This window comes from Pseudomonas sp. B7(2017) (assembly GCF_002112745.1).
Classification (GTDB): domain Bacteria; phylum Pseudomonadota; class Gammaproteobacteria; order Pseudomonadales; family Pseudomonadaceae; genus Aquipseudomonas; species Aquipseudomonas ekonensis.
Window position 1 is genome coordinate 55,053 of sequence record NZ_NEIP01000011.1, and the last position, 57,671, is coordinate 112,723.

45 protein-coding genes and 2 pseudogenes (2 of these 47 cut by a window edge) are annotated in these 57,671 nt (G+C 66.7%); 15 read left to right on the forward strand and 32 right to left on the reverse strand.

The annotated features are described in order from the left end of the window. The 8 genes from accD to CAG29_RS20070 form a co-directional block, all read right to left on the reverse strand. Positions 1-219: the beginning of an acetyl-CoA carboxylase, carboxyltransferase subunit beta gene (gene accD / locus CAG29_RS20035; RefSeq protein WP_085577486.1), read on the reverse strand. It extends 702 nt beyond the left edge of the window; only the first 219 of its 921 coding nucleotides appear in the window; it begins with the start codon at positions 217-219; its stop codon lies off the left edge, out of view. Positions 220-417: 198 nt separating this feature from the next. After that, complete coding sequence (locus tag CAG29_RS20040) at positions 418-1,050, reverse strand: phosphoribosylanthranilate isomerase (protein ID WP_085695021.1); 633 nt, start codon at positions 1,048-1,050, stop codon at positions 418-420. Between the two features lie 63 nt (positions 1,051-1,113). Beyond that, the gene (truA, locus tag CAG29_RS20045) at positions 1,114-1,938 is read right to left on the reverse strand and encodes a tRNA pseudouridine(38-40) synthase TruA (RefSeq protein WP_085631446.1); all 825 of its coding nucleotides are present in this window, start codon (positions 1,936-1,938) and stop codon (positions 1,114-1,116) included. A gap of 353 nt (positions 1,939-2,291) precedes the next feature. Beyond that, positions 2,292-4,952: a FimV/HubP family polar landmark protein gene (locus CAG29_RS20050; protein WP_085695022.1), complete on the reverse strand. Its 2,661-nt coding sequence runs from the start codon at positions 4,950-4,952 to the stop codon at positions 2,292-2,294. Between the two features lie 208 nt (positions 4,953-5,160). Beyond that, on the reverse strand, positions 5,161-6,171 hold the full coding sequence (locus CAG29_RS20055; protein ID WP_085695023.1) for an aspartate-semialdehyde dehydrogenase: 1,011 nt from the start codon (positions 6,169-6,171) through the stop codon (positions 5,161-5,163). Between the two features lie 119 nt (positions 6,172-6,290). Next, the gene (locus CAG29_RS20060; RefSeq protein ID WP_085577491.1) at positions 6,291-7,247 is read right to left on the reverse strand and encodes a zinc-binding alcohol dehydrogenase family protein; all 957 of its coding nucleotides are present in this window, start codon (positions 7,245-7,247) and stop codon (positions 6,291-6,293) included. A gap of 32 nt (positions 7,248-7,279) precedes the next feature. Further along, on the reverse strand, positions 7,280-7,453 hold the full coding sequence (locus tag CAG29_RS20065; RefSeq protein WP_085695024.1) for a DUF1427 family protein: 174 nt from the start codon (positions 7,451-7,453) through the stop codon (positions 7,280-7,282). 266 nt (positions 7,454-7,719) lie between these two features. Beyond that, positions 7,720-8,499: a helix-turn-helix domain-containing protein gene (locus CAG29_RS20070; RefSeq protein ID WP_085577493.1), complete on the reverse strand. Its 780-nt coding sequence runs from the start codon at positions 8,497-8,499 to the stop codon at positions 7,720-7,722. Positions 8,500-8,638: 139 nt separating this feature from the next. Here CAG29_RS20070 and CAG29_RS20075 point away from each other — a divergent pair, with 139 nt between their 5' ends. Next, positions 8,639-8,866: a DUF6555 family protein gene (locus tag CAG29_RS20075; RefSeq protein ID WP_085577494.1), complete on the forward strand. Its 228-nt coding sequence runs from the start codon at positions 8,639-8,641 to the stop codon at positions 8,864-8,866. Between the two features lie 38 nt (positions 8,867-8,904). Beyond that, the gene (locus tag CAG29_RS20080) at positions 8,905-9,177 is read left to right on the forward strand and encodes a hypothetical protein (protein ID WP_085695025.1); all 273 of its coding nucleotides are present in this window, start codon (positions 8,905-8,907) and stop codon (positions 9,175-9,177) included. Between the two features lie 152 nt (positions 9,178-9,329). On the opposite strand, the gene CAG29_RS29105 is transcribed toward CAG29_RS20080, so the two are convergent. From CAG29_RS29105 to CAG29_RS20090, 3 genes and pseudogenes are all read right to left on the reverse strand, one after another. Beyond that, a complete protein-coding gene (locus CAG29_RS29105; protein WP_371916641.1) occupies positions 9,330-10,151 on the reverse strand; it encodes a methyl-accepting chemotaxis protein in 822 nt (273 codons plus the stop codon). A 36-nt stretch (positions 10,152-10,187) separates the two neighbouring features. Beyond that, positions 10,188-11,012 (reverse strand): annotated as a pseudogene (locus tag CAG29_RS29110) (cache domain-containing protein); the annotation flags it as partial. A gap of 123 nt (positions 11,013-11,135) precedes the next feature. Continuing rightward, positions 11,136-12,455, reverse strand: a complete 1,320-nt coding sequence (locus tag CAG29_RS20090; RefSeq protein ID WP_085577497.1) for a Na+/H+ antiporter family protein — start codon at positions 12,453-12,455, stop codon at positions 11,136-11,138. Between the two features lie 1,540 nt (positions 12,456-13,995). Between CAG29_RS20090 and CAG29_RS29115 the strand changes: the two are divergent. Next, positions 13,996-14,142 (forward strand): annotated as a pseudogene (locus CAG29_RS29115) (HAMP domain-containing protein); the annotation flags it as partial. Positions 14,143-14,244: 102 nt separating this feature from the next. Further along, positions 14,245-15,000, forward strand: coding sequence for a methyl-accepting chemotaxis protein (locus CAG29_RS29120; RefSeq protein WP_371856083.1), 756 nt, complete (start codon positions 14,245-14,247; stop codon positions 14,998-15,000). 412 nt (positions 15,001-15,412) lie between these two features. On the opposite strand, the gene CAG29_RS20100 is transcribed toward CAG29_RS29120, so the two are convergent. From CAG29_RS20100 to CAG29_RS20115, 4 genes are read right to left on the reverse strand one after another with little or no spacing between them, the layout of a single operon-like run. Continuing rightward, positions 15,413-16,726 carry a sensor histidine kinase gene (locus CAG29_RS20100; protein ID WP_085695027.1) on the reverse strand — a complete coding sequence of 438 codons (1,314 nt, stop codon included), beginning with the start codon at positions 16,724-16,726 and terminating at the stop codon, positions 15,413-15,415. After that, the gene (locus tag CAG29_RS20105; RefSeq protein WP_085577500.1) at positions 16,723-17,391 is read right to left on the reverse strand and encodes a response regulator transcription factor; all 669 of its coding nucleotides are present in this window, start codon (positions 17,389-17,391) and stop codon (positions 16,723-16,725) included. The genes CAG29_RS20100 and CAG29_RS20105 overlap by 4 nt, the downstream gene beginning before the upstream one ends. Before the next feature lie 3 nt (positions 17,392-17,394). After that, positions 17,395-17,715 (reverse strand): PepSY domain-containing protein, encoded by a 321-nt coding sequence (locus CAG29_RS20110; protein ID WP_085577501.1) that lies wholly within the window; start codon positions 17,713-17,715, stop codon positions 17,395-17,397. Beyond that, positions 17,715-18,023, reverse strand: coding sequence for a PepSY domain-containing protein (locus tag CAG29_RS20115; RefSeq protein ID WP_085577502.1), 309 nt, complete (start codon positions 18,021-18,023; stop codon positions 17,715-17,717). The genes CAG29_RS20110 and CAG29_RS20115 overlap by 1 nt, the downstream gene beginning before the upstream one ends. Positions 18,024-18,273: 250 nt before the next feature. Between CAG29_RS20115 and CAG29_RS20120 the strand changes: the two genes are divergently transcribed. From CAG29_RS20120 to CAG29_RS20140, 5 genes are all read left to right on the forward strand, one after another. Further along, the gene (locus tag CAG29_RS20120) at positions 18,274-19,353 is read left to right on the forward strand and encodes a hypothetical protein (protein WP_085577503.1); all 1,080 of its coding nucleotides are present in this window, start codon (positions 18,274-18,276) and stop codon (positions 19,351-19,353) included. Positions 19,354-19,447: 94 nt separating this feature from the next. Continuing rightward, the gene (queD, locus tag CAG29_RS20125; RefSeq protein WP_085577504.1) at positions 19,448-19,804 is read left to right on the forward strand and encodes a 6-carboxytetrahydropterin synthase QueD; all 357 of its coding nucleotides are present in this window, start codon (positions 19,448-19,450) and stop codon (positions 19,802-19,804) included. 84 nt (positions 19,805-19,888) lie between these two features. Further along, positions 19,889-20,701, forward strand: a complete 813-nt coding sequence (locus CAG29_RS20130) for an alpha/beta fold hydrolase (RefSeq protein ID WP_085631438.1) — start codon at positions 19,889-19,891, stop codon at positions 20,699-20,701. 74 nt (positions 20,702-20,775) lie between these two features. Further along, complete coding sequence (codA, locus tag CAG29_RS20135; RefSeq protein ID WP_085695028.1) at positions 20,776-22,011, forward strand: cytosine deaminase; 1,236 nt, start codon at positions 20,776-20,778, stop codon at positions 22,009-22,011. Positions 22,012-22,123: 112 nt separating this feature from the next. After that, a complete protein-coding gene (locus tag CAG29_RS20140; RefSeq protein ID WP_085695029.1) occupies positions 22,124-22,780 on the forward strand; it encodes a carboxymuconolactone decarboxylase family protein in 657 nt (218 codons plus the stop codon). A 28-nt stretch (positions 22,781-22,808) separates the two neighbouring features. On the opposite strand, the gene CAG29_RS20145 is transcribed toward CAG29_RS20140, so the two are convergent. Continuing rightward, the gene (locus tag CAG29_RS20145) at positions 22,809-23,798 is read right to left on the reverse strand and encodes a diaminopimelate epimerase (RefSeq protein WP_085695030.1); all 990 of its coding nucleotides are present in this window, start codon (positions 23,796-23,798) and stop codon (positions 22,809-22,811) included. A gap of 122 nt (positions 23,799-23,920) precedes the next feature. On the opposite strand from CAG29_RS20145, the gene CAG29_RS20150 reads away from it, so the two are divergent. Beyond that, positions 23,921-25,072: an MFS transporter gene (locus tag CAG29_RS20150; RefSeq protein WP_085577509.1), complete on the forward strand. Its 1,152-nt coding sequence runs from the start codon at positions 23,921-23,923 to the stop codon at positions 25,070-25,072. Positions 25,073-25,432: 360 nt separating this feature from the next. On the opposite strand, the gene CAG29_RS20155 is transcribed toward CAG29_RS20150, so the two are convergent. The 6 genes from CAG29_RS20155 to CAG29_RS20180 all read right to left on the reverse strand — a co-directional run bounded on the left by CAG29_RS20155 (position 25,433) and on the right by CAG29_RS20180 (position 37,010). Then, a complete protein-coding gene (locus CAG29_RS20155; RefSeq protein WP_085695031.1) occupies positions 25,433-27,856 on the reverse strand; it encodes a TonB-dependent receptor in 2,424 nt (807 codons plus the stop codon). Between the two features lie 98 nt (positions 27,857-27,954). Beyond that, positions 27,955-28,938: a FecR family protein gene (locus CAG29_RS20160; protein ID WP_085695032.1), complete on the reverse strand. Its 984-nt coding sequence runs from the start codon at positions 28,936-28,938 to the stop codon at positions 27,955-27,957. 40 nt (positions 28,939-28,978) lie between these two features. After that, entirely contained in the window at positions 28,979-29,479 is a 501-nt protein-coding gene (locus CAG29_RS20165) for a sigma-70 family RNA polymerase sigma factor (RefSeq protein WP_085577512.1), read from the reverse strand. Between the two features lie 94 nt (positions 29,480-29,573). Then, on the reverse strand, positions 29,574-30,401 hold the full coding sequence (locus tag CAG29_RS20170) for a hypothetical protein (protein ID WP_085577513.1): 828 nt from the start codon (positions 30,399-30,401) through the stop codon (positions 29,574-29,576). Between the two features lie 307 nt (positions 30,402-30,708). After that, complete coding sequence (locus CAG29_RS20175) at positions 30,709-35,184, reverse strand: hemagglutinin repeat-containing protein (protein ID WP_085695033.1); 4,476 nt, start codon at positions 35,182-35,184, stop codon at positions 30,709-30,711. Positions 35,185-35,282: 98 nt separating this feature from the next. Continuing rightward, entirely contained in the window at positions 35,283-37,010 is a 1,728-nt protein-coding gene (locus CAG29_RS20180; protein WP_085695034.1) for a ShlB/FhaC/HecB family hemolysin secretion/activation protein, read from the reverse strand. A gap of 401 nt (positions 37,011-37,411) precedes the next feature. Here CAG29_RS20180 and CAG29_RS20185 point away from each other — a divergent pair, with 401 nt between their 5' ends. Continuing rightward, positions 37,412-38,533: an HlyD family secretion protein gene (locus CAG29_RS20185; protein WP_085577516.1), complete on the forward strand. Its 1,122-nt coding sequence runs from the start codon at positions 37,412-37,414 to the stop codon at positions 38,531-38,533. Continuing rightward, positions 38,530-40,122 carry a DHA2 family efflux MFS transporter permease subunit gene (locus CAG29_RS20190; protein ID WP_085695035.1) on the forward strand — a complete coding sequence of 531 codons (1,593 nt, stop codon included), beginning with the start codon at positions 38,530-38,532 and terminating at the stop codon, positions 40,120-40,122. The genes CAG29_RS20185 and CAG29_RS20190 overlap by 4 nt, the downstream gene beginning before the upstream one ends. Positions 40,123-40,198: 76 nt before the next feature. Here CAG29_RS20190 and CAG29_RS20195 read toward each other — a convergent pair whose 3' ends face one another. The 3 genes from CAG29_RS20195 to CAG29_RS20205 all read right to left on the reverse strand — a co-directional run bounded on the left by CAG29_RS20195 (position 40,199) and on the right by CAG29_RS20205 (position 43,440). Continuing rightward, the gene (locus CAG29_RS20195) at positions 40,199-40,639 is read right to left on the reverse strand and encodes a carboxymuconolactone decarboxylase family protein (protein ID WP_085577518.1); all 441 of its coding nucleotides are present in this window, start codon (positions 40,637-40,639) and stop codon (positions 40,199-40,201) included. Between the two features lie 96 nt (positions 40,640-40,735). Then, positions 40,736-42,178 carry a mechanosensitive ion channel family protein gene (locus CAG29_RS20200; RefSeq protein WP_085577519.1) on the reverse strand — a complete coding sequence of 481 codons (1,443 nt, stop codon included), beginning with the start codon at positions 42,176-42,178 and terminating at the stop codon, positions 40,736-40,738. A gap of 395 nt (positions 42,179-42,573) precedes the next feature. Beyond that, positions 42,574-43,440 (reverse strand): pirin family protein, encoded by an 867-nt coding sequence (locus CAG29_RS20205; RefSeq protein ID WP_085577520.1) that lies wholly within the window; start codon positions 43,438-43,440, stop codon positions 42,574-42,576. A gap of 222 nt (positions 43,441-43,662) precedes the next feature. On the opposite strand from CAG29_RS20205, the gene dkgB reads away from it, so the two are divergent. After that, positions 43,663-44,466, forward strand: coding sequence for a 2,5-didehydrogluconate reductase DkgB (gene dkgB, locus CAG29_RS20210; RefSeq protein WP_085577521.1), 804 nt, complete (start codon positions 43,663-43,665; stop codon positions 44,464-44,466). Between the two features lie 4 nt (positions 44,467-44,470). Here dkgB and CAG29_RS20215 read toward each other — a convergent pair whose 3' ends face one another. The 7 genes from CAG29_RS20215 to CAG29_RS20245 all read right to left on the reverse strand — a co-directional run bounded on the left by CAG29_RS20215 (position 44,471) and on the right by CAG29_RS20245 (position 55,171). Further along, the gene (locus CAG29_RS20215) at positions 44,471-47,677 is read right to left on the reverse strand and encodes an ATP-binding protein (protein WP_085695036.1); all 3,207 of its coding nucleotides are present in this window, start codon (positions 47,675-47,677) and stop codon (positions 44,471-44,473) included. 10 nt (positions 47,678-47,687) lie between these two features. Next, the gene (locus tag CAG29_RS20220; protein WP_085577523.1) at positions 47,688-48,314 is read right to left on the reverse strand and encodes a response regulator transcription factor; all 627 of its coding nucleotides are present in this window, start codon (positions 48,312-48,314) and stop codon (positions 47,688-47,690) included. 145 nt (positions 48,315-48,459) lie between these two features. Further along, entirely contained in the window at positions 48,460-48,852 is a 393-nt protein-coding gene (locus CAG29_RS20225) for a hypothetical protein (protein ID WP_085577524.1), read from the reverse strand. Between the two features lie 129 nt (positions 48,853-48,981). After that, a complete protein-coding gene (locus tag CAG29_RS20230; RefSeq protein WP_085577525.1) occupies positions 48,982-49,698 on the reverse strand; it encodes an MgtC/SapB family protein in 717 nt (238 codons plus the stop codon). A gap of 230 nt (positions 49,699-49,928) precedes the next feature. Further along, positions 49,929-52,628 carry a magnesium-translocating P-type ATPase gene (gene mgtA / locus CAG29_RS20235; RefSeq protein ID WP_085638128.1) on the reverse strand — a complete coding sequence of 900 codons (2,700 nt, stop codon included), beginning with the start codon at positions 52,626-52,628 and terminating at the stop codon, positions 49,929-49,931. 589 nt (positions 52,629-53,217) lie between these two features. After that, positions 53,218-54,555: a lysine N(6)-hydroxylase/L-ornithine N(5)-oxygenase family protein gene (locus CAG29_RS20240; protein ID WP_085577527.1), complete on the reverse strand. Its 1,338-nt coding sequence runs from the start codon at positions 54,553-54,555 to the stop codon at positions 53,218-53,220. A gap of 133 nt (positions 54,556-54,688) precedes the next feature. After that, complete coding sequence (locus CAG29_RS20245) at positions 54,689-55,171, reverse strand: sigma-70 family RNA polymerase sigma factor (RefSeq protein ID WP_085577528.1); 483 nt, start codon at positions 55,169-55,171, stop codon at positions 54,689-54,691. 323 nt (positions 55,172-55,494) lie between these two features. On the opposite strand from CAG29_RS20245, the gene CAG29_RS20250 reads away from it, so the two are divergent. Together CAG29_RS20250 and CAG29_RS20255 are read left to right on the forward strand one after the other, a co-directional pair. Then, positions 55,495-56,667 (forward strand): efflux RND transporter periplasmic adaptor subunit, encoded by a 1,173-nt coding sequence (locus tag CAG29_RS20250; protein ID WP_085695037.1) that lies wholly within the window; start codon positions 55,495-55,497, stop codon positions 56,665-56,667. Beyond that, positions 56,668-57,671, forward strand: partial view of a MacB family efflux pump subunit gene (locus tag CAG29_RS20255; protein ID WP_085695038.1) — the 5' portion only. It continues 970 nt past the right edge of the window; 1,004 of the gene's 1,974 nt are visible here — the first part of the coding sequence; the start codon lies at positions 56,668-56,670; its stop codon lies beyond the right edge, outside the window.

Consider the following 57,671-nt stretch of genomic DNA (forward strand, 5'->3'; position numbering starts at 1 on the left):
GCCTTCGGCATCCAGGAAGATGTCGATGCGCGCACGTGCGCCGATGCGCATGTGGTGGTTGCACTTGGGGCAAACGTCCAGGGTCTTTTCCAGCTCGGGACGGTACAGCACAGCCTCGCAGGACGGGCACTTGTGCCACAGGCCTTCAGGCACCGAGCTCTTCTTGACCTCCGAACGCATGATCGAAGGGATCAGTTTGTCTACCAACCAGTTGCTCATGCTTTCTTTCTCCAGTACCGGCGGCCCGAACGCTCTGGTTCGCGGCCCCGCGTATGCCCTTCAGCTAAATTCATTGTGTGCGGCGATGACCGGTGGACTGCCGGGTCGGCGTGAAGCGACCTTGCGCGCAATCCAAACATCCTCAGCCGCGCCTGCTTGTTGCAAGTGCAGTTATGGACGGCGGCAGTCTGCCAGCCGTCACATCGGTGCTGCGTTGCCGCGTGCGGCGTTGATGAACGCCCGGATCTTCGCGTGATCCTTGATGCCCTTGCTCGCTTCCACCCCGCCGCTGACATCGACGGCGTACGGCCGCACCCGGGCGACGGCGTCGGCGACGTTGTCCGGCGTCAGGCCGCCGGCGAGGATCAGCGGCTTGCTCAAACCTTGCGGAATCAAAGACCAGTCGAACGCCTCGCCGGTTCCGCCCGGCACGCCTTCGACGTAGGTGTCGAGCAGCACGCCGCTGGCGCTCGGGTAGGCATTGCAGGCGGCGGCGATGTCATCGCCGGCCTTGACCCGCAGGGCCTTGATGTACGGCCGGTGCCAGCCTTCGCATTCGGCGGCGGTCTCGTCGCCATGGAACTGCAGCAGATCCAGCGGCACGGCGTCGAGGATCTCCCCCAGCTCGCAACGGCTGGGGTTGACGAACAGACCCACCGTGGTCACGAACGGCGGCAACGCCCCGATGATCCCCCGCGCCCGCTGCACGGTCACCGCCCGCGGGCTCTTGGCGTAGAACACGAAACCGATGGCGTCGGCCCCGGCCTCGACGGCCGCCAGCGCATCCTCTAAGCGGGTAATCCCGCAAATCTTGCTGCGAACGGCTGACATGTCGATAGAACCCCAAGGCAAATCCGAGAAAGTCCCGGATGGTAGCAAATGCATTCGAGGGCGTCAGCCGTCCAGTTCAGCGAAACCGGTCAGGAAATGCGGCCCGATGAAACGCTCCGGCAGCGGGAACTCGTCGTGGTACTCGACCTGTACCAGATACAGCCCGAACGGGTGCGCCGTCACCCCTCCGGAGCGCCGTTCACGGCTCTCCAGCACCTCTTTCATCCACTCCACAGGGCGCTCGCCGGCGCCGATGGTCATCAGCACCCCGGCGATGTTGCGCACCATGTGATGCAGGAACGCGCTGGCGCGGATGTCGATCACGATCATCTTGCCGTGACGGGTCACGCGCAGGTGGTGGAGCTTCTTGACCGGCGACTTGGCCTGGCACTGGCCGGCGCGGAACGCGCTGAAATCGTGGGTGCCCACCAGGTACTGCGCCGCCTGCGCCATGCGCTCGACGTCCAGCGGACGGTGGTTCCAGGTGATTTCCTCATTGAGGTGCGCCGGACGGATCTGATCGTTGTAGATCACGTACCGGTAACGTCGGGCGATAGCCTTGAAGCGCGCATGGAAGTGGGCCGGCATCACCTGAGCCCAACTGACGCTGATGTCGTGGGGCAGATTGATGTTGGCGCCCATGACCCAGGCCTTCAGCGACCGCACAGCCTGCGTGTCGAAGTGCACCACCTGCCCGCAGGCGTGCACCCCGGCGTCGGTGCGGCCGGCGCACTGGATCGCCACCGGCGAATCGGCGACCTTCGACAGGGCCTTCTCCAGCTCTTCCTGCACGGACGGCACACCCGAGGCCTGGCGTTGCCAGCCACGGTAGCGCGAACCTTTGTACTCAACGCCCAGGGCGATGCGGAAAAAGCCTTCGGGGGCCATTTCGGCGGCCGGGTTATCTATGTTTGCCAAAGCGGGACAGCCTGCAGATGCACAAAGGCGGGCATTATAAGGCCATGGATGGGGGATGCCAGAAAGTTCTCCAGCGACCGCCGCCGGCCCACAGCCTCACCTGCAGCACCGATTACCTGTGGGAGCCAGCCTGCTGGCGATGGCGGCCTGCCTGGCATATCGATGCCGGATGTGCCGCCGTCATCGCCAGCAGGCTGGCTCCCACAGTTTTATCTGCACGCTCCCCTTCAAGCCTGAGCACAGAAGAGGGCTTACCGATCTAAAGCGAAAAAAAAAACGGCAGCCCCAATGGGCTGCCGTTCTCATTACCGCCGAACGCCGGATCAGGCCAGGTGCGAAAGCATCTCCCGGGCCTCGTTCTTCTGCTTGTCGTCACCCTCGCTGAGCACTTCGTTGAGGATGTCGCGCGCGCCGTCGTTGTCGCCCATGTCGATGTAGGCCTGGGCCAGGTCAAGTTTGGTGGCGGCCTCATCGGTGCCGGAGAGGAAGTCGAAGTCATCCTCGCCCAGTTCACCGAGATCACCGCCCATGGCCGCGTCAGCTTCGCTGAAGCTCGGCTCGCCGAGGCTCTGGGACAGGCGGTCCAGCTCGGCGTTGACGTCGTCCAGCTCGGCGGAAAACGCATCCGGCTCAGCCGGGGCCGCGTCCATTTCGTCCGCCAGGGACAGGTCGAAATCGGCCGGCAGATCCAGCTCGTCGATCGGCGCCTGGGCCACGACCGGCGCTTCGACCGGCGGCAGATCCTTCATGCCGTCATCCAGATCCAGCAGGAAATCGTCTTCGGCCAGCGTGGCCGGCGACGCTTCGGCGCCCAGGTCCAGATCCAGGTCGAACTCCGGCAGGTCGTCGAGGTTCTCCTTGATTTCGGTCTGCTGCTGCAGCACGGACTCGAAACTCAGGTCGTCATCGGCCGGAAACTCGTCCAGCTCGACCGGTGCTTCCGGCTCGATGGCCGCAGCAGGTGCAGGCTCAGCCACCGCTGGCTCCACCGGCTTGATGTTGTCCAGATCGTCGAGGCTCAGGTCGAACGCGCTGTCCAGCTCGTTGTCGGTTTCGGCCGGGGCTTGCGGCTCGTCGAGCAGCAGTTCCTTGACGTATTCGGCATCCAGCTCGGCGGCCATGGCCGCAGCGGCCAGCCCGGTGGCGGCAACGACCGCCATGGCCGGGAAGCGCTTCTTGAGCTCTTCGACCTTGGCGAAGTTCTCGCCGTTGGCGACCAATTGACGCTCCTGGCCGACGAACATGTCGCGGTCGCCTTGGCGGCCGTAGACTTCCATCAGTTTCAGGCGCAGGTCGCTGCGCTGCGGCTCCAGGCTCACGCCCTCCTCCAGCAGCGCGGCGGCCTGGTTCAGGCGACCGCCGTCGATGTGCGACTGGGCCTTGGCCAGTACGTCATCGGTGCGTTCGGCCGCCGGCGCGACCAGCGGCGCAGCGATCGGCTGCGCCACGACGACAGGCTCAACGGCCGGAGCCGGGGCTGGAGCTGGCGCCGGAGCAGGTGCCGGGTTCAGCTTGACGCTCGCCGCCGGCGTTTCCAAGCCTTCGAAGCTGCTTTCCGGCAGATCGAGCTCAGGCTCGAAGGATTGCTCCTCCAGGGCCCGGGCCATGCGCAGGTGCTTCTCGGCTTCCTGCTGGGCCTTGCGCCGGCGGGCCAGCAGCAACAGCAGAAGCAGCAGGACGATGGCGCCGCCGCCGGCCAGACCCAGCAGGATCGGATTGGTCAGCAGTTCGTTGAAGGCCTTGTCGTCATCGGCGGCCGGTTTCGGCTCGACCACAGGCTCGGCGGGCGCAGGCGCAGCTGCCTCGGGCGCAGGCGCAGCCGGAGCAGTTTGCACCGGAGCGACCGGCGGCGTGGTCGCCAGCTCGGCGGTGATGGCCGGCACCGGAGCCGGCGCAGGCGCAGCTTCCGGTGCGGCGGCCGGGGCAGCCCCTTCGGCCTGCATCTTCGCCAGTTGATTGTTCTTCAGTTCGATCAGGCGTTGCAGCTTGTCCAGCTGGCTCTGCAGGTCAGCCATGCGGCTTTTCAGCTCGGCATTGTCGCGACGGGTCGTGTCGAGGCTTTCCTGGGTCACCGCCAGCTTGTTGCTCAGGGCCTTGGCGTCGCCCGCCGGGCCTTTGCCGCGGGCCTTGCCGCTTTCGGCGGAGACCAGGCTCAGGTTGTCCTTGGGGTTCGGCGCAGCGCCGGCATTGCCGCGGCCACGCTTGGTCGCGTCCAGTTGCTGCTGGCCGGTGCCCGGCTTGGCCACGTAACGGCGGCCCTGGCGCCAGGCGGTGTTCTGCGCCGCGACTTCGGCGATCGCCTTCGATTGCGGCAGCGCCGTGCTTTGCACCGAGTCCGGCAGGCGCAGCACCTGGCCGGTCTTCAGGCGGTTGATGTTGCCGTCGATGAACGCATCCGGGTTGAGGGCCTGAATCGCCAGCATGGTCTGCTGCACCGATCCGCCGTTGCGCGCCTTGGCCGCGATCTCCCACAGGGTGTCGCGCGGCGTCGTGGTGTACTGCGCCGGGTGAGTGGCGCCGGTGGTCGGTGCGGTGATGGTCTGCACCGGGGCCTGCTGGGCGGCGTCGGCGGTCTGCTGGGAGAACTTGGACGGATCCAGCAGCACGCTGTAGTCGCGCAGCAGGCGGCCGTTGGGCCACATCACCTGCACCAGGAACTTCACCATCGGCTCGGACAGCGGCTTGCTGGACGTCACGCGCAGCACACTTTTGCCGCTGGCGTTGAGCACCGGGGTGAAGGTCAGATCGTTGAGGAAGGCCTGGCGGTCGACGCCGGCCTTGGCGAAGTCTTCGGGCGAGGCCAGGCTCGGCACCACTTCGGCAGCGGTGAGGTCCTTGACGTCGAGCAGCTCGATCTCCGCCACCAGCGGCTGGTTCAGGGTCGACTTCAGGGTCAGCTCCCCGAGCCCGAGGGCATGCGCCATACCGGAGGACAGCGCCGAGGCGGCCGCTATTGCTAACACCAGTTTGCGAACTTGAACCATAGCCTCTTCCTTTGTCTGAACATTCCTCGGCCAGCGAGAAGTCTTGAATACCGCTGCCGCAAGGCATTGCGCGCGACGACGGGAACGGGCCGCGCGCGATCATTTCTTTGATGCCCCGGAAAGTCCCGGAGAGTGACTCGTTGCCAAGCGCTCCGGCCAAGCATAGCGCCCGGCTAGAATCAGTCGACAAATTGTTGCCAAGTATCTTTTACAGCAGGCCTTTTATCAACAATTCGGCGACCTGCACCGCGTTGAGGGCCGCGCCTTTGCGCACGTTATCTGACGTCAGCCACAGATTTAGTTCCGCCGGCTCATCGACACCGCCGCGCACCCGCCCGACATAGACCACGTCCTGCCCCACCGCGTCACCGACCGCCGTCGGATAATCGCCGGCTTCGACCAGCTCGATGCCGGGCGCGTCTTCGAGCGCGGCGTTGACCTTTTCCAGGTCGACCGCGTCCGCTGACCGCAAGGTCACGCTAAAGCTATCGCCAAAAAACACCGGGGCTTGAATGCAAGTCGCGGAAATCTTCAAGGAAGGGTTGGCCAGCACCTGACGCAGTTCGCGCACCAGGCGTTTTTCCAGGGAGGTGTGGCCGTCGGCGTCCGGCGTGCCGACCTGGGCCAGCAGGTTGAAGGCGATCTGACGGTCGAAGAACGACGGCTCCAGAGGGCGCATGTTCAGAAGCTCGGCGGTCTGGCGCGCCAGCTCGGTGACGCCTTCGCGCCCCAGGGCGGACACCGCCAGGCTGGCGGTGACATGCACCGATTGCAGGTCGAGCAGACCGCGCAACGGCGCCAGCGCCACCGCCAGCGTCGTGGCCGACGGGCTCGGGCTGCCGACCTGGAACGGCGCCTTCAGGCCGTCCAGCACGCTGGCGTTGGCTTCCGGCACCACCTGCGGCGCCCGCTCGGCCGGCAAGGCGCCGGACAGGTCGATCAGCGAGCAGCCGGCGGCATGGGCGCGGTCGGCAAAGCTCAGGGTGACGGCGGGGCCGGCGGCGAAAAACGCCAGCCTGACCTTGCTGAAGTCGAACGCATCGACTTCCCGCACCCGTACGTTCTTGCCGCGAAAAGGCACCGAGCTGCCGGCGGATTCGCTGCTGGCCAGCAGGTGCAGGTTGCCGACCGGGAAGTCGCGCTCCTCAAGAATCTGCACAAGGGTTTCGCCGACGGTGCCGGTGGCGCCGATCACGGCAATATCGATGGGCTGGCTCATGGTGCGACCTCAGGCAGAACGGGGGGGAGCGGCACTTTACCGGGTGGCCGGCACACAGGCAATTTCTGCCGAAGCCCGGCCATGCCGGCGACCGCCCCGCCCTCCCCGGAGGCCACCCATCAAGGCATCAGGATGATCTTGTCCCCGCCGCCCTGATTCACCTCGGCATAACGGGCCAGCCCCTGCTCCAGCGGCGCCTCCACCAGCCCCTGCGGCAACGGCAGCAGGCCCTCGTCGAAGTAGCGGCCGAACTGCTCCAGCATCGCCGCACAGGCCTGCACGCCGTACAGCAGCGAGTTGATCCCGACCACCGACCCGCCCTTGCGGTACAGGGCCAGCGCCGGCAACTGCACATGCCCGTCCACCGGCGCGGCGATGATCGCGATCCGCCCGAACGTCGCCAGCGCCGCCACCGAAGCCGGCAGCCAGAAGCCCGTGGTGTCGAAAATCACATCGGCGCCGCCGCGGTACACCGCATTGACCTGGGCGCCCAGCGACTCCGGCGTGTCGAGCAGGATCGTCCGGTAGCCCTGGGCCTGCAAAGCCTCGACCTGCTCCGGCCGACGCGCCGCCGCCAGCACCTGGGCGCCGCGCACTTTGGCCAAGGCCAATGCCGCCGTGGCCACCGCCCCGCCGCCGATCACCAGCAGCCGCGTTTCGGCGCTCACCAGGCTGCGTTCCAGCGCGTCCCACGCCGTGGTGTACGGCACGCCAAGGCTGGCGGCCTGGGTGAAGCTCAAGTGCGAAGGCTTATGCGCCACGCCGTTGGCCGGCAGTTTGACGAACTGCGCATGGGAACCGTCGGCGAAGAAACCCAGCTCACGGCCCGTGCCCCACACTTCCTGGCCGATCAGCGCCGACGGCCCTTCGACCACGACCCCGGCGAAATCCCGACCAGGGATGCGCGGCAGCGTGGTGTAGGGAAAACGCCCGAGCACGTTCTTCACGTCGCTGGGGTTCAGGCCCGCCGCCTTGATCTGCACCAGCACCTCATCGGCGCCCGGCACCGGGGTCGGCACCTCGACGAAGCGCAGGGAAGCCAAATCGCCCGTTTGATCGAATTGCAATGCTTTCATGGGTACATCCACCGAATGGAAAAGGAAGGGATTCAGGACAGCCAGCCGGCCACCAGTTGCCGGCCCATCGGCCACAGCTGCTCACCGGCCAGCATGCCCAGCAGGCCGACCAGCGCGATCGTCGGCGGCGCCGGGGAGCGGATATCCAGCGCGCCGTAGAGCAGGCCGACGCCCAGGCCGACCGCCAGGGAAATCAGGTAATTCATGGGACAGCTCCGCCTGAGAAAGGGAATGGGCAGAGTCTAGGGAAAGGCGTGCGGCGGCATCGGCCAAGGACTTCCGAATTTCGGCCAATCCTTCGGCGCCCTGAATGGCGCCATCGCCAGCCGCCTATTGGATTTCGGTCAAAGGTCCGGATCCCGCGCGACCGCTGCGGGAGCGAGCCTGTTCGCGATCGCGCCGGAACATCCGGCACCGGCTTCGACTGACAGACCGCCATCGCGAGCAGGCTCGCCCCCACAAGGGATCGCGATCAACCCGAGCCGGCGCCTGCGCCGTACTGTGAAGGCGCCACGCCGAGCTCACGGCGGAACATGTCGCTGAAGCTGCTCGGCGAATAGCCCAGCTCCCGGGCGATGGCGCTGACCGGCACGCCCTGGATCAGCTCCGCCGCCGCGGTCGCCAGTTGCACCTGCCGCCGCCATTCGGCGAAGCCCATGCCCAGGCCGTCCTTGAACAGCCGCGCCAGGGTGCGCACGCTGGCCCCGGCGTTCTCCGCGTGCCGCTCGAACGGAATGTCCAGCGAAGGCGCGGCCATGACCGCCTGGCACAGGTTCATCAGGCGCCGGTCGGAATCGTCCGGCAGCGGGATTTTCAGCTGCGAGCGCCGGGCGCGCTTGAGCTCCAGCAGGGCCAGGCCGACCAGCGCGTCGTAATAGGCCGGATCGCCGCTGTCGCCCTCCTCCACCAGCCCGACGATCAGCTCGCGCAGCAGGCCGCCGACCTCGATCACCTGCACCGTGGCGTCGAGCGTCGCCGCCAGCGCCGGGCGCAGGTAAATATTGCGCATCTGCAGGTCCGACACCACGCGGATCCCATGGGGCACGCCCGGCGGCAGCCACACCGCCCGTTGCGGCGGGACGACCAGCGCCTCGTGAGGCGTCTCGACCCACATCACCCCGCTCATCGCATACAGCAACTGGCCCCAGACATGCTCGTGGGGCTCGATGAACAGGCCGCGCGGGTAGGTGCGCGCCAGCGGCTGCACCGGCACGTCGGTATCGCTCAGGTCGGGAGGCGCGGCAAGGGCCATGGCAGGGGTTCATCGGTTTGAGGGAAGCGCCATGGTAACCAGTCGCCGATCCGCCCGCCAACGCGCCGCCGGACAATCCGAATGAATTTTCCCGGCCCGCCGCGATCCCTCTATAACAACAGGGAGGAACCGGGGCTTTATGAACAACGCAAAACTGTTTGTCATCGAATACACCCTCCACGGCGCGCCGAAGTCGTTCATCATCCGCTCGGAAAAGATGGACAACGTCGAGGCCTGGCACTGGGCGAGCTGCGACGCCGGCGTCGGCCGGATCCCGCGTTTCGGCCGGGAAAAGGTGCAAAAGACCAGCAAGCCGATGGCGGAGAAATTCGGCGTGGAGAACGTCACCTGGCGACCGGCAAGCTAAGCTTGTCCGCTCACCGGCAGACACGGGGGATAGCCGCCATGACATCGATCAGGAGCCCGGCGCGGCTCGACTACGGGCTGGAGACGCCGGCCGGGTACGTCATCAAGAGCGTCGAGTGCCAGGTCGGGCTGGAACCGGTCGAGGGCGATCCCTACCGGTTTGCGCTGTGCGTATCCGCCCCGCTGCCGCAAGACCTGGACCAGGCCAGGACCGTGGACGTGCGGGTGCAGGGCCGACGCCTGCAAGGCGCTGTCCTGCGGATCAAACGCTTGGACGACACGCGCCTGAGACTGGAAGTGGAGCCCGATTAGGCCCCACTTACCCGGCATCAGCTCAGTGGGCGCATTTGCAACCCTGTAGAAGTTGCCGCGGATGTCCAGTCTTTCACTGCAGGTGCGCACGCGCCGAAACCGGTGGGAGCCAGCCTGCCGGCGATGGCGCCCGGCCGGGCGCCGTATGGGTTTCAGATGCGGAACTGCCCCACCAGCCGGCCCAGGCGCTGACCGAGCTCGGCCAGGCTGCGCGAGGTCTGGGCGCCGAACTGGGTCTCGTCCGCCACGCTGTCCACGGCCACGGCGATCTGGTGCACGCTGCGGTTGATCTCTTCGGCCACGGCGGTCTGCTCTTCGGCGGCGCTGGCGATCTGGGCGTTCATCGAGTTGATGGTCGCGATCAGTTCCGCCATCGCATCCAGCGATGCGCCGGCCTGATTGGCCTGGGCCGACGTGCCGTCGCCGGCCTCGCTGGAACGGCGCATGGCCTCGACCGCCGATTGGGTGCCGGCCTGCAGGCGGTCGATCATGCCTTGGATTTCCTGGGTGCTGATCTGCGTGCGGCTGGCCAGCGCCCGCACTTCGTCCGCCACCACCGCAAAACCGCGCCCGGCCTCCCCGGCCCGCGCCGCCTCGATGGCGGCGTTCAGCGCCAGCAGGTTGGTCTGCTCGGCGATGGAGCGGATCACCCCGAGCACGCCGACGATCGACGACACGTCCTGCTGCAGGCTGTCGAGGGACACGCCGCTGTGGCGGATGTCGTCCACCAACGCATGGATCTGCTGGATGCTGCCGGCCACGACCCGCTTGGCGGCCTGGCCTTCCTCGTCGGTCTGACGGGCGGCGACGGCGGCGTTCTGCGCGCTCTTGGCCACTTCCTGGGCGGCGGCGGACATCTCGTTGATCGCCGTGGCGACCTGATCGGTCTCGTGGCGCTGGCGCTCCATGGCCTGATCGGAACGGTGTGCCTGGTCCGACACCTGGGTCACCAGGCCAGTAAGCTGGGACGTCATTTCGGTGATCTGCCGTACCAGGCCGTGGATCTTGTCGACGAAGCGGTTGAACGAGCCGGCCAGTTCGCCGAGCTCATCCTGGCTGGTGATGGCCAGGCGGCGGGTCAGGTCGCCCTCGCCCGCCGCGATGTCGTCGAGGTTGGCTTTCATCAGGTTCAACGGGCGCAGGATGGTGTTGGCCAGCAGCATGCCCGCCGCGGCGATCACCAGCAGCACCACCACGGCCACGCCGACGATGCTCAGCACCACACCCCGCATGCGCTCCTGCACCGTGGCCTCGACCGCCGCCACTTGCGCTTCGATGCCGTCCAGGTTCACCGAGGTGCCGACCGCCATGTCCCACTTGGCCAGGTATTCGGTGTAGCCAAGCTTAGGCACCAGCACCTGGGCATTGCCCGGCAGCGGCGAGCTGTATTGCAGGTAATGGCTGCCGTCCTTCGCCACCTTCACCAGGTCGCGGTTGACGTAGACGCCGTTCGGGTCGCGGTTGTCCTTGAAGCTCTTGCCCACGCCGTCGGGGTCGTTGGCCTTGAACAGGCGCACGGTCTCGGAGTCGTAGCCGAAGAAGTAGCCGTCCTTGCCGTACTTGATGCTCGACAGCAGCTTGATCGCCTGGGCCCGGGCGGCGGTGTCGCCGGGGGCGGCGGCGTCGTACAGCGGCTTGATCGTGGTCATGGCCACGGCGACGTAGCTCTGCAGCGTGGCCTTGGCGTCGCCGAGCAGGCGCTCGCGGGTCTGTTCGACTTCCTTGTGCGCCTGTTCCTGAAGGATGAACAGCACGGTCAGGCTGATCACCAGCGCAAAGAGCAACACCGGAAGGACGGCAAGGGACAGGACTTTAGCCTTGAGGCTCAGACGCATGGACGGGCTCACTCTTTTGGTTTTATTGGCGTGGATAAAGGCGTTAACGGCCTGCCGAACCAAAAGTTGAGCCGGAGGCTCCCACCCGTGCCGATGCGGGAGCCAACAAGTGACCGCTGGTGGTCAGAGCACCATCGCGGCCAGCCACCCGGCCGCCAGCAGCGGCAGGTTGTAGTGCAGGAAGGTCGGCACCACGGTGTCCCAGATGTGGTGGTGCTGGCCGTCGATGTTCAGGCCGGAGGTCGGGCCCAGGGTCGAGTCCGAGGCCGGCGAGCCGGTGTCGCCCAGGGCGCCGGCGGTGCCGACGATGCAGACGATCGCCATCGGGCTGAAGCCCAGCTGCACGCACAGCGGCACGAAGATCGCCGCCAGGATCGGCACCGTGGAGAACGACGAGCCGATGCCGATGGTCACCATCAGCCCCACCAGCAGCATCAGCAGCGCGCCGATGGCCTGGCTGTGGTCGATCCACGCCGCTGCGCTCTCCACCAGCGTGCGCACCTCGCCCGTGGCCTTCAGCACCTCGGCGAAGCCTGAGGCCGAGATCATGATGAAGCCGATCATCGCCATCATCTTCATGCCTTCGGTGAACAGGCCGTCGGTCTCGCGCCACTTCACGATGCCGGAGGCGGAGAAGATCAGGAATCCGGCCAGCGCCCCGATAATCATCGAGTCCAGCAGCAACTGAATCATGAACGCCGCCGCAATGGCCAAGAAGGCGATCCCGAGGGTCATCGGGTTATAGGCGACGCTGACCTGCTCCACCTGCTCGATCTTCTCCAGGTCGTAGACCCGCTTCTTGCGGTAGCTGAAGAACACCGCCAGCAGCAGGCCGAACACCATGCCCGCCGCCGGAATGGCCATCGCGTGCATGACGTTGACCTGGCTGATGTCCACCCCGGCCTTGCTGACGTTGGCCAGCAGGATCTGATTGAGGAAGATGTTGCCGAACCCCACCGGGAACACCATGTACGGGGTGATCAGGCCGAAGGTCATCACGCAGGCGATCAGGCGCCGGTCCAGTTGCAGTTTGGTCAGCACATACAGCAACGGCGGCACCAGCAGCGGAATGAACGCGATGTGGATCGGCAGGATGTTCTGCGACGCGATCGCCACCACCCACAACAGCCCGATCAGCAGCCACTTGACGCTGCCGCCGCCGGTGGCGTGCTGGCGGTCGACCATGGCCAGGGCCTTGTCGGCCAGCGCGTGGGCCAGGCCGGACTTGGCGATGGCCACCGCGAACGCGCCCAGCAGCGCGTAGGACAACGCCACCGTCGCCCCGCCGCCCAGGCCGCTGTTGAACGCCTTGAGCGTGGCGTCGATGCCCAGGCCGCCGGTCAGGCCACCGACCAGCGCACCGACGATCAACGCGATCACCACGTGCACACGGGACAGGCTGAGGATCAGCATGACGCCGACCGCAGCAATCACTGCATTCATTTCACTACCTCAAAAACACGGCGATGGATGCGCTTCACCGCCAGACAGGATGAGTCCGCCCGGCAACGCCCGGAGGCCGCCAGCGAATTTGGATCGAGGGTCTTGTTAGAAGGGCGCGCACTGTGCCGCAGAGTGGCCGCAGTGTCAAAGCGAGGGGCTGCATTGTCCTGTAACAACCGATGAATCCGTGGCGAGGGAGCTTGCTCCCGCCGTGGGGGGCGGCCCGCATCGCGCCTGCTGCGCAGTCGAGCGGGAGCAGGCTCCCTCGCCACAGGAACATACGTGGCACTGCCGCCGGATGCGGCAATCGGTCCTATTGCGTTTGCGCCATAAAGAAAACCGCCGCGCTGCCGTTACAGTGCAAAGTCTCAGATAAATATCGAATAAGGACGTCTCCATGTCGCTCAGACAACTTTCCATCCAATGGAAAATCACCCTGCTCGCCGGGCTCTGCCTGGCCGGTATCGTGACCCTGTTGGTGGGTCTTTCGCTGTACCGCATGGAGCACAGTTCCGAGCTGGTGAAGGCGTCGAGCATGGAAATGCTCACCGAGTCGGCCCAGGCCCGCATCGAATCCCAGGGCGAAGTGCAGGCGGCGTTCATCCGCCAGCAGTTCATGGACGCCTACCAATACGGCCACGGCTTTTCGCGCCAGGTACTGTTCCTGCGCGAACAGGCCGAGAAACGCTTCCTGGATGCCTTCGACCTGCGCGAGGACATGACCCGTCAGGTCAAGTCGGCCCTGCAGGCCAACCCTGAGCTGCTGGGCCTGTCGCTGGTGTTCGAGGCCAACGCGCTGGACGGCAAGGACGAACTGTTCGCCGGCCAGGCGGAACTGGGCAGCAACGACAAGGGCCGCTTCGCCCTGTACTGGTCGCAGCCGACGCCGGGCAAGGTCACGTCCATGGCACTGCCGGAAAGCGACATGGCCGACACCAGCACCGGCCCCAGCGGCCAGGCCGCCAACGCCTGGTTCACCTGCCCGCGCACCACGCTCAAGCCCTGCGTGATCGAACCCTACTTCTATGTGATCGACGGCCAGAAGGTGCTGATGACCAGCATCGTGTTCCCGCTGACGGTCAACGGCAAAGTCATCGCCTCGCTGTCGGTGGACATCAACCTCAACAGCCTGCAGGCCATCAGCCAGAACGCCAGCAAGAAGCTGTACGACGGCCAGACCGCCGTGAGCATCATCAGCCCCGCCGGCCTGCTCGCCGGCCACAGCCCGGACGCCGGCAAGCTGAGCCAGCGCCTGGACGCCGTGGACAAGGCCAGCGGCGCCGAACTGCTGGGCCTGCTCGCCTCCAGCAAGACCGTGAGCAGCCTGCACAGCAACCAGCAGTTGAAGGTGCTGTCGCCGTTCCAGCCGATCCCTGGCGGGCCGTCCTGGGGCGTGCTGCTCGATGTGCCGGAAAAGGTGCTGGTCAGCCGCGCCGAAGCCCTCAAGCAGCAACTCGACGCCAGCAACCGCTCGGGCACGCTGATCGAGCTGAGCCTCGGCGCCCTCGCCGCCCTGCTCGGCCTGCTGCTGGTGTGGCTGATGGCCCGCAGCGTGACCAAGCCGATCCTCGGCGTGGCGCACATGCTCGAAGACATCGCCAGCGGCGAAGGCGACCTGACCCGGCGCCTGGCCTACGACAAGAACGATGAACTGGGCCAGCTGGCCGGCTGGTTCAACCGCTTCCTCGACAAACTGCAGCCGATCATCGCCCAGGTGAAACGCTCGGTGCAGGACGCACGCAACACCGCCGACCAGTCCTCGGCCATCGCCACCCAGACCAGCGCCGGCATGGAGCAGCAGTACCGCCAGGTGGATCAGGTCGCCACCGCGTCCCACGAGATGAGCGCCACCGCCCAGGACGTCGCCCGCAGCGCGGCGCAAGCCGCCGAAGCGGCCAAGGACGCCGACCGCGCCACCCGTCAGGGCCTGACTGTGATCGACCGCACCACCGCCAGCATCGACACCCTGGCCGCCGACATGAGCGCGGCGATGGCGCAGGTCGAAGGCCTGGCCGCCAACAGCGAGAAGATCGGCACCGTGCTGGAGACCATCCGCGCCATCGCCGAGCAGACCAACCTGCTGGCCCTCAACGCCGCCATCGAAGCGGCCCGCGCCGGAGAGGCCGGACGTGGCTTCGCGGTGGTCGCCGATGAAGTGCGCAACCTCGCCCGCCGCACCCAGGAGTCGGTGGAGGAGACCCGCCAAGTGATCGAGCAATTGCAGAACGGCACCCAGGACGTGGTCGGCTCGATGGGCAACAGCCACCGCCAGGCCCAGGGCAGCGTGGAGCAAGTCGGCCAGGCCGTGACGGCCCTGCGCCAGATCGGCGACGCCGTGACGGTGATCAGCGACATGAACCTGCAGATCGCCAGCGCGGCGGAAGAGCAAAGCGCCGTGGCCGAGGAGATCAACAACAACGTGGCGACCATTCGCGACGTGACCGAATCGCTGTCCGGCCAGGCCAACGAATCGGCGCGGGTGAGCCAGTCGCTCAACAGTTTGGCGAACCAGCAGCAGGGCCTGATGGACCAGTTCCGCGTCTGACCATTGGAAAACCTGTAGGCGCTGCGGTGCGATGACTCGACTTGCCAGCGAAGGGGCCGGCCCATCCGACATCAGTGGCGGCTGACCTTCCGCCATCGCTGGCAAGCCAGCTCCCACAAGGGGCTTGGCTGGCTGCAAAAATCTGTGTTCACCGCAAAACCTGTGGGAGCTGGCTCCCACAGGGGGCTTGGCTGACTGCAAAAATCTGTGTTCACCGCAAAACCTGTGGGAGCTGGCTCCCACAGGAGGCTTGGCTGACTGCAAAAATCTGTGTTTACCGCAAAACCTGTGGGAGCTGGCTTCCACAGGGGGCTTGGCTGGCTGCAAAAATCTGTGTTCACCGCAAACCCTGTGGGAGCTGGCTTGCCAGCGATGGCGTCGGTAAAGGCGCCGCCGCAGCTCCCGCCTGCCCTCAGCGCTTGGGCAGTTCGATCACCACGCTCAACCCGCCCCACTCGCTCTCGCGCAGCGCCAGTGTCCCGCCCCAGGCCTCGACGATGTCCCGCACGATCCCCAGCCCCAGGCCATGGCCGTCGGTCTGTTCATCCAGCCGGGTGCCGCGGCTGAACACCTGATCGCGCTGGGCCTCGGGGATGCCCGGGCCGTCGTCCTCGACGTTCAGCACAAAACCGCCCGCCGCCTCGACCACGCTCAGGCGCACCTCGGCGTCAGCCCATTTGCAGGCGTTGTCCAGCAGGTTGCCGAGCAGTTCCAGCAAGTCTTCCCGATCCCACGGCAGTTGCAGGCCCGCAGGCGCCGTGAAGCTCAACGCCAGGTGTTCGCCGTGGATCATGTTCAACGTCGCCAGCAGGCCCGGCAGCTCCGCACCGCAATCGAACAGCGCCCCCGGCAGCGCATCGCCGGACAGCCGCGCACGGTTCAACTCGCGGTTGAGCCGCTGCTGCACCTGCGCAAGTTGCTCGGTGAGCATCTTGCGCAGCTGCGGGTCCCCGTCGAGCCGTTCGCTTGAGGCCAAGCTCAGCAGCACCGCCAGCGGCGTCTTCAGCGCATGACCGAGGTTGCCCAAGGCGTTGCGCGAGCGTTTGAGACTGTCTTCGGTGTGGGCCAGCAAATGGTTGATCTGCGCCACCAGGGGTTCCAGCTCGGTCGGCACTTGCTCGTCGAGCTGCGAGCGCTGGCCCTGCTGCAACTGGGCGATCTGTTCCCGTGCCGTTTCCAGCGGGCGCAGGGCCCGGCGCACGGTGAGCCGTTGCAGCAACAGGATCAGCAACAGGCCGGCCAGTCCGAGCCCGAGCCCGACCTGGCGCATGCGCCGGAAGCTCTCGCGCACCGGGGTGTAGTCCTGGGCGACGCTGATGGAGATCGACTGGCCCAGGCGCCGGTAGTCCGAGCGCAGCACCAGCAACTGCTGGCCGCCGGGGCCCAGTTGCAGGTTGCTGTGCAGGCCGGGGTGATCCAGCAGCGGCAGATCCTGATCCCACAGCGAGCGCGAGCGCCAGTGGCTGTCGGCGAAGTCGATGCGGAAATAATGCCCGGAGAACGGCCGCTGATAGGCCGGCGACAGATGCCGCTCATCCAGCTGCAAGCCCTGCGGGCCGCGCACCAGCGCCACCAGCAGGCTTTCGCTGTCGTTGCGCAGGCCGGCTTCGAGGTAACGCTGCAGGCCCACTTCGAACAGCCACAGGCTGACCTGCGCCAGCACCAGGCCGACGATCACCATCACGCTGATCAGGCCCAGGCTCAGGCGCCGCTGGATCGACCTCACGAAGCCTGCCCGCCGAACAGGTAACCCTGGCCGCGGCGGGTTTCGATCACGCTCTTGCCGAGCTTGCGCCGCAAGTGGTTGACGTGGACTTCCAGCACGTTGGAGTCGCGCTCGGTCTCGCCGTCGTAGAGGTGTTCGGCAAGGTGGCTCTTGGACAGGATCTGCTGCGGATGGAGCATGAAATAGCGCAGCAGGCGGAATTCGGCGGCGGTCAGCTGAATGTCGGCGCCGTCGCGGGTGACGCACTGGCGGCCTTCGTCCAGGTGCAGGCCGGCGGCCTTGAGGGTCGGCTGGTTGGCCTGGCCCTTGGAGCGGCGCAGCAGCGACTGGATGCGCAGGAACAGTTCTTCCGGATGGAACGGCTTGGTCAGGTAGTCGTCGGCCCCGGCCTTCAGGCCTTCGATGCGCTCGGCCCAGGAGTCCCGGGCCGTGAGGATCAGCACCGGCACGGCCAGGCCGCCGGCCCGCCACTGCGCCAGCACCTCCAGCCCCGGCACGCCGGGCAGGCCGAGGTCGAGGACGATCAGGTCATAGGGCTCGCTGCCGCCCTGATAGACCGCATCGCGCCCGTCCGCCAGCCAATCGACCGCATAGCCCTGGCGCTGCAGGCCGGCGAGCAGTTCATCGGCCAACGGTACGTGGTCTTCCACCAATAGCAGACGCATCGGTCAATCTTCCTTGTCTTTGATCAGTTGCCCGGTGTCGGCCTTGAGGTGCAGCTCGCGGGCCACCCCTTCGACCGTCAGCAGCTCGACTTCATAAACATAGACGTCGTGCTTCTCTTCCAGCTCGACCTCCAGCAGCTTGGCGCCGGGATAGCGGTCCAGCGCCTGTTGCAGCACCTGTTCCAGCGGCAGGATCACGCCCTGCTGGCGCAGGCGCAGGGCCTCATCCTGGTCGAGGTCGCGGGCCGCCGCCAGCGAGCAGAACGCCAACAGCGCCAGGGCCAGACGGCTCCCGACGCGCGGATGCAGAAAATACGGCTTCATTACGTGTCCTGATGATCCTTGAGCACTTGCCCGCTGACCGCGTCCAGTTCCATGTCCCACGCCTGGCCCTGCGGATCGCGCAGTTCGATCTGGTAGAGGTACTTGCCGTACTTCTCTTCCAGCTCGGTGTCGGTGACCGTCGAACCAGGGTGTTTGGCCAGCGCTGCGGCGTTGAGCTTCTCGAAAGACTGGATAGTACCAGCGTCGCGCAGGCGCAGGGCCTCATCGGGGCCCAGGTCGCGGGCGTGGGCGAGGCTCGCGGTCAGGCCGATGATCGAGGCGATGGACAGGGCAGTCAGGGTCTTCATGGGGTGTCTCCGTATTTTTATGTGCTGCGGGGCGTCACCTTAGCGGGGTGAACTTAATTGAAACTGAATGGCCATCATTGCCCTGCCCGACACGACCTCCTGCGGGACTTCCTGTGGGAGCTGGCTTGCCAGCGATAGCGATTCTGCGTGCGACATCGCAGTGACTGTCCTTCCGTCATCGCTGGCAAGCCAGCTCCCACAGGGTTCGCAGTGGCTCTATAATCCCCGCTCGCCATCGACCGAGGCCGACATGACCGCCATCCACATCAAGTTCCCCGCCCTCACCCTCAAGGCCGGCCCCCGGGCCATGGCGCGCATCCGCGCCCGGGGCCTGAGCGCCGCCGACGTCGGCACCCTGCCCGGCGCCGCCGGCGGGCCGAAGGCGCTGGGGATCCAGGGGCTGGATCTGGCACTGTTCGGCGAATGGCTGCCGGCGGCGCCCCGGGAGCGCTCGCTGATCGGTGCGTCGGTGGGTTCCTGGCGCTTCGCCAGCGCCTGCCTGCCGGACGCCGCCGAAGGCATCCGCCGTCTCGGTCACCTGTACACCGAGCAAAACTTCAACAAGGGCGTCACCGTCACCGAGGTCAGCCGCAGTTCCCGGCGCATGCTCGACGACCTGCTCGACGGCCGCGACGCGCGCCTGCTCGACAACCCCCACTACCGCCTCAACATCATGGTGGTCAAAAGCCACGGCCGGCTGGCGGACGATCACCGCGGCCGGCTGGGCCTGGCGCTGGGCTCGGTGATCGCCGACAACCTGCGCGGCCGGGCGCGGCTGGCGCGGCACTTCGAGCGGCTGATCATCCACGACCCGCGCCTGGCGCCGCCGGTGGAGGCGCTGAACGACTTCCCGTCGCGCTTCATCGCCCTGGACGCCGGCAACCTGCGCCAGGCGCTGCTGGCCTCGGGCTCGATCCCGATGGTGATGGAGGGTGTGCGCGACCTGCCGGGAGCCGGCGCCGGCACGTTCCGCGACGGCGGCCTGCTGGACTATCACCTCGACCTGCCCTACAGCGGCGACGGCATCGTGCTGTATCCGCACTTCACCGACCGGGTCATCCCCGGCTGGTTCGACAAGACCCTGCCTTGGCGCCGGGCGTCGACCCAGCGCCTGCAAGACGTGCTGCTGCTCGCCCCGTCGAAGGAATACCTGGCGCGCCTGCCCTACGGCAAGCTGCCGGACCGCAACGACTTCAAGCGCTTCATGGGCGATGCGCCCGCCCGGCAGAAATACTGGCGCGCGGCGATGGACGAAAGCCGGCGGCTGGGCGACGAGTTTCTCGAACTGGCCGCCAACGGTCGCCTCGCCGAACGCCTGCTGACCCTTTAGTCAGCGTTTTGCCGCACGGCCGCAGACAAGCTGGTAAACTCGCCGCCTGCCCGAATCGCTGACGCGACGCCATCTGAACAGAGCCGACATCACCGTGGAAATCTTCAAGGAATTTACGTTCGAATCCGCCCACCGCCTGCCCCACGTGCCGGACGGCCACAAGTGCGGACGCCTGCACGGCCATTCGTTCAAGGTGGCCATCCACCTGAGCGGCGACATCGATCCGCACACCGGCTGGATCCGCGACTTCTCCGAGATCAAGGCGATCTTCAAGCCGCTGTACGAGCGCCTGGACCACAACTACCTGAACGACATCCCGGGCCTTGAGAACCCGACCAGCGAAGTGCTGGCCAAGTTCATCTGGAACGAGCTCAAGCCCCTGCTGCCGGAACTCAGCGCGATCCGCATCCACGAGACCTGCACCAGCGGCTGCATCTACCGCGGCGAGTGAGCCCAGCGGCCTAAAAAAACCACCGGGAACGGTGGTTTTTTTGTGCCTATGCTTTTTGGCTCAACCCGCCAAGAGGACAGACCCATGACGGACTGGCTGCTGGATCAGGTCTTTGACTTCAACGGGCGAGGCGTTCGCCATGCCGTCCGCGGCGACGGGCCGCCGCTGGTGTTCGTGCACGGCACCCCGTTTTCGTCCTATGTATGGCACCGCATCGCCCCGCACTTCTACAGGACTCACCGGGTGCACTGCTTCGACCTGCTGGGCTACGGGCAGTCCGAAAAGCCTGACGCCGACGTGTCCCTCGGGGTGCAGAACGAACTGCTGGCGCAATTGCTGGATCACTGGAACCTGCAACGTCCGGACGTGGTGGCCCACGACTTCGGCGGCGCCACCGCCCTGCGCGCGCACCTGCTCAACGGCAAGGAGTACCGCACCCTGACGCTGATCGACCCGGTCGCGCTGTCGCCCTGGGGCTCGCCGTTCGTCCAGCACGTGCGCCAGCATGAGGCCGCGTTCAGCGGCCTGCCCGACTACATTCAGCGGGCCGTCGTTCCGGCCTACATCCGTGGCGCCGTCCACCGCGACATGCCCGACGACGAACTCGCCCCCTACGTGCAGCCCTGGCTCGGCGATCCGGGCCAGGCGGCGTTCTACCGACAGATCGCGCAGATGGACGAGCGCTACACCCGCCAGGTGCAGGACCTGTACCCGACGATCCGCTGCCCGGTGCAGATCCTCTGGGGCGAGGACGATCAGTGGATCCCCATCGAGCGCGGCCGGGCGTTGCACGGGATGATTCCCGGATCGCGGTTCCACGCCATCCCGAACGCCGGGCACCTGGTCCAGGAAGATGCCCCGGAGGCCATCGTCGCGGCCCTGCTGCGTTTTCTCTGATGTCCCAGCAGGGGCGGGTATTGCGCTAAGGTACGACGCAGTGACCGCACCCGATCCATGAAAAGGATGAGCCGATGCACATCATCAACGCCCGCTTGCGCAACCAGGAAGGCCTGCACGCACTGCACCTGGAAGACGGCCTGATCCGCAGCGTCGCCCGCCAGACCGAAGCCCCCACTTTGGGCCCCGACGACCTCGATGCCGGCGGCAACCTGGTGGTGCCGCCGTTCGTCGAACCGCACATCCACCTCGACGCTACCCTGACCGCCGGCGAGCCGCGCTGGAACATGAGCGGCACGCTGTTCGAAGGCATCGAATGCTGGGGCGAACGCAAGGCCACCATCACCTTCGAAGACACCAAGACCCGCGCCGGAAAAACCCTCCAGGCCCTGGCCGCCCACGGCATCCAGCATGTGCGCACCCATGTCGACGTCACCGACCCGCAGCTCACCGCGCTCAAGGCGATGCTGGAGGTGCGCGAGGAAAACCGTCACCTGGTGGATCTGCAGATCGTCGCGTTCCCCCAGGAAGGCATCGAGTCGTTTCGCAACGGTCGCGACCTGATGGAAGAAGCCATCCGCCTGGGCGCCGACGTGGTCGGCGGCATTCCGCATTTCGAGTACACCCGCGACCAGGGCGTGAGCTCGGTGAAGTTTTTGATGGACCTGGCCGAGCGCACCGGCTGCCTGGTGGACGTGCACTGCGACGAGACCGACGACCCGCATTCGCGCTTTCTCGAAGTGCTGGCCGAAGAGGCCCGCAGCCGCGGCATGGGCGCCCGGGTCAGCGCCAGCCACACCACGGCCATGGGTTCCTACGATAACGCCTACTGCGCCAAGCTGTTCCGCCTGCTCGGGCACTCGGGCATCAGTTTCGTCTCCTGCCCGACCGAGAGCATCCACTTGCAGGGGCGCTTCGACACCTTCCCCAAACGCCGGGGCGTGACCCGGGTCAACGAACTGCTGGAGGCGGGTATGAACGTCTGCTTCGGCCAGGACTCGATCGTCGATCCGTGGTATCCGCTGGGCAACGGCAACATCCTGCGGGTGCTGGAGGCCGGGCTGCACATCTGCCACATGCTCGGCTACCGCAACCTGCAGAACGCCCTGGACCTGGTGACCGACAACAGCGCCAAGGCCCTGTACCTGGGCGAACGCTACGGGCTGGAGCCTGGGCGGCCGGCGAACCTGCTGATCCTGTCGGCGGACAGCGACTACGAAGTGATCCGCAGCCAGGGCCTGCCGCTGTATTCGATCCGCGGGGGCAAGGTGCTGATGAAGCGGCAGATGCCGGTGGTGGAATTCGTCTAAGGTTCAGGGATCGGCGCCATCCCGGCGCCGATCTCCCGATGGACGCCGTGTCATGCCGTAATTTGTGCGAAGTTGCTCTGCTGCCATCCTCATTCGAACGTGAGGACGCGACATGAATCATCACTCCCCTTCCGATCCCATGGCCACGCTCTACTGCGAAGGCCGCCACACATTCATCGACCTGGTGCCCGATGGCGGATCCCGCCTCGATGCACTGTTCCATACCGCACCCGCCTTGGGTGAGCTGGCGGTCGGCGTGGTGTACGGGCACCTGCACGCCCGGCCGGGCCTGGATCCCCGCTTGCGCGAAGCGGTGTCGTTTGCGGCGATCGTGGCGTCCGGCATGGTCGGGCCGCCGTTGAGCGTGCACCTCAAGACTGGCCTGGCCTCCGGCCTCGCGCCCGGCGAACTGACGGAGGTGCTTTTGCAGGCCTCGGCCTTCGCCGGTTTCCCCCGGGCAGTGAGCGCCGCCGACCAGCTCAACCGCCTGTTTGCCGACGCGGGCCTGCCGTCGCCTCCACCCGCCCCTCCCCGCGAGGTTGCCCTGGCATTCTGCGGGTTGGTGCGCGAGGGCCGTCCGCCGATGCCGCTCAGCGAGGCGGTCAAGCGTCATCTGTGCCGGGCCGAACGCCTGGCGTTGTTTGCCACCTCAGCGAGCGCCGTCGTGGTCGAGTGCTTCGACGGCATCGACACTGATCCGCAAGCCTTGCTTCACCTGAACGTGGAAGGCGAAACCGTCGTGAGCGTCGCCTTGTTCAAGGCCCACTGAAACGGCCGGCCACTCTTCCGGGCCGGCATCAAGCCCGGGCGTGCGCAGTGCCGAACAGGCGCACGCCCGTCAACTCGTCGCCGCACGCCTCCAGCAGCACCGGCGCCGTGCCGCCGGGCATTACCACCTGCACCTGCCCTGCCTTCACCCAACCGACCCGCCAGGCCGCGCACGCCACCGCGCTGGCGCTGGTGCCGGAGGACGCCGTTGGGCCTTCGCCGCGCTCGAACACCCGCGCGATGACACGCTGTTCGCCGCCGCGCTGCGCCCATTGCAGGTTGACCCCGGCCGGACAGGGTTGGCCGGCCCCTTCGGGCATGGCGTAGGCGATCCGGGTCAGGGGCTCGTTCAGCGGCGCATCGCGCAGTTGTTCGTTGTCCGGCAGGTGCGCCCCGTCGGCCACCAGCGTGACGCCATGGGGATTGCCGATGCGCACGAACTGGCTGCGGCCCCAGGCCGGATCGAGGCGTGCCAGCGGTTCGACCCGGCTGAGTTCGCGGCCCTCGAACATCACCGTTTCGACGCCTTGCGCGCCCACCGCCGCCGGGCCGAAGCTTGGCCGGCCTAGGTCCAGCCAGAAGCCTTGCACGGCTTCGACCTGCGCCGGTTTGACCGAGGTGGCCACAGGCGAGACCGCGTCCTGCTTGTCATGGTGCACCCGCAGCAACGCCCCCTCTTGCGGCATCAGGCCTTGTTCGAGCAGCGCCTGGGAAAAGATCGTCAGGCCGTTGCCGCTGCGCTCGGCCAACGAGCCGTCGGTGTTGACGATCAGCAGGTCGAACGGCGGCGCGGACTGGAACGGACCGATCAGCAAACCATCGCTGCGGTGCGCCTTGGCCCCCGCCGGACGCTCGCCGTCGGGCCACTCGCAGCAGGCCGCCACCGCAGCGCGGCTCCACGACGGCCGCGACGCCGCGCAAGCTTGCGCCGTGGCGGGCAACGGCACGCCGGCGTCCCGCAGCGCCTTGGGTGAAACGACGGCGTAAAGGTTGCCCCGTGCATCGTAAAGCGGCGTCATCGGTCGATCCCTGGATGGTTCAAAGGCACCACTGTACCTCGTGTGGGCGCGCGCCTGCTCGCGCCCGCGGGCTCACTGTGCAAGGATGTCCGCCTGCTGTAACGATTCTGCCAAGGATTCCCATGACCGACCTCAACGCCCAAGCCGCTTTCGTTCCCGGACGCCTGCAACAGATGTCCACCCGCATCGCCTTCTTCATCGCCGGCCTCGGCATCGCGGCGTGGGCGCCGCTGGTGCCGTACGCCAAGGCCCGGGCCGGGCTCGACGAAGGCACGCTGGGCCTGTTGCTGCTGTGCCTGGGGGTGGGGTCGATCCTGGCGATGCCGCTGGCGGGCATCCTGGCCACCCGGTTCGGCTGCCGCAAGGTGGCCACCGGCGGCACGCTGCTGATCTGCGCGGCGTTGCCGTTGCTGGCGACGGTCTCGTCGGTTCCGGCGCTGATCGCCACGCTGTTCATGTTCGGCGCCGGGCTGGGCACGGTGGACTCGACGGTGAACCTGCAAGCGGTGATCGTCGAGCGGGCCAGCGGGAAAAACATGATGTCCGGGTTCCACGGCCTGTTCAGCCTCGGTGGCATCGTCGGCGCGGCGGGGGTCAGCGGCTTGCTGGGCCTCGGCCTGTCGCCGCTGGCGGCGATGCTGGTGGTGGTCGCGCTGCTGGTCGCGTCCCTGTTCAAGGCCGTGCCGCACATGCTGCCCTACGGCAGCGAAAGCTCGGGGCCGGCGTTTGCGGTGCCCCACGGCATCGTCCTGTTCATCGGCGGCATGTGCTTCATCGTGTTCCTCACCGAAGGCGCTGCGCTGGACTGGAGCGCGGTGTTCCTGGCCGAGGAACGCGGCATCGACAAGGCCTATGCGGGCCTGGGCTACGCCGCGTTCGCCCTGACCATGACGGCGGGCCGCCTCACCGGCGACCGCATCGTCCGGCGCCTGGGGGCGACGCGAGTGATCCTGTTCGGCGGGCTGACCGCGGCGGCGGGCCTGTTCCTGGCAACGTTCGCGCCGTCCTGGCAGGCGGCCCTGATCGGTTACGCGCTGGTCGGGGCCGGTTGCTCGAACATCGTGCCGGTGCTGTACACGGCGGTGGGCAAGCAGACGGTGATGCCGGAAAGCATCGCGGTGCCGGCCATCACCACCCTGGGCTATGCGGGGATTCTGGCGGGACCTGCGGTGATCGGGTTCGTCGCCCACGGCAGCAGCCTGAGCTTCGCCTTCGGCCTAATGGCGGTGCTGCTGGTGGCGGTGGCGATCGGCGGCAAAGTGCTGAAGGTCTGAACGAGCGGCCTGGCTGGCACATAGGTGCTGGATGGGCCGCCGTCATCGCGGGCAAGCCCGCTCCCACAGGGTTCTGCGGTGACCACAGCCCCTGCATTCACTGGAGATCTCCTGTGGGAGCCAGCCTGCTGGCGATGGCGGCCTGCCTGACACATGGATGCTGGATTGGCCGCCGTCATCGCGAGCAGGCTCGCTCCCACAGGGTTCTGCGGTGACCACAGCCCTGCATTCACTGGAGATCTCCTGTGGGAGCCAGCCTGCTGGCGATGGCGGCCTGCCTGACACATCGAAGTTGGATGGGCTGCCGTCATCGCGGACAAGCCCGCTCCCACAGGGGGAGCGGGGGCGCTGCGGGAGTCGTCAGAAGCCGACGCTGGCCTGCACGAAGAACGTACGCGGCGTGCCCACGTAGATCCCCGAGTTGTTGTCGCTGGAGCGGGTGAAGTACTGCTTGTCGAAGATGTTCTTCACCCCGGCGCCCAGCTTGAGGTTCGACAATTGCGCGCCGAAGTCGTAGCCGCCGCGCACGTTCCAGGTCACGTAGCCCGGAATGTCGCCGTATTGCCCGTCCGCCGTGCCTTCGGTGATGTAGTTGCCGCTGAAGCTGCCGTCGGCGTTGACCCCGGTGCCCGGCGAGCGTTGCTTGGACTGGGCGAAGCCGTCGAGGTTGTAGGTCCAGCGGTTGATGTCGTAACGCAGGCCGACGGTGGCCACTTGGCGCGAGTAGAACGGCAGGTCTCGGCCCTTGAAGCCCGGGATCTCCCCTTCATAGGTCGCCCGGGTGTAGGTGAAGCCGGCGTTGGCGGTCAGGCCGTCGAGGCGCGGGTCCAGCGCGGCCATGTCGTAGTGCACGGACGCTTCGACGCCCTGGTGCTTGGTCGCGCCGAGGTTAGTCCAGCCCACGTCGTTGCTGATGTATTGCAGCTCGTCGTCGAAGTCGATGTAGAACAGCGTCACCTCGCCGCCCCACACGTCATCGTTGTAGCGGGTGCCGATCTCGTAGGTCTTGGCCTTTTCCGGGTTCAGGCCGTTGGCGGTCTGGTCGCCCGAGCCGCCCTGGCCGAGCTGGAAGTACTGCAGGCTGCCGAACGAGGTCTCGTAGTTGGCGAACAGCTTCCACGCATCGGACAGGTGGTACATCACGCTCAGGGCCGGCAGCGGCTCGTTGCTTTCGATGCTGCGGTTCTTCTCCGGCACGCGCTTGCCGGCGGTGTCGAGCACCGCGCGGTCGTGCCAGTCAGTGCTGATGTGCTCGAAGCGGATGCCCGGCGTCACGGTCCAGTTGCCGACGTCGATCTTGTTGTCGACGTACACCGCATTGGCCTCGGTGCCGCCGGTGCGGTCCTGGAACACGTGGCCGTCGGAGGTCTTGGTCACCACCGGCTGGTTGTTGACCAGGGCCAGGCGGCTGGACTGCTCGTGCATGGCCTCTTTCAGGTAGCGGTAGCCGACGCTGACTTCCTGGGTGGTGGGGCCGACGTCGAACACCCGCGACACGCGCGGCTCGATGCCCAGCGTGTAGTAGGAGCGCGGGAACGAGCTGAGAGTCTTCTGGTCGCGGGCGGCGATGGTGCTGCCGCGGAAGCTGTCGGAATAGTAGGTCAGCACTTCGGCCTGGGTGCGCTCGTCGATCTGGCGGATCCACTTGAACGACACGTCCTTGCGCCGCCCGCTGAAGCCGTCGTAGTCGCGGTCGGACTGGAACGGCTTGTCGTCGTACTGTTTCTGGGTCAGGCCGCCGGGCATGTCGGCGCTGGCGTCGTAGTAGTGGAAGTTGAGGCTGAAATCGTCCTGCTCGGTCGGCGCCCAATGGGTCTTGAGGATGACGTCGTCGATGTCGTTGCCGTTGTTGCGCTCGCGGTAACCGTTGCCGTTGACGCCGGAGTACAGCAGCGCCATGCCGAGGCCGTTGTCGGCGGTACCGCCCAGGAAGGCGGTGTCGATGTGTTTCCAGCCGCCGTGCTGGGAGGTCTCCAGCGTCGTACCGATTTCACCGGTGACCTTTTCGGGGATGGCGCGGGTGACGAAGTTGATCACGCCGCCGACGTTCTGCGGCCCGTAGCGCACGGAACCGGCGCCGCGCACCACGTCGATGCTGTCGAGGTTGCCCGACGAGATCGGCGCCATCGACAGCTGCGGCTGGCCGTAAGGGGCGAAGGCCGCCGGCACGCCGTCGATCAGCACGGTGGAGCGCGGCGACAGGCGCGAGGTCAGGCCGCGCACGCCGACGTTCAGCGAGATGTCGCTGCCGCCGGTGCCGTTGGCCTCCTGCACCTGCACGCCCGGCACCCGGCGCAGCACGTCGCCGACGTTCATGGCGCCCTGCTCCACCATCGCTTCGCGGCGGATCACGGTACGGGCGCCGGGGTGATTCTGCACCACGGCGGCGTCGGCGTCGCCGAGCCAGTCGCCGACCACCTTGATGTCGGTCACGCCCAGTTCCAGCGGACCGTTGGCGGCGGCCGTCGGCGCCGGTGACAACGTCACCGAGCCTTTGTTGATCTGGTAGTCCAGGCCGCTGCCCTGCAGCAATTGGCGCAGGGCCTGTTCCGGCGAGAGGTTGCCGTCCACCGCCGGGGCCTGTTTGCCGGCGACCAGGTCAGGACTGAAAAACACTTGCAGCGAGGTTTGCTGGCCCAATTCGCTCAGGGCCTGGCCCAGCGGCTGCGCGCGGATGTGAATGACATCGGCGGCGAACGCCAGCGGCACGGCAGCGTTGACCGCCAGCGCGAGGGCCAGCGGCAGCCAAGGGGATTTCTTGTTGTTGGCGTTGGTGTTTTTCACGTCGAACGTAGTCCTGTGGATCGCAAGTGTATGCGTCTGTTAATGCAAACCAGTTGCAGTTGAACAGGAAGACGATGAACTCGAAAAAAACCTGAATTTTATTTTGAAATTATTTCCTGGCTGCCGTCGGCCAGCGTGCGCACGGCCACCGGCAGGATGTTCGGCAAGGCCTTGAGCAAGGCGTCGGTGTTGTTGGTGCGGAACACGCTGGTCAGGCGCAGGTTGGCCACGGCGGGGCCGGAGACCTTCAGAGGCTTGTCGCGGTAACGGGACACCTGCGCCGCCACATCGCTCAGGCTGGCGTTGTTGAACACCAGTTTGCCGCTGCGCCAGGCGGTCAGCTCGGCCGGGTTGACCGCGTAGGCCGGCGCGACGGCGCCCTGGGCGTCGACATGGGTGCCCAGGCCGGCGGTCAGGCTGACGAAGGCGTTGTCCCGCGCGTTGCGGCCCTGCACCTTGACCGTGCCCTGCTCCACCGCGACCCGGGTCTGCGCCGGGTCGCGGCGCACGTCGAAGCGGGTGCCGGTGACCGTGACCTTGCCGCTGCCGGCCTCGACCACGAACGGACGCGAGGTGTCGTGCTCGACACTGAACATCGCCTCGCCTTCGGTGAGTTCGACGACGCGGCGATCCTTTTCAAAGCGCACCTTCAAGGCACTCCGGCTGTCGAGGTCGACGACCGAACCGTCAGGCAGCGCCACATGCCGCCGTTCGCCGGTCTTCGTCGCGAATTCGGCGCTGTAGCCCGCCGGTGGGTTGAGCCCGCTGAACAGCCCCAGCCCGACCGCCACCGCCAGCACCCCGGCGGCCACCGCATAGCGCAGCGCCGGCCGGCGCTCGCGGCGGGCCGGCGGCTCGTCGCACAAGGCCTTCAGGCGTGGCGCCGGCAGCAGGTCGGCGGCGGTCCACACGCCTTGCAGCAACAGGAACTCGTCGCGGTGCGAGGCATGTTCGTTCAGCCAGGCGTCGAAGCGCTGCCGCTCGTCCACGCTGACGGCCGCCTCCTGCAGGCGCACGAACCAGCGTGCCGCCTCATCGCGCACCGTTGCCTGCCCGCACGCGCAATCACGGGTCTGCATCATGGAATGTCCTGTCTGGCCGGGGATGAATGACGGCGCCCGCTCATGGCTGCAACCCGTCCAGACGGTCGCGCAGGTGCCGCAGGGTGCGGATCATATACTTTTCCACCATGTTCCTGGACAGCCCCAGGCGCTCGGCGATTTCCGCCTGGGTCAGGCCTTCGAGCTTCTGCCAGACGAAGATCCGCCGGCAGTTGACCGGCAGCTCCGCGAGCGCCCGCTCGATGGAATCGGCCAACTGGATCGCATGCATGTAATGCTCCGGGTCGCCGGTCGGCGACTCACTGAGATCGATCGCCTCCGACTCCATGGCGCCCCGTCGGTCCTCACGCCGAAAGCCGTCCACCGCGATGTTGCGTGCGGTCTGGTGCAGGTACGCCCGTGGCTGCTGCACTGTCGCCGCATCGGTTTCGAGCACCCGCACGAAGGTGTCGTGCGCCAGGTCCTCGGCCTGCTGACGATTGCGCAGGCGACGGGTCCAGGTGCCGATCAACTCTTCGTAATGCTCGAAAAAGCCGGGTCTGCGGGGCAGCATGGGGATCATGGCGGCGTGCTGAGGAAAGGGGCGTGAATAGTAATGCTTCGTATTAAGCCCGGCAATCGTTCCTTGGGCCTGTCGACGGGAGGCGGCCTGCGCCCTATTTGGCCTTGATCTTGCCCGTTCCTTTGCCCTGGTCCGGATCGACGATGCCGAAACACCCCTCCGGCGGATGCAGATACTGATAAAGCGGATTGACCAGCAGGTGCGCGTCACCGCAGGTGATCAGGTGGATGTGGTCGCGGTAGGTGTCGATCAGGCGCTGGATCGCGGGGGCGATGTAAGGATGGATGCCCGTGCGCAGCTCCATGCCGGCCCGCACGTAGGCCGAGTAGAGTTCCTTGAACTTGGCGCCGTCCGTTGCCGACAGCCGCGTCGTCGACGACGGGGTGGAACTGAAGATGGCCTTCAGGCCGGTCTTTTCCTCGACGTAGGGTTTGGCGAAGTCCACGAACGCTTGGTGCTCGGTTCTCAGAAACCCCATCTGCGCGACCTTGGCGCTGTCGCCCAACGCACCGCGGACAAACCCGACGGTGATGTTGGCGGGAAAGTCCTGCGCCCGGTTGTAGTAGTTCTTCATCAGGTTTTCGAGGATCGGGAACACCGCGTGCTCCCAGCCGAACACCTTGCCGTGGTCAAACACCGGGCCGAACAGCGGCGGCACCGAATCACGGGTGACCGCCCTGGGGTACTGCTCGACATGGCAGACGATCTTGTTGTCTTCGATCAGCGGTGCGAAGAAGTTCGCCCAGACGCCCTGCGCCGCCCATTGGAACGGCGGCTCGCGGTGGGCATCGCCGGTAAGGAAGATCATCGGGTCGTATTCGTCCGGAAAATGCCCGGCGGCGGCTTCGAGATCCGTCGCGCGCTCGTCGGACATCAACACCCCTTCATCGATCCACCAGCCGTTGCCGAACTTCTTGCCCATGTCGTTGCACCCCGTCAGTCCCTTGCAGTGAGCGTCCGTTCTCACACGCTAGTTGCAGGCCTGCGGGTTTTCCAGCGGGGGCGAAGAAATCGACGCAGACCAGACCATGCCCCCCTGTAGAAGCGAGCCTGCTCGCGATGGCGATGGAACAGGCACCTTTGCAGTGACTGGTCCGACGCCATCGCGAGCAGGCTCGCTCCCACAGGGGCATGCTTGTCGTTTGGGTTGAGGCCTGAAGAATGCAGGAGCGAGCAAGCTCGCTCCTGCAGGGTTGGACGGTGGATAGGGCTCATCCACCATGGGGGCTTCAGCCGCGTTCGTCGATGCCGGCCTGCAGCGTCTGGCTGTCGAAATGACCGCTGACGGTGACCGGGCCGGCTTTCAGCGTGCCGTTCTCAACCGAGACCTTCGGTGCGTTCTCTTCAGCCTTGTGCGGCAGGGTCAGGCTGGCCTTGACCCCGTAGTCGCGGTTGTCCAGATCCGTCTTGCCGACCGGCGAGCCGCCCAGGTGCACCCGGCCGCCCGCCGCCGAGACCCGCGCGCCGGTCAGTTGCGTGGCGCCGCCGACGTTCAGGTTCACGCCTTGCTGGCCGCTGATGCCGGACGCCTGGCCGACGCTGTCCTTGTGGGCGTATTCGCCCTGGGCGGTGAGGGTCGGCTTGTAGTCGGTGCCGGCCAGTTCCTTCTTGTCGCTCGGCGGGTTCTTCTTGCCGGTCAGGCCCAGATCCACATCGACCTTGGCGTGGTTCTGCGTGTCCTGGCGGCTTTCGACGGTCAGGTCACCGGCAACGTTGCCGCCGACGGTCTTGCCCTCGACCTGCGCACCGCTCAGACGGGCGTCGCCCGCGCTGTTCAACACCACCGCATCGGCCTTGATCCGGCTGTTCTGCTGCGTGGTGCCCTGAACATAGTCCACGCCCACCTTGGCCCCGGCGTTGAAGCCGTGGTCGCTAGTGGCCTTCTCATCGGCGGCGGTCGGTGTGCTTTGGCTGAGGTTGCCGCCGGCGTTCAGGGCGACGTTCCAGTTGTTGCGGCTGTCGCTGGACTGCGCGGATTCCAGCGCGATGCCGCCCTTGCCGGCGTCGAGGCTCACGCTCGGCGCGCCGACCTGGGTGCCTTGCTGGCGCACCGAATCGCCGCTCAGGGCGATGCTGGTCTGGCTGTCAAGCTGGCCGCCCTTGAGGGTCTGGGTGTTCTCGTTCACCCGGCCGATGTTGAAGTTGCCGCTGAGGTTGCCACCCTGATCGCGGCTCTTCTCGCTGCTGGTCTTGCTGCCGCCCGCCTTCAGGCCGCCGCCGAGGTTGCCGCCGGTGGCGACGTGGGTGTCGGTGGCCGCTTGCAGGTCGAGGGTGCCGCCGGCCTTCAGGTCGATGGCGCCTGCGCTGTCGATCTTCGCGCCTTGCTGGACCTGGTTGCCGCCGCTGGTGAACTGCACAGGGCCGTTGCCCTGGACGCTCGCCACACGGGCCTGGCTGTCGTTGACCTGCTTGCCGGTGTGGTCGAGCTGGAACCCGGCGCCGAGATCGACGTTGGTGCCGTCGGTGCCCGGCAAGGTGCCGACGGTCAGCGAGCCGTTGCCGCGCAGGCTGGAAGTGTCGCTGCCCTGACGGTCGTTGGCCTGGTTCAGGGCCAAGTCGCCGCTGGTCTTGACGCTGACGCCGCCCTGGCCGCCGTCGAAGCGGCTGCCCTCGAACTGCGCGTCGCCGCGCACGTTGATGTTCACGCCCTGGCTGCCAGCGTAGCCGCCGACCACCGCCGTGGCGCTGTCCTTGCGGGTCTGGCTGCTGCCGCCGGCGCCGCTGCCGGCGACGTTCACGTCTTCGCCGGTCTTGGTGTAGACGCGCACATCGACCTTGGCGTCCACCGCCTTGTCGCTGCTGCTGCGGGTATCGGCGGCCGCGTCGGCCACCAGTTTGTCCGCGCCGATGTTCACCTTGCCGGCGCTTGCGTTGTATTGGGTGCCTTGGTCCTTCAGCGTGCCGGCGACGTTCACGTCCACGGTGGCGCCGTCGAAGCGGCTGACCACGGCGGTGCTGCCCTGCTCGGTCTTGCCGGCGCTGGCGTGGCCCACTGCGACATCGATGCCGACGTTCGGCTGCCCGAGGTTGCTCAGGGCGTCCTTGTCCGGCACCTTGCCGGCGAGCACGTCCTTGACCGCTGCGACGACCGGCCGGGCGATGTCCTTGTACTCGACGTTGGCGCCGATGTCCGCCGACCAGTGGCTCTCGTCGTGGGTGCTGCTGGAGGTGTTGCCGGCCGCACGGTTGTCCACCTCGTTGGCGACCACGTTCAGGCCGTTGCCGGACTTGAGCTGCGCGCCTTCGGTGACGAGTGTGCCGGCATTGATGGTCAGGCCGCCGCTGCTCTGCACGCCGGTGGTCTGCGCGGTGGTTTTGCGGGTGGCGTCGTGCGCCGTGTCGCGGGCGAAGTCGATGCCGCTGCCGGCGCGGTCAAGGCCGCCGGTGTAGTAGAAGCCGCCGCCGGTGTTGGCGGTGTCGGTGGAGGTCTGATGGCTGTCCTGCTCCGCCAGCAGCGACACGTTCTTGCCGCTGAGGGTCGTATCGCCTGCGGTGGATTTCACCTCGCCGCCCTTGACCGTCAGGTCGCCGCCGGCCTTCACCTGCACGGTGCCACCGGTGAGGCTTGCGCCCTGCTGGCTGACATCGTTGGCGGTGACGGTCTTCTGCTTGTCTTCGTAATGAATGCCGGCGCGGTACTGCCCGGCGTCCGGCGCGTTCTCTTTGGCGTAGGCGTCAAAGCCGCGGGTCTGGGTGCTGTCGCTGCGCTCGCGGGTGTCTTGCGCAGCCTTCACGTTCACATCGCCCGCCGCGTCGGCGGTCAGCGCGGCGCCGGCCTTGACCGAGGCGCCGGCGACTTCGATGTCCTTGGCGCTCTTGAGCTTGAGGTTGCTGTCGGACACCAGTTCGCTGCGCACCGTGGTGCTGTCCTTGGCGTTCTGCCGGGACTCGTCCTTGGTGATGCCGAAGAACTTGCTGTCCTTGTCGTGGCTGTTGCTGTGGGACGTGTCCTGCACGCCATCGACAATGAGCGAACCGCTGTCGCTGATCACGCTGGCGTCGGTGCCGCCGCGCACCTGACTGGCGCTGATGCGCACGTCGTCGGCCTTGACCGTCAGTTTGCCGCTCGCGTTGACCTTGCTGCCCTGGTGGCGGGTCTGGCCCTTGTCGGCGTCGCCGGTCTTGCCGAAGAAGCCGCCGCCCACCAGATCGCCCGCGTAGCGGTTGTCGCTGCTGCGGTCGGTGCGGCTGGCGGTGGTGATGTCCACTTGTTTGCCGGCCAGTTGCAGGTCGCCCCGGCTGGTCAGCTCTGCCCCTTCGGAGCGCAGCAGCGCGGCGGTCTGCAGGGCGATGTTGCCGCCCGTCAATTGACTGGTGACACTGCGCTGGGTCTCGCTGCTGCTGTCCCAGTCGGCCTTCCACAGGTGCTTGCGGTGCTTGCCTTGGTCGGTCTGCACGTGGCGCTCGGTGGCGGCGGTCACGCGCAGGTCGCCACCGCTCTGCACGCTCAGGTCACCGGTCGCTTCGACCTTGGCGGCGTTCAGTTCGGTGTCCTTGCCGGACGACAGTTGCGCATCGCGGCTGGCGACGATCTGGCTGCCGTGCTGGCGCGAATCGCTGTCGGTGCGGGTGCGTTCGTAGGTTTCCCAGGTGATGCCGATGGTGTTGTTGCTCCAGTTCTCGCGCTGTTCCTGGAGCTTGCGGCTTTCCACGGTGGTGAGGGTCAGGTTGCGGTTGGCGTCGACCTTCACGTCGCGGCCGCTGACATCGGCGGCAGCCAGGGTCAGGTCCTTGCCGCTGTGCAGGCCGACATCGCCCTGGCTGCTGCGAATGCCGGCACGGGTCACATCGAGGCTGTCGGCGACGGCCTGGCCGCTGACGCTCAGGTCGCCGGCCGAACGGATCTGCACGCCGTCGCGCCCGGCCACCTGCACCGCCCCCACCTTCACGCCGGCGCCTTCGGCGGTGCTGACGATATTGATGCGCCCGGCCTGCATCGCGCCGAACAGGCTGGCGTCGATCCGCTGGCCGGCGGTGTGGCCGCTCGGGTCCACGGTCTTCACCTGGCCGCTGGCGTAATCCACCTGGTTGCGTCCGACGGTGACGTTCAATTGGTCACGGGCGCTGAGGTTGCCCTGGCTGTCGATGCGCGGGGCGATCAGGTTCACCGAACCTTCGCCGTTGCGCAGGCCGCCGGCCTGGATCTGCAACTGGCCGCTGGCGTCGCGGGTGTTCAGCGATTGCAGCTTGCCGTCGTTCAGCTCCGGACGGCCGACCACCAGGCTGGCGTTCGGCGCGTTGATGAAACTGCCGCCGTTGACCGAGATGCCGTTGGGGTTGGCCAGCACGTAATCGGCGGCGCGGCCGAAGATTTCCTGGGCGCCGTTGATGGCCGACGGGTTGCGGCTGATCACTTCGTTGAGGATCACGCTCGCGGCCTGGCCCTGCAGTTGCGGGTTGGCCGCCAGTTGCCCGGCGAGCTGCGATTGCCCGGCCTGCAGGGCGTTGTTCAGCACCACGCCCTGGCGGTCGACGTTGTAGTCCAGGAACTGGTTGTGCGACAGGCCCGAGCCGTTGGGCGCGACAATGTTGACGATGGGCACACCGCCCTGGGTCTGCACTTGCGCGGTGCCGCCGGGGCCGGGGGCGACCACCACGCCGCCGGCCAGGGCGCTGGGCAGGTGGGCGGCGAGGAACAGGCTGGCGATGGCCCAGCGCAATTGGCCCCGGGGCGAAAGGTTGAATGCGAAGGTGTGTGCTGGCATAAAAACGTCTCCATGTAAGTACGGCATCACGTCGCGCGTTTTGGTCTTGGCCGGGGCTGTCGCGCTCAGATCCGTCGGCTGTGGGTTCACTGCGTTGTTCATATCTGCACCCCCACCCGCATCAGCCAGGCGTCGGGCTCATGGGGCAAACCGCTGGGGGTGTTGAGGTTGCGCTGGTAATCGACGTCCACCTGCAGGCTCTTCCAGCCCAGATTGAAGCCGACGCTGGCGCCGCTCAGGCGTTGGCCCGGCGCGCCGTGGTCGGCCTTGATCCAGCCGTGGTCGAGCCCCAGGCGCGGGGTGACCTGCACAGGCCCGCCCGTGGCCAGCGGCAGGCGCAGGGTGTTGCGCCAGATCGCGCCGCTGGCGCCCGACGCGCTGGCGACCCGGTAGCCGCGCACGGCGGAATCGTCGGTGCCGAGCATCTGTTCGATGGCCGGCAGCGGGTCGGGGCTGTATTGCAGGTTGAGCTGGCTCTGCCATTGCCAGGCCTGATCGCCGAGCCGGCCGTTGCGCCATTGGCTGAGACCGGCGCGGTACTTGCGAAACTGCGCCTTGGGCAGGTTGCTGACCTGGCGCGCGGCGTCATCGTCGGCACCGAACCTGCGCAGGCCCTGGGCATAGTTGACATCCAGGTTCCACACCGCGCGGTCGAGCCAGAACAGGTTGAGCCCGGCTTCGGCCACGGTCAGCGTCGGGCTCTGGATGCCCAGGCGCGCGTCCGCCAGGTAACTGTCGACGTCCTTGTGGGCCAGTTGCAGGTTGGCGCTGAGCTGGTGGCTCTGGTCGCGCCAGAGCACGCGGTCGGCGCGCAGGCTGAGCTGGTCGGTGATGCCGGTGCTGTACAGGGTCGTCGTGCTGAGCTTGAACGGCGCCCGGTACTCGGCGTGGCTGGCGAACGCGCTGTAGGTCCAGTAGCCGTAGGGAATCGCGTAGTACAGGCTGGCGTTGCGGCTGTAGCGGTCACCCCGGTTGAGGGTGTCGCTGGCGCTGAGGCTCAACAGGTCGTTGAGCTCCAGCGGGCTGTCGAGGCTCAGGCTGACGGTGTTGCGGTCGCGCCCGGTGCTGGCGCTGCCGAGGTTGTCGGCGCCCAGCCCCAGGGCCCAGCGCGATTGGCCTGAAGTGCGCGAGCGCAGAATGATCCGCGAAGCGCCGGGCTGGCTGCCGGGGGCGATGTCGGCGGTCAGGTCCACCGACCGCAGGCGGTTCAGTTGGTCCAGCCCTTGCTCCAGGTCACGCAGGTTCAGCGGCTTGCCGAGCATGTGGGGAAAGGCGCCGCCCAGCGACACCGGCAGGCTCTGGTCGGCCAGTTCGATGGATTCGACGTAGCCCTCGTCGACCAGGATGTCCAGCGACTGCCCCGCCGCCGGCGCACTGCTCAAATAGGGACGGCTGGCGATGTAGCCCTGCTCGACGTAGATCGCGGTGATGTTCGCCAGCAGGTGATTGATCTGGTTGACGCCCATGCACGGCGCCAGCAGCGGTTTGATCCGCGCATTGAGCGCGTCCCTGTCGATCAGGGTGACGCCGCCGATGCGCGTGCCGCTCAGGGGCCAGCAGCGCTCGTCGGGGGTGACGGGTTGGGCGGTGGCCGTAGAGGCCGGCGCCGGGCCGAACGCGCCACGTTCCAGTTGCCGGCGCCGTTGTTCCAGTTGCAGCTGTTGCAGGTCGCGCTGTTGCTGTTGCTGCTGACGCAGCGCTTCCTGGCCGGCGGACGCCGGTTCGGCAGCCCCGGCCGGGAAGGCGCACACGCCCAACACAAAAGCCGACAACAACGGGCGACGCAGGGAACGGCAACGGGAAACAGCGCGGAACGAATACGGCACTCAACTTCCTTGCAATCATCAAATGGCGTAATGCCACTTCATCAATGTTCGTGATAGTCGGAGCCCTCCTACGCAAATGCAAGACGCTTCCTACAGTGGTTACATTTCTTAAACAATTCAGTGATTTGCCGTCATCGACCGTAATCACGGAGGGATCTGCGTACCCTCAGGGTTTCCCTGAGGGCCTGATGCGGGGCTCGAAGCAGCGCTCAAAGGGTGTTGAGCGATTGGCGGGATTCGTCATTGCGGCGGCGGCATGCTCCATTGCCTGAGGCGTTTGCCCGTGGGGCGAACCGGTCGGGTGACCACCTGACGGCCGGCGACAGAAATGAATTGCCACAAAATATTACCTGCGTCATATTACAGGCGTAATAACAGCCCGCTTCCACAGGTACATTCCCATGACCAGCATGCCCACCGTCGAACCCGACCTCGCCGTCCCGGTCGGCGCCGCCCGATCGCCCCTGCTCAAGCGCCTGCTGTTGCCCGCCGCCGGGATCGCCGTCCTGGCGTTCGCCGGACTGTACGCCGCCCATTGGTGGAGCGCCGGGCGATTCCTGGAAGAGACCGACGATGCCTACATCGGCGGCGACGTCACGGTGATCGGGCCGAAGGTCTCCGGCTACATCGAAGAAGTGCTGGTCAGCGACAACCAACCGGTCAAGGCCGGGGACGTATTGATCCGTCTCGACTCGCGGGACTACCGCGCCAGCCTGGCCAAGGCCGAAGGTGCGGTCGCCGCCGAAGAGGCGCTGCTGGCCAACCTCGACGCCACCGAACAACTGCAGCAAGCCGTGATCGGCCAGGCCCGCGCCGGCATCGACGCCGCCGGTGCCGAAACCGCCCGCTCGCGGGACGACAACGCGCGCTACAAACGCCTGGTGAGCAGCAACGCCGTCTCGGTGGAAAGCGCGCAACGGGCCGACGCCACCTTCAAGACCGCCCAGGCCCAGAGCGCCCGCGCCCAGGCCGAGCTGCTCGCCGCGCAGCGCCAGCTCTCGGTCATCGAAACCCGCAAGCAGCAGGCCCGCGCCGCGTTGATGCAGGCGAAGGCCGAACGCGACCTGGCGCAACTGAACTTAGGCTACACCGAGCTGCGTGCGCCGGTGGACGGCGTGATCGGCAACCGCCGCGCCCGGGTCGGCGCCTATGCCCAGGCGGGTTCGCAGCAGTTGTCGGTGGTGCCGGCCAGCGGCCTGTGGGTGGACGCCAACTTCAAGGAAGACCAGCTGGCCCGGATGAAGCCCGGCCAGCGCGTGAGCATCCGCGCCGACGTGCTGTCCGGGCAGGAATTCCACGGTCGCCTCGACAGCCTCGCCCCGGCCACCGGTTCGCAGTTCAGCGTGCTGCCGCCGGAGAACGCCACCGGCAACTTCACCAAGATCGTCCAGCGGGTGCCGGTGCGGATCCTGCTCGACCCCGCCGACGGCGTGCTCGGCCACCTGCGGCCGGGGCTGTCGGTGACCGCCGAGGTCGACACCCGCGCCCGGCCTGACACCGCCGCCGTGGCCAGTGCGCCATGAGCCGCGCCCAGGCCGTCCCCGCGCAACCGTTCAATGCCGCCGACATGGCGACGGCGACCAAGGTGTTCGCCTTCGCCACGATGTGCATCGGCATGTTCATCGCGCTGCTGGACATCCAGATCGTCTCGGCCTCCCTGCGCGACATCGGCGGCGGGCTGTCCGCGGGCACCGACGAGACGGCGTGGGTGCAGACCAGCTACCTGATTGCCGAAATCATCGTGATTCCGCTGTCGGGCTGGCTGTCCCGGGTGTTTTCCACTCGCTGGCTGTTCTGCGCCTCGGCGGTCGGCTTCACCCTCGCCAGCCTGCTGTGCGGCATCGCCTGGAACATCCAGAGCATGATCGCGTTCCGGGCGCTGCAGGGTTTCCTGGGCGGTTCGATGATCCCGCTGGTGTTCACCACGGCGTTCTTTTTCTTCACCGGCAAGCAACGGGTCATCGCGGCCGCGACCATCGGCGCCGTGGCCTCGCTGGCGCCGACGCTGGGCCCGGTGATCGGCGGCTGGATCACCGACCTGTCGTCCTGGCACTGGCTGTTCTACATCAACCTGCTGCCGGGGATCTTCGTCGCCGTGGCGGTGCCGATGCTGGTGAAGATCGACCGGCCGGAACTGTCGCTGCTCAAGGGCGCGGACTACCCGAGCATGATCCTGCTGGCGCTGTTTCTCGGCTGCCTTGAGTACACCCTCGAAGAAGGCCCGCGCTGGAACTGGTTCAGCGACCGCACCATCCTCACCACCGCGTGGATCAGCGGCCTGGCCGGCCTGGCCTTCATCGGCCGCACCTTGCGGGTGGCCAATCCGATCGTCGATCTGCGGGCGCTCAAGGACCGCAACTTCGCCCTGGGCTGCTTCTTTTCGTTCGTCACCGGCATCGGCCTGTTCGCCACCATTTACCTGACGCCGCTGTTCCTCGGCCGGGTGCGCGGCTACAGCGCGCTGGACATCGGCCTGGCGGTGTTCTCCACCGGCGTGTTCCAGATCATGGCGATTCCGCTGTACGCCTTCCTGGCCAACCGCGTGGATCTGCGCTGGATCATGATGGCCGGCCTTGCGCTGTTCGCGCTGTCGATGTGGGAATTCAGCCCGATCACCCACGACTGGGGCGCCGCAGAACTGCTGCTGCCGCAGGCGCTGCGCGGGATCGCCCAGCAACTGGCGGTGCCGCCGGCGGTGACGCTGACGTTGGGCGGCCTCGCGCCGGCACGGCTCAAGCATGCCTCGGGCCTGTTCAACCTGATGCGCAACCTGGGCGGCGCCATCGGCATCGCAGCCTGCGCGACCATCCTCAACGACCGCACCAACCTGCACTTCACCCGGCTGGCGGAGCACCTGAACAGCCGCAACGAAGCGCTGAACCAATGGCTGGGCCAGGTCGGCGGCAACCTCGCCGCGTGGGGGCAGCACGGGGACGCGGGCATGACCGCCAGCCTGCGCCAATTGTGGCTGCTGACCTACCGTGAGGCGCAGACGCAGACCTATGGCGACACGTTTCTGGTGATCATGGTGTGCTTCGGCCTCGCCACGGCGATGGTGCCCTTGATGCGCAAGGTGCTGCCGCCGCCCGCACCGAGTGCCGATGCACATTGAAGGGATACCTGTAGGAGCCAGCCTGCTGGCGATGGCGTCAGTGAAGCCACCGCCGGGCAGGGTCAAGGCAGTCGGATCAGGCCTGCGGGGTCTTGCGGAAACCGACGGCCAGGCGGTTCCAGCTGTTGATGGTGCTGATGGCCACGGTCAGGTCGACCATTTCCTTGGGCGAGAACTGGGCGCTGACGGTTTCGTAGTCTTCGTCCGGTGCGTGGGTCAGGCTCAGTTGGGTCAGCGATTCGGTCCACAGCAGGGCGGCGCGCTCGCGGTCGGTGAAGAACGGGGCCTCGCGCCAGGCGGTCACGGCGAACAGCCGACGCGGGGTCTCGCCGCCCTTGATCGCATCGCTGGTGTGCATGTCGATGCAGAACGCACAGCCGTTGATCTGCGAAGCGCGCAGTTTGACCAGTTCGATCAGGCTCTTTTCCAGCGGCAGTTTGGAGACGGCGCTTTCCAGGGCCATCATCGCTTTGAGTGCGTCGGGGGAAGCGGTGTAGAAATCGATGCGGGCTTTCATGGCAGGTTTCCGGGTCAAGTGAATGTGCGGCTACGTTAATCCCGCAGCCCCGGCGCACAAATAGCCAATCCGGCAGAAGTCCGGGTGACCACTGCCTTACGCACGATGCCGCAACCAGTGCAGGAACCCCTTCTTCGGCACCACCGCCGGCACCTCCTGGGTCAGGCTCTTGGCCTTGAGCAGACGGAAATCCAGCAACGCCTTCATGGCGTCGCTGATGTCGTGGCGGGCATCCAGGCAGGGCTTGAGGTAAGCCTTTTCGATGCGGTACAGCGTGCAATAGGTCTTGGCCGAGAACGTCGCCGGCAAGGCCGAGTCGCTCAGGATGCCGGCCTCGCCGATCACCTCGCCCGGCCCCATGCGCCCGGACTCGAACGGCGTTCCGTGGCGCAGCAGCGTCACCGAGAGCACGCCGGACTCGATGATCAGCAGATGGTCGCTGACCTGCCCCGCCTCCAGGATCACCTCGCCGGCACGGAAGGTCTGCAGGGTCATGTTCTGGCTGAACGTGTCCTTTTCTTCCTCGCGCAGGGTGGAGAAGATCGGCGAACTCTCCAGCAGGGCCCGGGGCCGCGACAGGTCGGCGGGCGCCAGAGGTTCGACGCTCGACAGCAGGTTGACCCCGGAGGCCTGCAGATGCCGGTACGCCAGGTCGAACAGCTGGTTGCGCACCGAGCGCTTCTCACTCATCGACGCGACGAAGCCGCCGATCTCGTATTCCACGCCGGTGCTGGTGGCGTTCTTCATCGCCACGCTGGGCGCCGGGTCGTCCAACAGGAAGCGGCACCCCTGCACGGCCCGTTCCAGCGCCTCAAGCACCGTGTTGGGCCGCGAATGGGGGCTCACCTGCACGCTGACGGACACCCCGAACATGTTGCTTGGCCGGCTGAAGTTGATGATCTTGGCCTTGGCCGCCAGCGAGTTGGGGATCACCGCCATGCTGCCCTGGGACGTCTGTAGGCGGGTGGCGCGCCAGTCGATGTCGGTGACCCGGCCTTCGGTGCCGTCGATGGAGATCCAGTCATCCAGTTGGTAGGGTTTGGTGGTGTTGAGCACGATGCCGGAGAACACGTCGCTGAGGGTGCTCTGCAATGCCAGGCCGACGATGATCGCCAAGGCGCCGGACGTCGCCAGCACGCCCTTGACCGGCAGGTCGAGCACGTAGGCCAGCGCCGCGATGACCGCGATCAGGAAGATCACGGCCCCGAGCAGATCCTGCAGCAGCCGCCCGGTGTGCCCGACCCGCTGCATCATCGCCGCGCCGATCAGCACCGTCAGGGTGCGCGCGCCGAACAGCCACCAGCCGATCTGCAGGCCGGTCGCCGCCAGGTGCAGCGGCACGTTGTCGGCCCACGGCGCGGTCTCCATCGGGTTGAGGCCTTCGTTGAACAACAGGATGCTGAACAACGTGAAGATCACCACCCGCACCAGCAGCTTCCACCCGCTGCCGTGGGAGCTGATCAGGCGCCACAGCCCAAGATCGACCAGGATCAGGATCAGCGCGCAAATCAAGGGATGATCGGTGAGCAGTGACAGCATCAAACAACTCCGGCAGAGACCAATCGGCAGAAGATCTCACAGATCGGTTCAGTGTAGGAGCATTTGATTCACGCCATAGAAACTGTAGGCGCCAGCCTGCTGGCGAGGGCGCTGGGTCAGGCACCAGGGATGTCGGCAATGCCGGCCTCATCGCTTGCAGGCAAGCTCCTACAGGATCTTGTGGTGTGCCGGGATTTTGCGGGCACCTGAGATACCTGTGGGAGCGGGCTTGCCCGCGATGGCGGCCTGTCAGCCACCGGAGATGTCGGCTGTGATGGCCCAATCGTTGGCAAGCCAACTCCCACAGGTTTCTGTGGTGTACAGGAATCCTGCGGACACCGGGGATCCCTTGTGGGAGCCAGCCTGCTGGCGATGGCGGTGTTGGCGAACCGGGGTCAGTCCTGCATCCGGCCGAACCGCCCCGACTGGAAGTCGGCGAACGCCTGATGGATTTCCGCTTCGCTGTTCATCACGAACGGACCGTGACCGACGATGGGCTCGTCGATCGGTTCGCCGCTGAGCAGCAGCACCACCGCGTCGGCGTCAGCCTTGAGCGTCACCTGCCGGCCATCGCGCTCGAACAGCGCCAACTGGCCGACGGCGGCCTGTTCCCGTCCGTTGATCTGCACCGAACCACGCAACACCACCAGGGCGGTGTTGCGCCCTTCGTGCAGGTCCAGGTCCAGCGTCTTCCCGGCGTTCAGCCGGATGTCCCAGACGTCCACCGGCGTGAAGGTGCGCGCCGCGCCCTGGCGGCCGTCGAACTCGCCGGCGATCAAGCGCAGGCGGCCCGCGCCGTCCTTGAGCTCGATGTCGGGAATGTCGCCGTCGAGGATCGTCTGGTAACCGGGCGCCGCCATCTTGTCCTTGGCCGGCAGGTTGACCCACAGCTGCACCATTTCCATCCTGCCGCCGGTGCGGGCGAAGTCCCGGGAATGGAATTCCTCGTGCAGGATCCCGGACGCCGCCGTCATCCACTGCACGTCGCCGGGGCCGATCTTGCCGCCGCTGCCGGTGGAGTCCCGGTGCTCCACTTCACCGTCGTAGACGATGGTCACGGTCTCGAAGCCGCGGTGCGGATGCTGGCCGACGCCGCGCCGCTCATGGGTCGGCGTGAACTCGGCGGGACCTGCGTGATCGAGCAGCAGGAACGGGCTGATGTGCCGGGCCAGGTTGTCGTAGGAAAACAGCGTGCGAACCGGAAACCCGTCGCCCACCCAGTGGCCACGGGGACTGGTGTAAATGCCGATGAGGTCTTTCATGGTGCCTCCCGAAAGGTGGTTTCAATGGATTGATGTTAAATCCGCTACCTATCCGGCACTAGTCAGGCAAAAGCAGCTTCATCGTTCCACACGTAGAACAATGCGTACCCGCACCGCCGATTCGTGACTTGCGCTCAACAGTGCTTTGCCGGGGCAGCGGTTTTTCCCGGGCAGGCCGCCACGGATACTGCGCCCATTCCCTTCGCAACCCTGGAGTCACGCATGTCTGTTCCCGCTTTCGGTCTTGGTACGTTTCGCCTGCAAGGTCAGGTGGTCATCGATTCGGTGAGCACCGCCCTGGAGCTGGGCTACCGGGCCATCGACACCGCCCAGATCTACGAGAACGAAGCCGAGGTCGGCCATGCCATCGCCGTCAGCGGCATCCCCCGTGAAGAGCTGTTCATCACCAGCAAGATCTGGGTCGCCAATTACGCCAAGGACCGCCTGATCGACAGCCTCCGGGAGAGCCTGCGCAAACTGCAGACCGACTACCTCGACCTGACGCTGATCCACTGGCCGTCCCCCGACGATCAAGTGCCGGTGGAGGAATTCATGGGCGCCCTGCTCGAAGCCAAGCGCCTGGGCCTGACCCGCCGGATCGGCGTGTCCAACTTCACCATCGGCCTGCTGAAACAAGCCATCGCGGCGGTCGGCGCCGAGCACATCGCCACCCACCAGATCGAAGTGCATCCGTTCCTGCAGAACCGCAAGGTGATCGCCTTCACCCAGAGCCAGGGCATCCACACCACCTCGTACATGACCCTGGCCTACGGCGAAGCGCTGAAGGATCCGCTGATCCAGCAGATCGCCGAACGGCTGGGCGCCACCCCGGCGCAGGTGACGCTGGCCTGGGCGATGCAGTCAGGTTATGCGGTGATCCCGTCGTCGACCCGGCGCGCCAACCTGCAAAGCAACCTCGGCGCCACGGCCCTGACCCTGAGCGAGGCCGACATGGCCTTGATCGCGACCCTGGACCGCGGCCAGCGCCTGACCAGCCCCGACGGCATCGCCCCCGAGTGGGACTGACCCGCTACCCCTGAAGGTGCTGTGCCAGGCCGTTCATGGCCTGGCGCAGCGATTCGACCGCGCCCGTCAGCGCCACGGTTTCGGCATCGCGGCACGCCTGTTCCAGGGCGTGGCACGCCGCCACGACCTGCCCGGCACCGACCATTTGCGCACCGCCCTTGATGTGATGGGCCAGGTCGCGCAAGCCGCCGCGGTCGGACGCCCGGCCCAGGTCATCCAGCCGCTTCAGGTCGTCGCGCAGGCTCTGCGACACCTGGTCGCGCAAGCGCAGGATCAATCCGCGGTTGTCGCCCGCCAGGCGTTCCAGGGTGCTCAGGTCGAGCGCGGCGGATGCCTGCTCCTGCCCCATGGGTTCTGCACCGGGCTCGGCAACAGACAGCGCCCGGCCCAGGTCGCCCAGGCCGATAGGCTTGAACAGGCAATCATCCATCCCTGAGGCGAGGCAACGCTGTTTTTCCTCGGCCTGGGCGTTGGCGGTGAACCCGAGCAACAAGCAGCGGCGCCGGCCCGTCGCGGCCTCCTCCGCGCGGATCGCCCGCGCCAGTTGATGGCCGCTGAGCCCCGGCAGGTTGATGTCGACGATCAGCACATCGAACGGCTGCCCGCGCCACGCGGCCAGGCCCTGTTCGCCGTCCTCCGCGCCCACGCTCCGGTGCCCGAGCTCGCTCAACTGCCAGCCCAGCAGCAGGCGGTTCACCGGGTGGTCGTCCACCACCAGCACGTTCAGCGGCGCCGACGATTCAGCCACCTCCCCATCGGCCTCAGGCGCAGGCAGCGGATCCAGCACCGGAAACTGCAGCAGCGCCCGGACCTGCGTGCCGCGCCCCGGTTCGCTGGCCAGTTGCAGGTCGCCGCCCATCTTCCGGCAAAGGTCCCGGCTGATCACCAGCCCCAGGCCGGCACCGCTGCGCACCGGCTGTGCAGCGTCGCGGGCCTGCACGAAAGGACTGAACAGGCGTCGCCGGTCATCGGCGCCGATGCCGATGCCGCTGTCTTCGATGGTCACGCTCAGGGCCAGCCGACGGTCGTGCAGCGACGTCACCCGCAGCACCAGGCTGACCTCACCGTTGGCGGTGAACTTGACCGCGTTGCTCAACAGATTCGACAGCACTTGCTTGAAGCGCGTGGGGTCGACCAGCACATCGACATCGCTGCGCGGATCCAGCTCGACGTGCCACAGCAGCTGCTTCTGCCGCGCAGGCCCCTCGAACACCCGGCAGACCGAGGCCACCAGGCCACGCAGGTTGGCGCGCTGCGGGGCGAGCTCCAGGTGCCCGGACTCGATGCGGGCGATGTCGAGGATGTCGCCGATCAGCGCCAGCAGTTGCTGCCCGGCGCTGGAGGCGATCTCGATGGCCAGGCGATCGGTCACGCCCTCGTCGGCCCGCTTGAGCGCCAGTTCGAGCATGCCGATCAGGGCGTTCATCGGCGTGCGAATCTCATGGCTCATAGTCGCCAGGAACGTGGTCTTGGCCCGGTTGGCCTCGTCGGCCGCCTCCTTGGCCTGCTGCAGCCTGCGCAACCAGCCCTGGCGCTGACGGAGCTGGCGCCGCTGCCAGCCGATCCACGCCAACGCCAGCATCAGCAGGACGGCGGCCGCCGCGAACCCCGAGAGGATTTCCCGGCGATGGCGTTGCCAATAGCTGTCCTCGACCACCACCCCGTGGCTCCAGCGCTCGACCAGCTCGTCCATCTCCTGGGGCGCAATGCTCAGCAACGCCTTGTTCAGCAGCGAATGCAGCAACGCCGCGTCCGGCGCCGTGGCCAGCGCGATCCGGGCCGGCTGATCCCCCACCGTAGTGACGATGCGCATGCGCCCCTTGTACTGGCGGGCGATCAGGTAGCGGGCCACCAGCAGCGAGCCCAGCGTCGCGTCCGCCTGCCCGTTGGCGATGGCCGCCATCCCTGCGGCAGGGCTGGCCACGTCGATCAGCCTGATCTGCGGCACCTGCTCGACCAGGTAGTCGTGCAAAGGATGGCCGCGGTAGATCGCCAGCCGCTTGCCAGCCAGGTCGCCCAACGAACGCAGACGGCCGTCCGCCGCCGCGATCAGCACGAACGGGTTGTTCAGGTAGGCCCGGGTGAACCGCAGTTCCAGCTCCCGCTCGCTGCTCGGCGTCACCACCGGCAGCACATCGAGTTCGCCCGCTTTCAGTTGCGCCATCTGCCGGTCCAGCGACTGCCCCCGCACGATGTCGAACGTCAACCCGGTGCGTTGCCCGATCATATTCAGCAACTGTGCGGTGAGCCCGTGCAGTTGCCCGTCCGCATCAAAGAACGTCAGGGGCGCGAAGTCCTCCACGGCCCCCACCCGCACCACCGGGTGCCCGTCGCGCCACGCCTGTTCGGCGGCGCTCAGGGTGACGCTCGCCTGCCCGCTCATGTCGGCGAGGCCGGCGCTCCAGCGTTGCTCCATCAGCAGCCGCTGTTCGAGGGGAATGGCCGCCAGCGCCCGGTCCACAAGACGCTGCAACCGCCCGTTGCCCCGGGCCAGGGCAAAGCCGAAGGGGTTGGCGTCGAGCCCCGAAGGCCCGGCCAGTTGCAGGTCGTTGCGATAATTGATGTTGATCAGGTAGTTGGCGCTGATGAGGTCCCCCAGGTACAGGTCGTCCTGGCCGAACGCCACCGCACCGAGCGCGTCGAGGATGGCGGGATAGCGCACCAGGGTCGCGGTGGGGTACGCCTTGCGCACGGTCGCCTCCGGCAGGTAGTCCTCGGCCATGGCGATACGCTTGCCGGTCAGGTCCGCCGGCAGCGGCTCGCTGAGCCGGGTCACCCACATGGGCTGGTCTTCGGCGTAGGCGCGGGACAGCACCACTTGCGGGTCGGCCAGCTCGAAAAGGTTGGAGGTGCCGAGCAGGTCGAGCTCGCCGCCCTTGAGCGCCGCCATCGCCCCTGCGCGGTCGCGGTAGCGCTGCACCGTGACCGCGACGCCGAGCAGGCGCCCCAACAGGTCGGCGTAGTCGGCGGTGATGCCTTCCAGCTCATGCCGGTTGCGCGTCAGTTCGAACGGCGGGTAGTCGGCGCCGGACACGCCCACCCGCAGCACGGGGTGCTCGCGCAGCCATTGCCGATCCGCATCGTCCAGGCGGATCGGGGCCGTGTCGGGGCTGCTGCGGGCCAGCACCTCCAGCACCTGCGGCGGCTCGCCTGCCCGAACGTGGGCCGCGACCAGCACCAACGACAGAAGGAAAAGACGCCACGACCCCATGCCAGCCCCCTCAGATCAGTTGGTTGCGCAGGGCGAATTCGCGCAGCAGCACCAGCGACCCCACCCCCAGCTTGGTCATCAGGCGGGTCTTGTAGGTGCTGACAGTCTTGTGGCTCAGGCTCATGCCTTCGGCGATGTCCTTGTTCGCCCGGCCCTGGGCCAACTGCACCAGGATGTGCAGTTCGCGGTCGGAGAGCAGGTCGATCAGCTGTCGCTCGTTGTTCTGCAGCATGCCGCTGCCGGCGGCGAGGTCCGTGGAGCCGGGAAAGTAGGTGTAGCCGGAGCGCACGGCTTTGATGGCGTTGCGCAGTTGGTGCAGGGAATCGGACTTGGTGACATAGGCCATCGCGCCGGCGCGCATGCAGCGCATCTGGTAGTGCGCCGGCTCGTGGGAGGTGAACACCACCACGCGGCAGTCCAGGCCGTTGGCGCGGATGCGCTCCAGCACCTCCAGGCCGCTCATCCCTTTGAGGTTGAGGTCGAGGATCACCAGCTCCGGCGAAAGCCTGCGGATCGCCGGCACCGCTTCGACGCCGCTGGCGACCACCTCCACCTGCCTGAAGCCCTCCGACTCCAGGATCAGGCCGAGGGTGGCCCCCACCACCGGGTGATCGTCGACGATGAGCGCTCTCTTCATGACCACTCCCAGTGCAATGTCGGGACGCCGGTGCCACAGGCGTCGCCCGGCTCGGACAGACCCTGGCTGCGCCAAGACTGTTGCACGGGATGCGGGAGGAATCTACCTGTCAGATCTGACAGTTGCGACAAACGGATAACCGTGCTCAAACGCCGACAGCCTGCCCGACCGCCCCCTCGATCTGTGCCATCAGGCGCTCGATCCGGTGGATGTCCGGCAGCTGCGCCTCGCTGATCCCGATGGGCTTGCAGGCAAACCCGGCCACCGTCGACGCCGGCGCGTTGTAGACCAGGGCATGGCGGACACGGGGATTGCCGCACAGGAAGTCCGCCAGGTCCATCGAGCCCGCCGCCAGCCCGGCATTGGCGGCGACCACGTCGAAGGCACCGCAGTCACGCTCGACCAAGGTCAGCAGTTCGGCCAGGTTGCGCACCGGCGCGATGCGAAAGTACCCGAGGCGATTGAACGATCGCTCGAGGGTCATCCGGTGAAAATGCTGCGGATCGGCAATCAGGATGCGCAAGGCTTTTTGGGGCACGGTGGACTTCCCGGTCGGTGTCGGCTTCACGAGGCGCCAAGGTTACGCAAGCGCCACGGAACACTCTGTAGGACTTTTCCGAAAAATCCGGCCGCCCATCCGCAGGCCGCACCGCCGCGCGCAGCGACCTCACTCGGTGGTGCTCGGGCTCCAGAAGGCCTGCACCACCAGAGCCGACGTCGAGACCCGCGCCACCAGCGCGTCGAGCTCATCGCCGTCCACCGAGGTGGTGGCCAGCGTCGCCTCGATCTCCACCTCATCGCTGCCGAAGGCATGCACGTCGACGTCGCTGGCCGGGTAGTTGCTGCGTTCCAGTTCCGCCTCGAGCAAGGCCAGCACGGCCTTCTGCTGCGAGCGCCGGGCGATGACGTAGACGATGTTGGTGACTTCCGCCGAGACCACATCCAGCGGCTGGCGGTTGATGTTGTTGACGATCGGACGCAGCAGCGTGTTGGCCGCCAGCACGAACAGCGTGCCGAGCACCGCCTCGGCCAGCAGGTCCGCCCCGGCGCAGGCCCCCACCGCCGCCGAGGTCCAAAGGGTGGCGGCGGTGTTGAGGCCGCGCACGTTGCCCTCTTCGCGCATGATCACCCCGGCGCCGAGAAAGCCGATGCCCGACACCACGTAGGCGACCACCCGCACCGCCCCTTCGGCGCCGCCGAGGCGGTTGGCCATGTCAACGAAGATCGCCGCGCCCACCGCTACCAGCACATTGGTGCGCAGGCCCGCCGTGCGTTGGCGGTACTGGCGCTCGAAGCCGATCAGGCCGCCGAGGATGAACGCCGCGCTGAGGCTGACCAGGGTGTCGAGCAGCGAGGTCAGGTTGAGGTTGTCGATGGCTTGCATGTCCAGCTCCTTGAAAAATCTGTTGTCCTTTGTGGGAGCAGCGGTTCGGTCACCGCAGATGTTGGCTGTGCCGGCCTCATCGCCAGCAGGCTGGCTCCCACAGGTATTTCTGGTGCCTGCAAGCTCCCTGCGCACCGCAAAACCTGTAGGAGCTTGCCTGCAAGCGATGAGGCCGGCACAGACATCGCAGAGCAAGGAGAAGCCCCCTTGCTCGCACAGCGTCCCCAGTCTTACTGCCAGCCGAACCGGCGGATGTAGAAGCCCTTCACCGCCTGGGTCAGGGCCATGTACGCCAGCAGGATCACCGGCAGGAACACGAAGTACAGCGACGGCAGCGCCTGCAGCTTGAAGTAGTTCGCCAAAGGCCCCATCGGCAGGAAGATCCCCACCGCCATGATGATCCCGGTCATCACCAGCAGCGGCAGGGCCGCGCGGCTTTGCAGGAACGGGATCTTCGGCGTGCGGATCATGTGCACGATCAGCGTCTGGGTCAGCAGCCCCACCACGAACCAGCCCGACTGGAACAGGGTCTGGTGGTCCGGGGTGTTGGCATCGAACACGTACCACATCAAGGCGAACGTCGTGATGTCGAAGATCGAACTGATCGGCCCGAAGAACAGCATGAACCGGCCCACGTCCGCCGGCTGCCAGCGCTGCGGCTGCTTCAGCATCTCGTCATCGACGTTGTCGAACGGGATGGCGATCTGCGAAATGTCGTAGAGCAGGTTCTGCACCAACAGGTGCATCGGCAGCATCGGCAGGAACGGAATGAACGCACTGGCCACAAGCACCGAGAACACGTTGCCGAAGTTGGAGCTGGCGGTCATCTTGATGTACTTGAGCATGTTGGCGAAGGTGCGCCGCCCTTCGAGCACGCCCTCCTCCAGCACCATCAGGCTCTTTTCCAGCAGGATGATGTCCGCCGCTTCCTTGGCGATGTCCACGGCGCTGTCCACCGAAATGCCGATGTCGGCGGTGCGCAGCGCCGGCGCGTCGTTGATGCCGTCGCCCATGAACCCGACCACGTGGCCGTTGCCCTTGAGGATGCGGACGATGCGCTCCTTGTGCGACGGCGTCAGTTTGGCGAACACGTTGGTGGTCTCCACCGCCACCGCCAGTTCGGCATCGCTCATGCGCTCCACGTCGTTGCCCAGCAGCAGGCCTTGCTGGGCGAGGCCCACCTCGCGGCAGATCTTGGCCGTCACCAGTTCGTTGTCGCCGGTCAGCACTTTCACCGCCACGCCATGCTCGGCCAGGGCCTTGAGCGCCGGCGCGGTGCTTTCCTTCGGCGGATCGAGAAACGCCACGTAGCCGATCAGCGTCAGGTCCTGTTCATCGGCCAGGCTGTAGGTGTCGCGCCCCTGGGGCATCGACCGCGCCGCCACCGCCACCACCCGCAGGCCTTCGGCGTTGAACGCAGCGGTCACCTGGCGGATGCGGGCCAGCAGGTCCGCGCTCAGCACGTCGTCGGCTTCGCCGTGGCGCACATGGCTGCACACCGCGAGCACTTCCTCCACCGCGCCCTTGCAGATCAACTGGTGCGGCTGGCCCCGCCCTTCGACCACCACCGACATGCGCCGGCGGTTGAAGTCGAACGGGATCTCATCGACCTTGCGAAACGCCGTGCCGACCTTCAGCTCGCGGTGGACCTCCACATGCTCCAGCACCGCCACGTCCAGCAGGTTCTTGAGGCCGGTCTGGTAGTAGCTGTTCAGGTACGCCATCTCCAGCACGTCGTCGGAGTCCTCGCCCCAGACGTCGACGTTGCGCGCCAGGAAGATCTTGTCCTGGGTCAGGGTGCCGGTCTTGTCGGTGCACAGCACGTCCATGGCGCCGAAGTTCTGGATCGCGTCCAGGCGCTTGACGATGACTTTCTTGCGCGACAGGAACACCGCGCCCTTGGCCAGGGTCGAGGTGACGATCATCGGCAGCATTTCCGGGGTCAGGCCCACAGCGATCGACAGCGCGAACAGCAGCGCCTCGGTCCAGTCGCCCTTGGTGAAGCCGTTGATGAACAGCACCAGCGGCGCCATCACGAACATGAAGCGAATCAACAGCCAACTGACCTTGTTGACGCCTTGCTGGAACGACGTCACCGCCCGGTCGGTGGCCCCGACCCGCTGGGCCAGCGCACCGAAATAGGTGTTGTTGCCGGTGGTCAGGATCACCGCCACCGCCGTGCCGGACACCACGTTGGTGCCCATGAACAGGACGTTGTCCAGTTCCAGCGGGTTGCGCGTGTCGCGGTCCTGCTGGCGCGGGAATTTCTCCACCGGCATCGATTCGCCGGTCATCGCCGCCTGGCTGACGAACAGGTCCTTGGCGCTGAGCACCCGGCAGTCGGCGGGGATCATGTCGCCGGCCGACAGCACGATCAGGTCGCCCGGCACCAGTTGCTTGATCGGCAATTCGATGCGCGGCGCATCCCGACGGATCACCGTGGCGGTGTTGCTCACCATGGCCTTGAGCGCGTCGGCGGCCTGGTTGGATTTGCTTTCCTGCCAGAAGCGCAGCAGGGTCGACAGCACCACCATCGAGAAGATCACGATGGCCGCCTTCAGGTCCTCGGTCAGCCACGAGATCACCGCCAACAGGGTCAGCAGCAGGTTGAACGGGTTCTTGTAGCAGTGCCACAGGTGCGTCCACCACGGCAGCGGCTGTTCGTGCTCGACTTCGTTCAGGCCGTGCTGCGCACGCAGCGCATCGACCTCGAAATCCGTGAGGCCGTCGGCGTGGGTGCCCAGCGACGACAGCAGCGCGCCGCTGTCGCAGTGGGCGGCGTCCACCAGGGTGTTGGCCAGGCTGGGCGGCACTTCACGGCTGACCGTGGTGTCGCTGATCGATTCCAAAAGCGCCAGGCGCCGGAAGTGGCGGGCGATGTGGCGGGTCCGCAGGAAGCCTGCGAAGAATTCCTTGAGCGTCAGTTTCATGGCTGCTACCCCTCTGGTCAGCCGGGAAACCGTCGAGCAGGCACGTCCACGCCCCGGCCGCCGGAAACACCGGCAAGGCAGGGCCTGGCACGCCGGTCAGCCAAGACAGGCGTGTCGATAGGGCTGCGGCGGCGACGCAAAGGTCACGGCCACGCTCTGTTCAGCGTCGATGAGAAGGACGTCGGGACATGGCCTCAACCGGCCATGATCGGGATGCCGCCGCTCGCTGTTCGGCGAGACAACGGCATCAGGGAATGCGCGTTATCTTGCCGAGAATCTGCCGGTTACCGAGACCGGCCGACAACTGTCATTCGAACAAGTACCCACTGTGGGTCTCCGCTATTGATGAAAACGCGCGAAGCTTACGCCCCGGTATCTGGAGAGTAAACCCGCAAAGGAAAGTGTGACGGGGAATGTCACCGCTTTTCAGGAAGGGTTCAGGAAAGGTTCAGGTTGGGATTGCCGGGGGCCGAACGCGAGCAGGCTCGCTCCCACACCGGATCGCCGTTCGACACACCTTCCGTGTCCGCTGGAGATCCCCTGTGGGAGCGAGCCTGCTCGCGGTGACGGCCTTGAAGGCGCCGCGGTCTTAGCTGGCGGTCGCCAACAGCAGGTCCGCCACCGAACGGCTGTGCCCGCGGTGCTTGCCGTGCTCATACAGGGAACCGGCGATCTCGTCCGCCCGCACCGGCAGCACCGACAGCAGCGTGTCGCTCAGGCCGTGGCTGGCCTGGCAGAAGCCCTGCATGTACAGGCCGGCCTTGCAGCGCTCGTCGGTGATCAGGCGGTAGTTGCGGTCGACCTCGAAGTCGCCCAGGTACTCTTCCAGCGGCGCCAGCAACTGGCGGTGCAACTGGCGCTCGTAACCGGTGGCCAGCACCACGGCGTCGTAGTGGCGCACGGTGACTTCGCCGGTGGCGTTGTTGCGCACGGTCAGCTCGATGCCGCGGTCGGTGGCGACAGCCTTCTCGACGGTGGTCAGGGTGCGGAACATGTGACGGGCGACGCCCGAGACCTTCTGGCGGTAGAAGATGCCGTAGATGCGTTCGATCAGGTCGATGTCCACCACCGAATAGTTGGTGTTGTGGTACTCGTTGACCAGACGCTCACGCTCGCTGCTTTTCTGCTGGAAGATCAGGTCGGTGAATTCCGGCGAGAACACTTCGTTGACGAACGGGCTGTCGTCGGCCGGCTTCAGGGCCGAACCGCGCAGGATCATGTCCACCTGCACCGACGGGAAGGAGTCGTTGAGGTCGATGAACGCTTCCGCCGCGCTCTGCCCGCCGCCGATGATCGCAATGCTCATCGGCTGGTTGTTGACGCACGGCTGCTTGGCCATCTGCGCCAGGTACTGGGAGTGGTGGAACACGCGGGCGTCGCCCTTCAGGCCCTTGAACGCCTCCGGAATGCGCGGCGTGCCGCCGGCGCTGACCACCACCGAGCGGGCGGTGCGCACGAACTGCTGGCCCTGGACGTCACGGGAGATCACCCGCAGCGCTTCGACCTGCTGGTTGTGCAGCACCGGCTCGATGGTCAGCACTTCTTCGCCGTAGCGGCTCTGCTCGGTGAACTGCCCGGCGACCCAGCGCAGGTAGTCGTTGTACTCCATGCGGCACGGGTAGAAGGTGCCGAGGTTGATGAAGTCCACCAGGCGCCCGTGCTGCTTGAGGTAGTTGACGAACGAGTACGGGCTGGTCGGGTTGCGCAGGGTCACCAGGTCCTTGAGGAAGGAGATCTGCAGCTCGCTCTGGGTCGACAGGGTGTTGCCGTGCCAGCTGTAGTCGGCCTGCTTGTCGAGGAACAGCACATCCAGTTCGCCCTGGGTCGGGCCGCGCTCTTGCAGAGCGATGGCCAGCGCCAGGTTCGAAGGGCCGAAACCGACGCCGATCAGATCGTGAACGATGGGCGATGCAATTGCCTGTGTCATTTCCAGTGTCCTCTGGATGAACCCCAACGCAGCGGGGAGGAAGAGCCTACGTGACCGGCCGGCCCCGAGCGGGACAGCAGGTCGTCTGTTGAGTAGGAACGAGGACAGTGAAATAAAATTTAACGACGGCGGCTCAATGGGCGTCCCATTGTTTGATGCGCACCCGGCAGTGCTTCATGGCGTTGACGATGTGCTTTTCCACCAGCGCCTTGGAAATGCCCAGGTGCTCGGCGATCTCGGGGTGCGACAGGCCTTCGATCTTGCGCAGCAGGAAACTGTCGCGGCACAGCGGCGGCAGTTCCGCCAATGCACGCTGGAGCATCTCCAGGCGCTGGCCGTGGTCGAGCGTGCTGTGGGGGGACGGGGTGAAATAGCGCTCTTCGCTGTCGAGCACCTCAAGGGACTCGACCTGACGCAAGGCGTTGCGCCGGTGGTCGTCGATCACCAGGTTCAGGGCCGTGCGGTAGAGAAAGGCCCGGGGCTGCTCGATCGGTGTGTCGCTGGAGCGCTCCAGCACCCGCACATAGGCGTCATGCACCACATCTTCGGCGACCTGACGGTTGCCGAGTCTGGCATTCAGGAAACTCACCAGCTCGCGATAGTAGTTTTCCAACATGGCTCCCCGCCGCAGCGGTGCGGTTTCTGTCCTTGGGCACACTGATCCGGGAACCCGCGACGGGCGCTAGCAAGATAGTGGCAGCTTGAGGCGCGTAATTTATAGTAATTCTCATATAGATTTAAAGTGATGTTTCACGTTGCCCGACAAATAGTCCCGTCCTATACCTGTAACATCGTGTGTCCCCGCTTAAATTCCCTCGCCCACCCCTCGTTAACAGGACAGCTCCCCGTCTCTGCCGCGCCCTGCGACAGTGTTCAGCGGTGCCCGATCCTGCGCACCCCCGTGAACGACGGGCCGATTCCCACTGGCCGGAACCCTGCATGAAACGTCCCCGCCCCGCCCGACGCGCCCTGCTCGCCACCCTTTGCCTGATCCCCGTCGCCGCCTATGCGGCCTGGCAGATGCTGCCCCCCGGCCGGGACAAGTTCGCCACCGTGCAAGTCACCCGCGGCGACATCGAAAGCAGCGTCACCGCCCTGGGCACCCTGCAGCCGCGACGCTACGTGGACGTCGGCGCCCAGGCCTCGGGCCAGATCAAGAAGATCCATGTGGAGGTCGGCGACACGGTCAAGGAAGGTCAGTTGCTGGTGGAGATCGACCCGTCCACGCAAAAGGCCAAGCTCGACGCCGGGCGCTTCTCCATCGAGAACCTCAAGGCGCAGCTGCAGGAACAGAAGGCCCAGCACGAACTGGCGCAGCAGAAGCACCAACGCCAGCAGCACCTCGCCGCCGGCGGCGCCACCCGCGAAGAAGACGTGCAGACCGCCCGCGCCGAGCTGAAGGCCACCCAGGCGCGCATCGACATGATCCAGGCACAGATCCGCCAGGCCGAAGCCAGCCTGCGCAGCGACCAGGCCGAACTCGGCTACACGCGCATCTTCGCGCCGATAGCCGGCACCGTCGTCGCCCTCGACGCCCGCGAAGGCCAGACCCTCAACGCCCAGCAGCAGACGCCGCTGATCCTGCGCATCGCCAAGCTGTCGCCGATGACGGTCTGGGCCGAAGTCTCGGAAGCCGACATCGGCCACGTCAAACCGGGCATGAGCGCCTACTTCACCACCCTGAGCGGCGGCCAGCGGCGCTGGAGCAGCACGGTGCGGCAGATCCTGCCGGTGCCGCCCAAGCCGCTGGACCAGACCAGCCAGGGCGGCGGCAGCCCCGCCAGCACCAGCAAAAGCGGGAGCGCCCGGGTGGTGCTCTACACCGTGCTGCTGGATGTCGACAACGCCGACAACGCCCTGATGGCCGAGATGACCACCCAGGTGTTCTTTGTCGCCGGCCAGGCGAAGGACGTGCTCACCGCGCCGGTCGCCGCCCTGCAGGGCAGTGCCGCCGCCGGCCTGCAAACCGCCCGGGTGGTCGCCGCCAACGGCGAGGTGCAGCCCCGCGAAGTGCGCACCGGTATCAGCGACCGCCTGAACGTGCAGGTGCTGGAAGGCCTGAACGAGGGCGATCACCTGCTGATCGGCCCCGCCGACGGCAACGGAGGCTGAATGCAGACGCCCCTGATCGAACTGCGGGACATCCGCAAGGCCTACGGCGGCGGCGACGCCCCTGAAGTCCACGTGCTGCGCGGCATCGACCTGTCGATCCACGCCGGCGAGTTCGTGGCCATCGTCGGCGCGTCGGGCTCCGGCAAATCGACGCTGATGAACATCCTCGGCTGCCTCGACCGGCCGACGTCCGGCGAATACCGCTTCGCCGGCGAAAACGTCGCCGGCCTGGACAGCGACGAACTGGCCTGGCTGCGCCGCGAAGCGTTCGGTTTCGTGTTCCAGGGCTATCACCTGATCCCGTCCGGCTCGGCCCAGGAAAACGTCGAGATGCCGGCGATCTACGCCGGCACGCCAACGGCCGAGCGGCACGCCCGCGCCGCCGCCCTGCTCGACCGCCTCGGCCTGGCCTCGCGCACCGGCAACCGTCCGCACCAGCTCTCCGGCGGCCAGCAGCAGCGGGTGTCCATCGCCCGCGCCCTGATGAACGGCGGCCACATCATCCTTGCCGACGAACCCACCGGCGCCCTCGACAGCCACAGCGGCAAGGAAGTCATGGCGCTGCTCGATGAACTGGCGGGCCAGGGCCACGTGGTGATCCTCATCACCCACGACCGCGAAGTCGCGGCCCGGGCCAAGCGCATCATCGAAGTCCGTGACGGCCTGATCATCAGTGACAGCGCCGCCGACGACCCCGCCGTCCAGGCCGCCGCCAACCCCGGCGCCCTGCAGGCGGTGGACCTGCGCAAGCGCCTGGCCGAAGGCGCGCAAGCCAACGGCGCCTGGAAAGGCGAACTGGTGGACGCCCTGCACGCCGCTTGGCGGGTGATGTGGATCAACCGCTTCCGCACCGCCCTGACCCTGCTCGGCATCATCATCGGCGTGGCCTCGGTGGTGGTGATGCTGGCGGTCGGCGAAGGCAGCAAGCGCCAGGTGATGGCGCAGATGGGCGCGTTCGGCTCCAACATCATTTACCTCAGCGGCTCGGCCCCCAACCCGCGCAC

What these genes read in the sequence shown, in the direction of transcription:
- CAG29_RS20195 (WP_085577518.1), bottom strand. Translation starts at nt 40,639, where the DNA reads ATGAAAGCCCGCATCGATTTCTACACCGCTTCCCCCGACGCACTCAAA.
- CAG29_RS20160 (WP_085695032.1), bottom strand. Translation starts at nt 28,938, where the DNA reads ATGATGCAGACCCGTGATTGCGCGTGCGGGCAGGCAACGGTGCGCGAT.
- CAG29_RS20150 (WP_085577509.1), top strand. Translation starts at nt 23,921, where the DNA reads ATGACCGACCTCAACGCCCAAGCCGCTTTCGTTCCCGGACGCCTGCAA.
- CAG29_RS20040 (WP_085695021.1), bottom strand. Translation starts at nt 1,050, where the DNA reads ATGTCAGCCGTTCGCAGCAAGATTTGCGGGATTACCCGCTTAGAGGAT.
- mgtA (WP_085638128.1), bottom strand. Translation starts at nt 52,628, where the DNA reads ATGAAACTGACGCTCAAGGAATTCTTCGCAGGCTTCCTGCGGACCCGC.
- CAG29_RS20190 (WP_085695035.1), top strand. Translation starts at nt 38,530, where the DNA reads ATGAGCCGCGCCCAGGCCGTCCCCGCGCAACCGTTCAATGCCGCCGAC.
- CAG29_RS20240 (WP_085577527.1), bottom strand. Translation starts at nt 54,555, where the DNA reads ATGACACAGGCAATTGCATCGCCCATCGTTCACGATCTGATCGGCGTC.
- CAG29_RS20250 (WP_085695037.1), top strand. Translation starts at nt 55,495, where the DNA reads ATGAAACGTCCCCGCCCCGCCCGACGCGCCCTGCTCGCCACCCTTTGC.
- CAG29_RS20245 (WP_085577528.1), bottom strand. Translation starts at nt 55,171, where the DNA reads ATGTTGGAAAACTACTATCGCGAGCTGGTGAGTTTCCTGAATGCCAGA.
- CAG29_RS20090 (WP_085577497.1), bottom strand. Translation starts at nt 12,455, where the DNA reads ATGAATGCAGTGATTGCTGCGGTCGGCGTCATGCTGATCCTCAGCCTG.
- codA (WP_085695028.1), top strand. Translation starts at nt 20,776, where the DNA reads ATGCACATCATCAACGCCCGCTTGCGCAACCAGGAAGGCCTGCACGCA.
- CAG29_RS20200 (WP_085577519.1), bottom strand. Translation starts at nt 42,178, where the DNA reads ATGCTGTCACTGCTCACCGATCATCCCTTGATTTGCGCGCTGATCCTG.
- CAG29_RS20145 (WP_085695030.1), bottom strand. Translation starts at nt 23,798, where the DNA reads ATGACGCCGCTTTACGATGCACGGGGCAACCTTTACGCCGTCGTTTCA.
- CAG29_RS20055 (WP_085695023.1), bottom strand. Translation starts at nt 6,171, where the DNA reads ATGAGCCAGCCCATCGATATTGCCGTGATCGGCGCCACCGGCACCGTC.
- CAG29_RS29105 (WP_371916641.1), bottom strand. Translation starts at nt 10,151, where the DNA reads ATGACGTCCCAGCTTACTGGCCTGGTGACCCAGGTGTCGGACCAGGCA.
- CAG29_RS20165 (WP_085577512.1), bottom strand. Translation starts at nt 29,479, where the DNA reads ATGATCCCCATGCTGCCCCGCAGACCCGGCTTTTTCGAGCATTACGAA.
- CAG29_RS20110 (WP_085577501.1), bottom strand. Translation starts at nt 17,715, where the DNA reads ATGAAGCCGTATTTTCTGCATCCGCGCGTCGGGAGCCGTCTGGCCCTG.
- CAG29_RS20060 (WP_085577491.1), bottom strand. Translation starts at nt 7,247, where the DNA reads ATGAAAGCATTGCAATTCGATCAAACGGGCGATTTGGCTTCCCTGCGC.
- CAG29_RS20185 (WP_085577516.1), top strand. Translation starts at nt 37,412, where the DNA reads ATGACCAGCATGCCCACCGTCGAACCCGACCTCGCCGTCCCGGTCGGC.
- CAG29_RS20205 (WP_085577520.1), bottom strand. Translation starts at nt 43,440, where the DNA reads ATGAAAGACCTCATCGGCATTTACACCAGTCCCCGTGGCCACTGGGTG.
- CAG29_RS20080 (WP_085695025.1), top strand. Translation starts at nt 8,905, where the DNA reads ATGACATCGATCAGGAGCCCGGCGCGGCTCGACTACGGGCTGGAGACG.
- CAG29_RS20120 (WP_085577503.1), top strand. Translation starts at nt 18,274, where the DNA reads ATGACCGCCATCCACATCAAGTTCCCCGCCCTCACCCTCAAGGCCGGC.
- CAG29_RS20215 (WP_085695036.1), bottom strand. Translation starts at nt 47,677, where the DNA reads ATGGGGTCGTGGCGTCTTTTCCTTCTGTCGTTGGTGCTGGTCGCGGCC.
- dkgB (WP_085577521.1), top strand. Translation starts at nt 43,663, where the DNA reads ATGTCTGTTCCCGCTTTCGGTCTTGGTACGTTTCGCCTGCAAGGTCAG.
- CAG29_RS20115 (WP_085577502.1), bottom strand. Translation starts at nt 18,023, where the DNA reads ATGAAGACCCTGACTGCCCTGTCCATCGCCTCGATCATCGGCCTGACC.
- CAG29_RS20130 (WP_085631438.1), top strand. Translation starts at nt 19,889, where the DNA reads ATGACGGACTGGCTGCTGGATCAGGTCTTTGACTTCAACGGGCGAGGC.
- CAG29_RS20220 (WP_085577523.1), bottom strand. Translation starts at nt 48,314, where the DNA reads ATGAAGAGAGCGCTCATCGTCGACGATCACCCGGTGGTGGGGGCCACC.
- CAG29_RS20230 (WP_085577525.1), bottom strand. Translation starts at nt 49,698, where the DNA reads ATGCAAGCCATCGACAACCTCAACCTGACCTCGCTGCTCGACACCCTG.
- CAG29_RS20175 (WP_085695033.1), bottom strand. Translation starts at nt 35,184, where the DNA reads ATGCCAGCACACACCTTCGCATTCAACCTTTCGCCCCGGGGCCAATTG.
- CAG29_RS29120 (WP_371856083.1), top strand. Translation starts at nt 14,245, where the DNA reads ATGGAGCAGCAGTACCGCCAGGTGGATCAGGTCGCCACCGCGTCCCAC.
- CAG29_RS20105 (WP_085577500.1), bottom strand. Translation starts at nt 17,391, where the DNA reads ATGCGTCTGCTATTGGTGGAAGACCACGTACCGTTGGCCGATGAACTG.
- CAG29_RS20075 (WP_085577494.1), top strand. Translation starts at nt 8,639, where the DNA reads ATGAACAACGCAAAACTGTTTGTCATCGAATACACCCTCCACGGCGCG.
- CAG29_RS20065 (WP_085695024.1), bottom strand. Translation starts at nt 7,453, where the DNA reads ATGAATTACCTGATTTCCCTGGCGGTCGGCCTGGGCGTCGGCCTGCTC.
- truA (WP_085631446.1), bottom strand. Translation starts at nt 1,938, where the DNA reads ATGGCCCCCGAAGGCTTTTTCCGCATCGCCCTGGGCGTTGAGTACAAA.
- CAG29_RS20170 (WP_085577513.1), bottom strand. Translation starts at nt 30,401, where the DNA reads ATGGGCAAGAAGTTCGGCAACGGCTGGTGGATCGATGAAGGGGTGTTG.
- CAG29_RS20140 (WP_085695029.1), top strand. Translation starts at nt 22,124, where the DNA reads ATGAATCATCACTCCCCTTCCGATCCCATGGCCACGCTCTACTGCGAA.
- CAG29_RS20050 (WP_085695022.1), bottom strand. Translation starts at nt 4,952, where the DNA reads ATGGTTCAAGTTCGCAAACTGGTGTTAGCAATAGCGGCCGCCTCGGCG.
- CAG29_RS20070 (WP_085577493.1), bottom strand. Translation starts at nt 8,499, where the DNA reads ATGGCCCTTGCCGCGCCTCCCGACCTGAGCGATACCGACGTGCCGGTG.